At 30.1% G+C, this 57,671-nt stretch carries 60 protein-coding genes (1 of these 60 only partly in view); 40 read left to right on the top strand and 20 right to left on the bottom strand.

All coding sequences use genetic code 11. The annotated features are described in order from the left end of the window. Window positions 1-112 precede the first annotated feature (112 nt). Window positions 113-1,102, top strand: coding sequence for an HD-GYP domain-containing protein (locus tag JK634_RS01060; RefSeq protein WP_202765784.1), 990 nt, complete (start codon window positions 113-115; stop codon window positions 1,100-1,102). Between the two features lie 49 nt (window positions 1,103-1,151). On the opposite strand, the gene JK634_RS01055 is transcribed toward JK634_RS01060, so the two are convergent. Further along, a complete protein-coding gene (locus JK634_RS01055; protein ID WP_202765783.1) occupies window positions 1,152-1,598 on the bottom strand; it encodes a TVP38/TMEM64 family protein in 447 nt (148 codons plus the stop codon). On the opposite strand from JK634_RS01055, the gene JK634_RS01050 reads away from it, so the two are divergent. The 7 genes from JK634_RS01050 (at window position 1,507) to JK634_RS01020 (ending at window position 6,681) form a co-directional block, all read left to right on the top strand. Continuing rightward, window positions 1,507-1,764, top strand: a complete 258-nt coding sequence (locus JK634_RS01050; RefSeq protein ID WP_202765791.1) for a hypothetical protein — start codon at window positions 1,507-1,509, stop codon at window positions 1,762-1,764. The genes JK634_RS01055 and JK634_RS01050 overlap by 92 nt on opposite strands. After that, window positions 1,740-2,171, top strand: coding sequence for a MarR family winged helix-turn-helix transcriptional regulator (locus JK634_RS01045; protein ID WP_202765782.1), 432 nt, complete (start codon window positions 1,740-1,742; stop codon window positions 2,169-2,171). The genes JK634_RS01050 and JK634_RS01045 overlap by 25 nt, the downstream gene beginning before the upstream one ends. 118 nt (window positions 2,172-2,289) lie before the next feature. Then, window positions 2,290-3,657, top strand: a complete 1,368-nt coding sequence (locus tag JK634_RS01040; RefSeq protein ID WP_202765781.1) for an MATE family efflux transporter — start codon at window positions 2,290-2,292, stop codon at window positions 3,655-3,657. 104 nt (window positions 3,658-3,761) lie between these two features. Next, entirely contained in the window at window positions 3,762-4,622 is an 861-nt protein-coding gene (locus JK634_RS01035) for a pentapeptide repeat-containing protein (protein WP_202765780.1), read from the top strand. 149 nt (window positions 4,623-4,771) lie between these two features. Then, window positions 4,772-5,665, top strand: a complete 894-nt coding sequence (locus JK634_RS01030) for a GNAT family N-acetyltransferase (protein WP_202765779.1) — start codon at window positions 4,772-4,774, stop codon at window positions 5,663-5,665. Between the two features lie 24 nt (window positions 5,666-5,689). Continuing rightward, the gene (locus JK634_RS01025) at window positions 5,690-6,277 is read left to right on the top strand and encodes a GNAT family N-acetyltransferase (RefSeq protein WP_202765778.1); all 588 of its coding nucleotides are present in this window, start codon (window positions 5,690-5,692) and stop codon (window positions 6,275-6,277) included. A 167-nt stretch (window positions 6,278-6,444) separates the two neighbouring features. Then, entirely contained in the window at window positions 6,445-6,681 is a 237-nt protein-coding gene (locus tag JK634_RS01020; protein WP_202765777.1) for a hypothetical protein, read from the top strand. 100 nt (window positions 6,682-6,781) lie between these two features. Here the strand turns inward: JK634_RS01020 and JK634_RS01015 are convergent, their stop codons facing one another. Continuing rightward, window positions 6,782-7,114, bottom strand: a complete 333-nt coding sequence (locus tag JK634_RS01015) for a winged helix-turn-helix transcriptional regulator (protein ID WP_202765776.1) — start codon at window positions 7,112-7,114, stop codon at window positions 6,782-6,784. A 144-nt stretch (window positions 7,115-7,258) separates the two neighbouring features. On the opposite strand from JK634_RS01015, the gene namA reads away from it, so the two are divergent. Continuing rightward, entirely contained in the window at window positions 7,259-8,272 is a 1,014-nt protein-coding gene (gene namA / locus JK634_RS01010) for an NADPH dehydrogenase NamA (RefSeq protein WP_202765775.1), read from the top strand. Window positions 8,273-8,376: 104 nt separating this feature from the next. On the opposite strand, the gene JK634_RS01005 is transcribed toward namA, so the two are convergent. After that, a complete protein-coding gene (locus JK634_RS01005; RefSeq protein WP_202765774.1) occupies window positions 8,377-9,318 on the bottom strand; it encodes a DMT family transporter in 942 nt (313 codons plus the stop codon). A gap of 182 nt (window positions 9,319-9,500) precedes the next feature. Here JK634_RS01005 and JK634_RS01000 point away from each other — a divergent pair, with 182 nt between their 5' ends. Continuing rightward, window positions 9,501-9,878 (top strand): nuclear transport factor 2 family protein, encoded by a 378-nt coding sequence (locus JK634_RS01000; RefSeq protein WP_202765773.1) that lies wholly within the window; start codon window positions 9,501-9,503, stop codon window positions 9,876-9,878. A 51-nt stretch (window positions 9,879-9,929) separates the two neighbouring features. On the opposite strand, the gene JK634_RS00995 is transcribed toward JK634_RS01000, so the two are convergent. Together JK634_RS00995 and JK634_RS00990 are read right to left on the bottom strand one after the other, a co-directional pair. Continuing rightward, window positions 9,930-10,142: a helix-turn-helix domain-containing protein gene (locus JK634_RS00995; RefSeq protein ID WP_202765772.1), complete on the bottom strand. Its 213-nt coding sequence runs from the start codon at window positions 10,140-10,142 to the stop codon at window positions 9,930-9,932. Between the two features lie 169 nt (window positions 10,143-10,311). Then, on the bottom strand, window positions 10,312-10,686 hold the full coding sequence (locus JK634_RS00990; RefSeq protein ID WP_202765771.1) for a pyridoxamine 5'-phosphate oxidase family protein: 375 nt from the start codon (window positions 10,684-10,686) through the stop codon (window positions 10,312-10,314). A gap of 212 nt (window positions 10,687-10,898) precedes the next feature. Here JK634_RS00990 and JK634_RS00985 point away from each other — a divergent pair, with 212 nt between their 5' ends. Together JK634_RS00985 and JK634_RS00980 are read left to right on the top strand one after the other, a co-directional pair. Continuing rightward, window positions 10,899-11,405, top strand: a complete 507-nt coding sequence (locus JK634_RS00985) for an Rrf2 family transcriptional regulator (RefSeq protein WP_202765770.1) — start codon at window positions 10,899-10,901, stop codon at window positions 11,403-11,405. A 326-nt stretch (window positions 11,406-11,731) separates the two neighbouring features. Further along, complete coding sequence (locus tag JK634_RS00980; protein ID WP_202765769.1) at window positions 11,732-13,495, top strand: sensor histidine kinase; 1,764 nt, start codon at window positions 11,732-11,734, stop codon at window positions 13,493-13,495. A 42-nt stretch (window positions 13,496-13,537) separates the two neighbouring features. On the opposite strand, the gene JK634_RS00975 is transcribed toward JK634_RS00980, so the two are convergent. Continuing rightward, the gene (locus JK634_RS00975) at window positions 13,538-14,149 is read right to left on the bottom strand and encodes a LysE/ArgO family amino acid transporter (protein ID WP_202765768.1); all 612 of its coding nucleotides are present in this window, start codon (window positions 14,147-14,149) and stop codon (window positions 13,538-13,540) included. Window positions 14,150-14,344: 195 nt separating this feature from the next. On the opposite strand from JK634_RS00975, the gene JK634_RS00970 reads away from it, so the two are divergent. The 3 genes from JK634_RS00970 (at window position 14,345) to JK634_RS00960 (ending at window position 16,151) form a co-directional block, all read left to right on the top strand. Beyond that, window positions 14,345-14,686, top strand: a complete 342-nt coding sequence (locus tag JK634_RS00970; RefSeq protein ID WP_202765767.1) for a hypothetical protein — start codon at window positions 14,345-14,347, stop codon at window positions 14,684-14,686. Window positions 14,687-14,933: 247 nt separating this feature from the next. Then, complete coding sequence (locus JK634_RS00965; protein WP_202765766.1) at window positions 14,934-15,200, top strand: CD3324 family protein; 267 nt, start codon at window positions 14,934-14,936, stop codon at window positions 15,198-15,200. A gap of 150 nt (window positions 15,201-15,350) precedes the next feature. Beyond that, entirely contained in the window at window positions 15,351-16,151 is an 801-nt protein-coding gene (locus JK634_RS00960; RefSeq protein ID WP_202765765.1) for an alpha/beta fold hydrolase, read from the top strand. 52 nt (window positions 16,152-16,203) lie between these two features. On the opposite strand, the gene JK634_RS00955 is transcribed toward JK634_RS00960, so the two are convergent. Genes JK634_RS00955 through JK634_RS00940 form a run of 4 tightly spaced genes read right to left on the bottom strand, consistent with a single transcriptional unit; the run spans window position 16,204 to window position 20,225 of the window. After that, window positions 16,204-17,391, bottom strand: coding sequence for an NAD(P)/FAD-dependent oxidoreductase (locus tag JK634_RS00955; RefSeq protein WP_202765764.1), 1,188 nt, complete (start codon window positions 17,389-17,391; stop codon window positions 16,204-16,206). 2 nt (window positions 17,392-17,393) lie between these two features. Beyond that, complete coding sequence (locus tag JK634_RS00950) at window positions 17,394-17,840, bottom strand: 4Fe-4S dicluster domain-containing protein (protein ID WP_202765763.1); 447 nt, start codon at window positions 17,838-17,840, stop codon at window positions 17,394-17,396. A 24-nt stretch (window positions 17,841-17,864) separates the two neighbouring features. Next, a complete protein-coding gene (cooS, locus tag JK634_RS00945) occupies window positions 17,865-19,751 on the bottom strand; it encodes an anaerobic carbon-monoxide dehydrogenase catalytic subunit (protein WP_202765762.1) in 1,887 nt (628 codons plus the stop codon). A gap of 60 nt (window positions 19,752-19,811) precedes the next feature. Then, window positions 19,812-20,225: an RrF2 family transcriptional regulator gene (locus tag JK634_RS00940; RefSeq protein ID WP_202765761.1), complete on the bottom strand. Its 414-nt coding sequence runs from the start codon at window positions 20,223-20,225 to the stop codon at window positions 19,812-19,814. Window positions 20,226-20,529: 304 nt separating this feature from the next. On the opposite strand from JK634_RS00940, the gene yjeM reads away from it, so the two are divergent. The 4 genes from yjeM to JK634_RS00920 all read left to right on the top strand — a co-directional run bounded on the left by yjeM (window position 20,530) and on the right by JK634_RS00920 (window position 24,401). Next, complete coding sequence (gene yjeM / locus JK634_RS00935) at window positions 20,530-22,020, top strand: glutamate/gamma-aminobutyrate family transporter YjeM (RefSeq protein ID WP_202765760.1); 1,491 nt, start codon at window positions 20,530-20,532, stop codon at window positions 22,018-22,020. Window positions 22,021-22,103: 83 nt separating this feature from the next. Beyond that, complete coding sequence (locus tag JK634_RS00930) at window positions 22,104-22,529, top strand: GNAT family N-acetyltransferase (RefSeq protein WP_202765759.1); 426 nt, start codon at window positions 22,104-22,106, stop codon at window positions 22,527-22,529. A 13-nt stretch (window positions 22,530-22,542) separates the two neighbouring features. Further along, complete coding sequence (locus JK634_RS00925) at window positions 22,543-23,349, top strand: class I SAM-dependent methyltransferase (protein ID WP_202765758.1); 807 nt, start codon at window positions 22,543-22,545, stop codon at window positions 23,347-23,349. A gap of 152 nt (window positions 23,350-23,501) precedes the next feature. Then, window positions 23,502-24,401, top strand: a complete 900-nt coding sequence (locus tag JK634_RS00920; RefSeq protein ID WP_202765757.1) for an AraC family transcriptional regulator — start codon at window positions 23,502-23,504, stop codon at window positions 24,399-24,401. Between the two features lie 30 nt (window positions 24,402-24,431). Here the strand turns inward: JK634_RS00920 and JK634_RS00915 are convergent, their stop codons facing one another. After that, window positions 24,432-25,010, bottom strand: coding sequence for a 5' nucleotidase, NT5C type (locus tag JK634_RS00915; RefSeq protein WP_202765756.1), 579 nt, complete (start codon window positions 25,008-25,010; stop codon window positions 24,432-24,434). 218 nt (window positions 25,011-25,228) lie between these two features. On the opposite strand from JK634_RS00915, the gene JK634_RS00910 reads away from it, so the two are divergent. Next, window positions 25,229-25,987 carry an NYN domain-containing protein gene (locus JK634_RS00910; protein WP_202765755.1) on the top strand — a complete coding sequence of 253 codons (759 nt, stop codon included), beginning with the start codon at window positions 25,229-25,231 and terminating at the stop codon, window positions 25,985-25,987. 108 nt (window positions 25,988-26,095) lie between these two features. On the opposite strand, the gene JK634_RS00905 is transcribed toward JK634_RS00910, so the two are convergent. The 3 genes from JK634_RS00905 to JK634_RS00895 all read right to left on the bottom strand — a co-directional run bounded on the left by JK634_RS00905 (window position 26,096) and on the right by JK634_RS00895 (window position 26,840). Further along, window positions 26,096-26,311: a DUF2922 domain-containing protein gene (locus JK634_RS00905; RefSeq protein ID WP_202765754.1), complete on the bottom strand. Its 216-nt coding sequence runs from the start codon at window positions 26,309-26,311 to the stop codon at window positions 26,096-26,098. A gap of 38 nt (window positions 26,312-26,349) precedes the next feature. Then, window positions 26,350-26,574, bottom strand: a complete 225-nt coding sequence (locus JK634_RS00900; RefSeq protein ID WP_202765753.1) for a DUF1659 domain-containing protein — start codon at window positions 26,572-26,574, stop codon at window positions 26,350-26,352. A gap of 95 nt (window positions 26,575-26,669) precedes the next feature. After that, window positions 26,670-26,840, bottom strand: coding sequence for a YvrJ family protein (locus JK634_RS00895; protein WP_202765752.1), 171 nt, complete (start codon window positions 26,838-26,840; stop codon window positions 26,670-26,672). Between the two features lie 152 nt (window positions 26,841-26,992). On the opposite strand from JK634_RS00895, the gene JK634_RS00890 reads away from it, so the two are divergent. The 4 genes from JK634_RS00890 to JK634_RS00875 all read left to right on the top strand — a co-directional run bounded on the left by JK634_RS00890 (window position 26,993) and on the right by JK634_RS00875 (window position 31,823). Next, a complete protein-coding gene (locus JK634_RS00890; RefSeq protein WP_202765751.1) occupies window positions 26,993-27,211 on the top strand; it encodes a DUF1659 domain-containing protein in 219 nt (72 codons plus the stop codon). 162 nt (window positions 27,212-27,373) lie between these two features. Next, entirely contained in the window at window positions 27,374-27,685 is a 312-nt protein-coding gene (locus JK634_RS00885) for a PTS sugar transporter subunit IIB (RefSeq protein WP_202765750.1), read from the top strand. 161 nt (window positions 27,686-27,846) lie between these two features. Beyond that, window positions 27,847-29,724 carry an APC family permease gene (locus JK634_RS00880; RefSeq protein WP_202765749.1) on the top strand — a complete coding sequence of 626 codons (1,878 nt, stop codon included), beginning with the start codon at window positions 27,847-27,849 and terminating at the stop codon, window positions 29,722-29,724. 230 nt (window positions 29,725-29,954) lie between these two features. After that, window positions 29,955-31,823 carry an APC family permease gene (locus JK634_RS00875; protein WP_202765748.1) on the top strand — a complete coding sequence of 623 codons (1,869 nt, stop codon included), beginning with the start codon at window positions 29,955-29,957 and terminating at the stop codon, window positions 31,821-31,823. Window positions 31,824-31,879: 56 nt separating this feature from the next. Here the strand turns inward: JK634_RS00875 and JK634_RS00870 are convergent, their stop codons facing one another. From JK634_RS00870 to JK634_RS00855, 4 genes are all read right to left on the bottom strand, one after another. Next, on the bottom strand, window positions 31,880-32,434 hold the full coding sequence (locus tag JK634_RS00870; protein ID WP_202765747.1) for a hypothetical protein: 555 nt from the start codon (window positions 32,432-32,434) through the stop codon (window positions 31,880-31,882). A gap of 413 nt (window positions 32,435-32,847) precedes the next feature. Continuing rightward, window positions 32,848-34,104 (bottom strand): Ger(x)C family spore germination protein, encoded by a 1,257-nt coding sequence (locus tag JK634_RS00865; RefSeq protein ID WP_202765746.1) that lies wholly within the window; start codon window positions 34,102-34,104, stop codon window positions 32,848-32,850. Then, window positions 34,101-35,195: a GerAB/ArcD/ProY family transporter gene (locus JK634_RS00860; RefSeq protein WP_202765745.1), complete on the bottom strand. Its 1,095-nt coding sequence runs from the start codon at window positions 35,193-35,195 to the stop codon at window positions 34,101-34,103. Before JK634_RS00860 ends, JK634_RS00865 begins: the two co-directional genes overlap by 4 nt. A 56-nt stretch (window positions 35,196-35,251) precedes the next feature. Then, window positions 35,252-36,742 carry a spore germination protein gene (locus JK634_RS00855; protein WP_338031200.1) on the bottom strand — a complete coding sequence of 497 codons (1,491 nt, stop codon included), beginning with the start codon at window positions 36,740-36,742 and terminating at the stop codon, window positions 35,252-35,254. 180 nt (window positions 36,743-36,922) lie between these two features. Between JK634_RS00855 and JK634_RS00850 the strand changes: the two genes are divergently transcribed. From JK634_RS00850 to JK634_RS00815, 8 genes are all read left to right on the top strand, one after another. Further along, window positions 36,923-37,717, top strand: coding sequence for a histidinol-phosphatase HisJ family protein (locus JK634_RS00850; RefSeq protein ID WP_202765743.1), 795 nt, complete (start codon window positions 36,923-36,925; stop codon window positions 37,715-37,717). A gap of 271 nt (window positions 37,718-37,988) precedes the next feature. Continuing rightward, window positions 37,989-39,869 (top strand): APC family permease, encoded by a 1,881-nt coding sequence (locus JK634_RS00845; RefSeq protein WP_202765742.1) that lies wholly within the window; start codon window positions 37,989-37,991, stop codon window positions 39,867-39,869. A gap of 147 nt (window positions 39,870-40,016) precedes the next feature. After that, on the top strand, window positions 40,017-40,406 hold the full coding sequence (locus JK634_RS00840) for a hypothetical protein (protein WP_202765741.1): 390 nt from the start codon (window positions 40,017-40,019) through the stop codon (window positions 40,404-40,406). A 32-nt stretch (window positions 40,407-40,438) separates the two neighbouring features. Beyond that, window positions 40,439-41,137, top strand: a complete 699-nt coding sequence (locus tag JK634_RS00835; RefSeq protein ID WP_202765740.1) for a response regulator transcription factor — start codon at window positions 40,439-40,441, stop codon at window positions 41,135-41,137. A gap of 1 nt (window position 41,138) precedes the next feature. Continuing rightward, window positions 41,139-42,074 carry a sensor histidine kinase gene (locus tag JK634_RS00830; RefSeq protein ID WP_202765739.1) on the top strand — a complete coding sequence of 312 codons (936 nt, stop codon included), beginning with the start codon at window positions 41,139-41,141 and terminating at the stop codon, window positions 42,072-42,074. A 188-nt stretch (window positions 42,075-42,262) separates the two neighbouring features. Beyond that, window positions 42,263-43,186: an ABC transporter ATP-binding protein gene (locus JK634_RS00825; protein ID WP_202765738.1), complete on the top strand. Its 924-nt coding sequence runs from the start codon at window positions 42,263-42,265 to the stop codon at window positions 43,184-43,186. After that, on the top strand, window positions 43,179-43,856 hold the full coding sequence (locus JK634_RS00820) for an ABC transporter permease (RefSeq protein ID WP_202765737.1): 678 nt from the start codon (window positions 43,179-43,181) through the stop codon (window positions 43,854-43,856). The genes JK634_RS00825 and JK634_RS00820 overlap by 8 nt, the downstream gene beginning before the upstream one ends. Before the next feature lie 154 nt (window positions 43,857-44,010). Continuing rightward, entirely contained in the window at window positions 44,011-44,880 is an 870-nt protein-coding gene (locus JK634_RS00815) for a methionyl aminopeptidase (protein WP_202765736.1), read from the top strand. Between the two features lie 36 nt (window positions 44,881-44,916). On the opposite strand, the gene JK634_RS00810 is transcribed toward JK634_RS00815, so the two are convergent. Next, window positions 44,917-45,564: an oxygen-binding di-iron domain-containing protein gene (locus JK634_RS00810; protein ID WP_202765735.1), complete on the bottom strand. Its 648-nt coding sequence runs from the start codon at window positions 45,562-45,564 to the stop codon at window positions 44,917-44,919. Window positions 45,565-45,787: 223 nt separating this feature from the next. On the opposite strand from JK634_RS00810, the gene JK634_RS00805 reads away from it, so the two are divergent. The 4 genes from JK634_RS00805 (at window position 45,788) to galU (ending at window position 50,173) form a co-directional block, all read left to right on the top strand. Beyond that, the gene (locus JK634_RS00805) at window positions 45,788-46,825 is read left to right on the top strand and encodes a DUF2935 domain-containing protein (protein WP_202765734.1); all 1,038 of its coding nucleotides are present in this window, start codon (window positions 45,788-45,790) and stop codon (window positions 46,823-46,825) included. Between the two features lie 101 nt (window positions 46,826-46,926). Further along, complete coding sequence (locus tag JK634_RS00800) at window positions 46,927-47,493, top strand: GNAT family N-acetyltransferase (RefSeq protein WP_202765733.1); 567 nt, start codon at window positions 46,927-46,929, stop codon at window positions 47,491-47,493. A 131-nt stretch (window positions 47,494-47,624) separates the two neighbouring features. Next, on the top strand, window positions 47,625-49,199 hold the full coding sequence (locus JK634_RS00795; RefSeq protein WP_202765732.1) for a [Fe-Fe] hydrogenase large subunit C-terminal domain-containing protein: 1,575 nt from the start codon (window positions 47,625-47,627) through the stop codon (window positions 49,197-49,199). Between the two features lie 113 nt (window positions 49,200-49,312). After that, a complete protein-coding gene (gene galU / locus JK634_RS00790; protein WP_202765731.1) occupies window positions 49,313-50,173 on the top strand; it encodes a UTP--glucose-1-phosphate uridylyltransferase GalU in 861 nt (286 codons plus the stop codon). Between the two features lie 49 nt (window positions 50,174-50,222). Here galU and JK634_RS00785 read toward each other — a convergent pair whose 3' ends face one another. Next, a complete protein-coding gene (locus tag JK634_RS00785; RefSeq protein ID WP_202765730.1) occupies window positions 50,223-50,702 on the bottom strand; it encodes a GNAT family N-acetyltransferase in 480 nt (159 codons plus the stop codon). Between the two features lie 194 nt (window positions 50,703-50,896). Between JK634_RS00785 and JK634_RS00780 the strand changes: the two genes are divergently transcribed. The 4 genes from JK634_RS00780 to JK634_RS00765 all read left to right on the top strand — a co-directional run. Next, window positions 50,897-51,817: a metallophosphoesterase family protein gene (locus JK634_RS00780; protein WP_202765729.1), complete on the top strand. Its 921-nt coding sequence runs from the start codon at window positions 50,897-50,899 to the stop codon at window positions 51,815-51,817. 16 nt (window positions 51,818-51,833) lie between these two features. Further along, window positions 51,834-52,634 (top strand): hypothetical protein, encoded by an 801-nt coding sequence (locus JK634_RS00775; RefSeq protein WP_202765728.1) that lies wholly within the window; start codon window positions 51,834-51,836, stop codon window positions 52,632-52,634. A 151-nt stretch (window positions 52,635-52,785) separates the two neighbouring features. Next, a complete protein-coding gene (locus JK634_RS00770; RefSeq protein ID WP_202765727.1) occupies window positions 52,786-54,567 on the top strand; it encodes a S8 family peptidase in 1,782 nt (593 codons plus the stop codon). A gap of 54 nt (window positions 54,568-54,621) precedes the next feature. Further along, window positions 54,622-57,671: the 5' portion of a S8 family peptidase gene (locus JK634_RS00765; protein WP_202765726.1), read on the top strand. It continues 2,251 nt past the right edge of the window; the window shows 3,050 of its 5,301 coding nt (coding positions 1-3,050); the start codon lies at window positions 54,622-54,624; its stop codon lies off the right edge, out of view.

Raw genomic sequence — 57,671 nt, 5'->3', positions numbered from 1 at the left:
CTAAGTACTTTTTAGTTTAATAAAAAAACAAATTTAATTTAAATATTTAAAAAAATATCATAATATGTTATGTTATTTATAGATATATACATTGACTTGAGGGGAGAAAAAAATGAAGTTAGTTCTAACAACAGATAGATTAGTTGGCGAGGTTTTAGCAAATCCAATTTACACCGAATATGGAGTAATGTTTTTAAATAAAGGAAATAAACTAACCAGAAGTGCTATATCAAAGCTTAAGAAAATGGGCATTATTACTGTGTATATTGAAGATGGAAATGATGAAATTTCACTGCAAGAAATATTGCCTACTCCTATAAAACTTGATGTAATAGCTAGGTTAGCAGAAGTATTTGAAGAAGTAAAAAAGAAAGAGCAAGTAAATCATAATAAGGTGTCGGAAATTGTCACTGATATTATGGATAATATAAGTCTATCAGAAAATGCAACGATGATTAGTAATTTAGCACCAAAGGATGAGACCGTAAAATTAATATTACATTCACTGGATGTTACGCTTTTATCTTTGATGGTAGGCGTTAGTAAAAGGTATGATGAAAGAAAGTTGTTAAATCTAGGAGTAGCAGCAATATTACATGATATTGGGAAGTTATTTGTAGAAGGGCAAAACCACGTAAGAAAAGGTAAAGAAATATTAAAAAGAAATCCGTCAATTCCTGTAACAACATATATGGCAGTATTCTACATGTATGAAAGAGAAGATAAATCAGGACTTTTTGGTGCTACTGGTGATAATGTACATGAATATGCAAAGATCTTAGGTATATGTAATGATTATATAAAAGATATTAAAGGAGAAAATCCAATGCTTCCGCATGTTGCAATTGAAAAAATCACCACTGATGCAGTGAATAAATATGATAAGGAAATTTATAAATATTTTCTTCAATCAGTTTACTGCTATCCGAATGGATTACAAGTAAAACTTAATAATGGACAAGAAGGTGTAGTTGTTATGCAAAATAAGGGATCAACTGCAAGACCTATTTTAGCAGTAAAAAGTGAAAAAGGATATGAGTTCTGTAATTTGGTTCAACCAGATAACTTAACGCTTTTCATAGAAGAAGTAATAATGGAATAATTGAATGAGAGGGTTGATTTTCTAAATGGAAAATCAACCCTCTCATAAGTTATGCTAATTGATGTTGTTTTTGAGCCTTTTTCCATAAATAAGTGGAGTAGCAACAAATAATGATAATGATTAATATAATAAATAAGCTATACCATACTGAAGACAGAACACTATTTCCAAGAAAACTGTAGAGTAACATCATTGGCATATTAGAAATTATTATAGTAATAATAAAATTTCTATAACTTAATCCAGTAGAGCTTGCTAAAAAGCATGCTATATCTGAAGGAGCAATTGGACATAAAATACCTATTGAGAGTATCTTGACATTACTTTTTAATAGCAGTTTATAAAGTTTTGGGTATTTTTTTATAAGATAGCATTGCAAAGATGATCCAAGAAATATCTTTGAAATGAAGTATATAGCAGTTTCGCTTAATATAATTGATATAAGTGTAAGTATGAAGCCTTCCCAAGGATTGAAAATTACACCGCCTAATATCATAAATACTGTACTTGGAATTAAAGCTAATATTCTTACAGAGGATAAAATAATTAGATTGTTGACAGTTAGAATTCTAAGTATTATAATGATTTTATCTTATATAAGATTAAGTTATTATTTTTTATTAGGAGATATAGAGTTATGGCAGATAAGAAGAGAGAGCTAGCAGCGCCAATTTCATACCTTTTTAGGGTAATTAGTATTAAACTAAAAAATAAAACAGATAGTAGTATTTCAGAATTAGGGTTAAATGGAGAGCAAGGAAGAACAATTGGTTTTATTAATGAGCATGAAGGAATTATTCAAAGAGACTTAGCAGATTTCTTTCATAAGAAAGGTGCGAGTATAACTAGTATACTTCAGGGGCTTGAAAAGAAAGGGTACATTGAAAGAAGAATTCCTAAAGACAATGAGAGAGAAAAACGATTATATGTTATGCCAAAAGGAAAAGAGTTAATCGAAACCTTTAATAAAAGATTTCAGGAAATAGAAGGAGAAGTTACAGAATGTCTTTCTGAAGAGGAAGCTGAAACATTAATGAGATTACTTACTAAGATTAATGAGAATCTGTAATTATTAAAGGTAATATAAATACATTGCTTTTGCAAAATATTTATATTACTAAAGAGTACTCTGATAGTTAGAATTCTAATAGTTAATAATCAAACAATTCAACGGGAGGTATTTTATTATGGAAAATATTAATGAAAAATCAGATCAATTTTATTTAGAAAAAGCACCAATGAGTAAAGCTATAATGCACCTATCAATACCTATGATGCTAGGAATGTCTATAGGAGCAATTTATAATATTATAAATGCATTTTTTATAGGGTTAACACATGATTCAATTATGCTATCAGCTATAACTTTTGGACTACCAATAATGACTTTATTAATGGCATTAGGAAGCATTTGGGGAGTAGGTGGAGGCACATATATTTCAAGATTATTTGGAGCCAAGGAAACTGAAAAAATTAAAAATGTATCTGCTTTTGTACTCTATGGAAGTATGATATTTGGGGTAGCAGTGGCGCTTTTATGTATGATATTTATAAATCAAATAACAAGCTTTGTTGGTGCTGATGTAAAAGCATTTAGTGCAACAAAAAATTATATATCGTTTCTTTTTCTAGCAACACCTTTTCTAGTAGCTAATTTTACTCTTGAACAAATAGTTAGAGGAGAGGGAGCTGCTAAGGAGTCTATGAATGGTATAATCATAGGGACTATAGCTAATTTAATATTTGATGTGCTTCTAATTTTAGTTCTTAATCTTAATGTTATTGGAGCTGCATTAGCTTTTGCAATATCAAATTTATGTTCATTAATTTATTATATTTGGTACCTTCAAACAAAGAGTCCAAACATAGATTTATCTTTTAAATATTTCTCATTTGATAAAAAAATCATGAAAGAAGTTTTTAGTATTGGAATTTCAGATTTTTTAATGACAAGTTTTTTAATAGTTACTTCACTATTACTAAATAATTTTGCAGTACAATATGGTGATAACGTAATTGCTGCATTTGGAGTTTCTCTTCGTATAGTTCAACTCCCTGAGTTTTTATGCATGGGATTATTTATGGGGATTACACCACTAATAGGATATTCATATGGAGCTAAAAATAAAGAGCGTTTAGAAAGTGCAATGAAACAAACTGCTATTGCAATTGCATTAATTGTAGGTGTTTTCTCATCAGCAGTTTATATTTTTAGAAAAGATGTTTTTTCATTATTTGCATCTGATAAAAGCCTAGTAGGTATTGGAATATATATTTTAAGCGTGATGCTTATATCAACTTTATTTAATGGGTTTACTGGGTTAATTACTAGCTATTTTCAAGCAACAGGAAAAGCTAAAAAGGCACTTGTTATGTCTATTTCGCAAGGAACATTATTTATTCCAACAATTATAATTGCTAACTCTTTATTAGGACTTCACGGAATAATTTTTTCAATGACCATTGCAGAGTTTATTACATTTTTATTAGGGATATTGTTATATTTTTATAAAAAGGATCAAGAAGCTGATTTTAATTTAGTGGTTCAAGAATAAGGAGAAATATTTATTATTTTAAAGTGAATCCTCAAATTATGAGGATTCTAATTTTTTGTGATATACTATAGTTATTTGTATGGATTGTAGTAGAGGTAATTAAAATGAAGAATAATAATGAGAATATAAAAATTGAAGTTGTGAATAATGAAAATCTTAGGGCTGATTGTGAAAAATGTTTTGGTTTTTGCTGCGTTGCTTTATACTTTTCATCTTCAGAAGGGTTTCCTGAAAATAAGGATGCGGGAAAACCCTGTATAAACTTGCAGTCAGATTTTCGCTGCAAAGTTCATAATGATCTTAAGAAAAAAGGATTAAAGGGATGTATGGCATATGATTGCTTTGGGTCTGGTCAAAAGGTTGCTCAAATTACTTATGATGGAAATGATTGGAGAAAGAATCCTGAATCGTCTAAAGAAATGTATGAGTGCTTTTTGATTATGAGACAAATACATGAAATGCTTTGGTATTTAACAGAAGCATCATCCAAAGATATATCTATAAGTCTTAAGCTTGAGTTAAAGTCAATGTTAGTTAAGACTGAAGAGCTTACTTTATTAAAGCCGGATGCACTTCTAAAGCTAGATTTAATTATGTATAGAGTTGATGTGAATAATTTACTTAAGAAGGTAAGTGAACTAGTTAGAAATAAATTCTATTCTGTGAAAAAAATTCCTTTAAAAGGTAAGAAAATTTTTGGCGGAGGCTTAGATCTTATTGGTAAAGATCTAAGAAAAAAGGATTTGCGTGGAGAAAATTTAAGCGGTGCTTTTCTTATAGCTGCAAATCTCAGAGGAGTAGATTTAAGTGGAGCAGATTTAATTGGAGCTGATTTAAGAGATACTGATTTTAGCGATGCTGATTTATCAAAAAGTATTTTTCTTACTCAAGGGCAGATAAATGCAGCTAAAGGGAATAGTAGTACCAGACTTCCTAAATCACTTAATAAACCTTCTCATTGGTAGAAGATGTTTAGGACATTTTACTTATTTTTAGGTGGAATGTCCTTTTATTATGTGTAAAAAATAATATAGAAACATTTTTTATATTGTAAGGGTACTTATTTCAATACTAAAATAAGATAAAGTATTAATGTATCGGATGGTGAAAGTATATGAAAGTAGAATACTTGAGTAATGAGAGAATAGATGAATTTATTGAATATTGTAAGAAACATAAAAATGAAGTAGATGAATCTTTCTTATATGATGAAGATTTGAAGGAATTTAAACCTAATGAAGATAACCCAACTTTTATAATTACAAATGAAGAAAATAATATAGTAGCAACAGCATCTTTAGTAATTACTAGTTATTATAGAAAAGGAAAGAGAGCAGCTTTTAGAATATTCCATTCAGAAATCGATGATATAGAATGCTATAAAATGTTAATGGAAGCTGTTGTAAAGCAGGCAAAGACACTAGAGAAAATATTTGTCTTTGTACCTATAATAAATGAAAAACTCATAGGAGTTATGGAAGAGTTAAAGTTCACTATACAGAGATATTCATATTTTCTAGTAAGAAAAGAAATGGAAGTCCCTGATTTTATATTACCAGAAGACTATGAGATTAGACAATTTAGAATAGGAAAAGATGAAGAAACTTGGTGCGAGGTTAGAAATAGCGGCTTCGCAAAGCTTAAAGGTAGTGAAACACCTATGTCTCCAGAAATGGTTAAAGAAATGACTTCAGGTAATAGTTATTTAGATGGGGGACTAATGATACTATATCACAAAGATAGACCTGTTGGAGTAGTTAGAGGCGGTAATGATATATATGAAGGGGTATCAGTTATGGATATAGGACCACTTGCTTTGATTCCAGAATATCAAGGAAGAGGACTTGGAAGAATACTACTTAGAACTGCAATGAAGCTTGCAAAAGAAAAGAATTTTGAGGGGACAGTGCTTTGTGTAAATGCAGACAATGAAAGAGCAAAGAAATTATATATCAACGAAGGCTTTAAGGAAGTTGAAGCAGTTGCTTGTTATGAATATTACCTATAGAAAATCGTTTAAGGAGAACTAATAATGAATACTAGAAATTTTCTAGAATTAAAAGGAGATTTAATTTATTTAAAAAAATTAGATCCAGAATATATTGAAGAATACTGGGATAGCTTCAAAGATAGTAGTATAGAATCAATGATATTTACAGGTTCTACGCTACAATTTAGTAAAGCTAATATTGAAAGATTTTTAGAAGGCATTGTGAATGATAGAAATAGAATTGACTTCTTAATATGCTTAAAGGAGTCAGATATAATAGTTGGAGAAGTTGTTATAAATGAGATGGACATGGGTAATAGAAGCACAAATTTTAGAATTTTAATTAATAAAAAAGAAGATTTTAACAAAGGGTATGGTAGTGAAGCTATGCTTTTGGCATTAAATTATGGATTTGGCATGCTAAACCTTCATCGTATAGAGTTAGAAGCGTTTCCTTATAATGAAAGAGCAATACATGTTTACGAAAAAATCGGATTTGTACGAGAAGGTATAAGGAGAGATGGTTGCTTTTTTAATCATAAATACTATGATGTAATTACCATGAGTATGCTTGAAGAAGATTTTAGAGAAAAATATGAGCATTCCGGAGATTTATTAATATACGAGTAAAAAGATATAATGAGATATATAACATCATTCAACACTTGCAGATAAAGATCACATATGATAAGCTATAACGATGATAAAAGTAAATAAAAACATTACTATATACGAAAAGGCGGTGAAAATTTAGTGGAACTGTATAGAAGTATACAGTGGTTCATTAAATATAATATATGACAAATGATGAAATATATAAACGTATAATGGTTATGCCTAGTGTGAAAAGTGCAATTGCCTTCATAAAAACTAGTGATATAAATAAGGCAGACTTAAGTAAGTTATGCAAGCGATACAATATAGATCTTATTCCAGGAAAAACTACTAAAGAAGATATCATAGATAGATTTGTAAGTGAAACACTTGGTGTTAAATTAAGAAAAAAAGCAATAAATAAATATAATACAAAATAAAAACTGAAGGGATATAAAAATGCTATGAGGAGTTATCTACATAGCATTTTTACATTTGAAAATATCCTTAATTCTCATTGATTATTGGTCTTAATGTTTATTATAAAATTGTAAGTCCCCACCTCTTTAATTCTATGAATACAGATTCCAAGTTTTTTCCCTTTTCTGTTAATTTGTATTCAACCTTTGGAGGCACCTCTGGATAAACTATTCTATTAACTAATCCAAATTTCTCAAGTTCTCTAAGTCTTAGTGATAGGGTCTTAGGACTAATTCCGTCTAAAGAACGCAATAAATCACCAAATCGTATAGTTCCATCCATTAATAAATCTCTTATTATTAGAAAGGTCCACTTACTACCTATAATATCTATTGCCGCTTCTATAGGACATTTCTCAGAAGGGTTTCCACGTTCAAGTTTAATTTCAGACATAAATAAAACTCCTTTCAAGCCTTGATTTATCCATTGCTTACTTTTTTGAAATAATATGAAAAAAATATCACTACTTTTCAAAATATAGTATACAAAATATAATGATATTAATCAAGAAACTTAAATAAAAAGGAGATTAAAATTATGAACACATTTAAAAAATTAACTTTAAAAAATATGGAATTAAAGAACAGAGTTGTTATGCCTCCAATGTGCATGTATTCATCAGATGAGACAGGTAAAGCAGGTGAATTTCACTATAATCATTATGTAACAAGAGCAATTGGAGGAGTAGGACTTATAATACTTGAATCTACAGGAGTAGTTAAAAATGGACGAACTACAGATAAAGATTTAGGAATTTGGAGTGATGAGCATATAGAGAATCTGAAAAAACTTGTGAATGGTGTTAAAAAACATGGTTCTAAGATTGCAATACAACTAAATCATGGAGGAAGAAAATATACTGGAGTTTCAGGTGAAGCGGTAGCACCAAGTGCGATTAAATTTGATAAAGAGAGCATATTGCCGAAAGAGTTAACTAAAGATGAAATTCAAGAAATAATATTAAGCTTTAAAGAAGCAGCTATAAGAGCTGATAAAGCTGGATTTGATGCGATAGAAATTCATGGAGCACATGGATACTTAATCCATCAATTCTTATCTCCATTATCAAACTTAAGAATAGATGAGTACGGTGGAAGTATAAAAAACAGAACTAAATTTTTAAAAGAAATACTAGAAGCAGTAGCAGAAGTTTGGCCAAAAGAAAAAGCAATTTTTCTTAGAGTATCTTCCTATGATTATAAAGAGGGAGGATTAGACTTAAACGCTATGGTTGAGATTATCAATGATGTTAAGGAATATATTGACATAGTGCATGTTAGTACTGGAGGACTAATTCCAGCAGAAATTGAAGTTTATCCAGGATATCAAGTGAATTTTTCAAGTGAGATTAAGGACAGATGTAATATTCCAACAATAGCCGTTGGATTAATTACAGATGTGAAAATGGCAGAGGAAATAATATCAAATAATAGAGCAGATTTAGTTGCGATAGGAAGGGAGCTTTTAAGAAATCCGTATTTTGTATTAAATGAAGCTAAGAGTAGGAATATAAAGGTAGATTATCCAGAGCAATATAAAGGTGCATTTTAAGCAAAATATGCTTAACTTACTTCATAAGTATTTTGGGGGAAAGCTATTTTTAAGCTTTCCCTAAGTCAATATATCAATTGTATGAATTTCTCAAGAAAGGTTTACTATGAACTAATGTTATTACTAGATTTGTTTTTTACATATGAAAGAATCATTATAGTGATAATAATGCAAATGATACCTAACCACTCTATAATTCCTAAAGAAACATGTAACCAAACTACAGATAAAAGTGCAGCTGATAGAGGCTCAACAGAAGACAATATGCTTGCTTCAGTAGGGTCTATATATTTTAAGCTTTCCATATAACAATAAAAAGCAATTAGAGTTCCAAATAAAACTACAAATATAATAGCTAATATAGAATTAACGGACAATGTACCTGAAGTATCCCATGGTTGTTTAACAAAACTAAAGGCAATTCCACCAATTAGCATTCCCCATCCTACAATTACAGTAGAACTATATTTTGCAATTAAAGGTCGAGGTTGTAATGTATAAAATGCAGCTGCAAAGGCAGATAGAATTCCCCAAAACAATGCTAATTTAGAAATTGAAATGTTATGAATATCTCCTTTTGTAATTATAAGAAATGTACCTAACATTGCTAAGGAAATAGCTATGATTTCATGGAGGCTTGGCAACTTTCTACTTCTTATTGCTAAATAGCAGGCAATTACTACTGGAGATAGGTATTGAAGTATAGTAGCAGTTGCTGCATTTCCGTGTTTTATAGCTGCAAAATAAGTATACTGGACAGCTACCATACCCAAAATACTAAAAAGTAGAAGGTTTAATGCTGTATGTTTAGTTTTCCAAACCTTCCATATATCATCAGTACCTTTTAGGAGAGCATATAATAATAAAATTAATCCTGTAACTAATAAACGAATTACAACGAGCCATTCGGGAGTAAATCCTTTTTGTTGAAATAAATATTGCGCAACTGTACCAGATACTCCCCATAGCATTGAACCTATAATTACAAGAATAATTCCCTTTGTTCTCGGCAGAAATTTCACTATGTTTTCACTCACTTTCGTCATTACTAAACTAAAAACTTTTCTATAAAGAATCTCTACTTATTTTATTACTATTTTAACTTTATAGCAATTGTACGATATTGGGTAATATTCCCAAGGGAAAGAAAAAATGATAAAATGTGAGTTAGGTGTATTTATTTATGCTGGGTAAAGGAATAAAAATTTAATATTAAGGAGAATTTATTATGGGAGAAAGAGTAATTAGATTATTTTGGGAGTGCATAAACAATGCGGATTTTGATGGTCTTAGTAAACTATTGCATGATAATGCATATATATGGTTGCCTAACACAAAAGAAGTTTTTAAAGGTAAAAATAAATATATAGAATTTAACAAAAAATATCCTGGCAGATGGTACGTGGATATAGAAAAAATATACGAATGCGGAGAAACTATAATTACAGTAGCTAGAATATTTACTAATGAAAACACTCTAGGACTATACGTAACGTCATTTTTCAAATTGAAAGATGATCTTATAGAAGAAATAACAGAATATTACAGTGAAAATGATGAGCCTCCTAAATGGAGAGTAGAAAAAGCGTTAGCTGAAAGATATTAACATAGAATATGTAATAAAAAACTAAGAGATATAATATCTCTTAGTTTTTTATTATCGTTTCTTTATTGCATTAATAAAAACATCGTAATTAACATTATAAAAATCAGCTAAAGTATTCAAAATTCTTTGGGAAGGAATTTTGTTAGCTTTTGTCTCTAAAATCCATAGATAAGATGCAGATATGCCAGTTAATTCTTCTAAATCGGTAAAAGATAGATTTTTCTTTTCTCTAAGTTCATTCAATAGTGCACTTAATTTATCCATAAATGAAACAACTCCTTTTATAATATATCAGTCACTTTTTATATATTATGTATATTCAGAGTAAAGAAAAAAATGAGAGGTAAAATATAAGCCCTCGAGATATATATGGAAGACTCTATATCTCAAGGGCTGTATATGGGGGTCTTTCTCGTTAAATTTTATTACTATTCTAGATTTTTTGAACAGCTGAACTAACTGTTATTTCTAAAACTCTACTTAAGAATGGAAACTTTTCTTTCATCATATCAAAGTCAGAACCTGACTCAAGATATTTTGCAGTTCCATCAATTACAAATCCGGTACCTTGGTAATCTTTATAACCTAAAACTTCTTTAGTACCTAGTGCTAATTTTACTTTGCTATTTTCATTGATATTTTTTTCAGTTTTACGCATTCCAGCTGCAGGAATTAAAAGCCTTTCATCATCTGTAACAACTATAAATGAGTTCCAAGTGTTAACAATATGTGGTTCATCTGTCCCCCATGATACTATTGAAACCACACCTTCATGTTTTAATACGTCATAAAATTTTTCTGATAGCATTTATAAATCCTCCTAAAAATATATTGAACAACACATAGAAAACAGACAATAGATATATTATAGATAAGTGTTGTCTATAATTATTATATGCGGATATTTTAAAAAAGTCAATATATATTACAGATAAGTATTATCCATGATAAATATTGACTAATAAAAGTTTATGAAGTATTATGTGGGAAGATTATATTTTTATTAGGATGGTGATTTTATTGCAATTTTCAATTGGGGTAGAGTATGCATTACATTGCTTATTATATATGGTTGACATTCCATCAGGTAAATCGGTTGGAATTAAAGATTTAGCGACCTTTCAAGGGGTTTCAGAAACATACTTATCAAAGGTATATACAAAGTTAAGAAAAGCTGGAATTGTAAGATCTATTCCTGGGGTAAATGGAGGATATGAACTTGCACGTAAGGCAGAAGAAATTACATTTTGGGATGTTGTAGAAGCAGTAGAGGGAACATCACATATGTTTCAATGTGCAGAAATAAGGCAAAATGGTATATTGATTGATAAGAATAATATGCCAGATGTAGTTACAAAATGTCCATGTACTATAAAGGTTGTTATGCTTGAAGCAGAAGAACAAATGAGACAATATTTAAAAGGAAAAACAATTGGGTGGTTACATGATCATGTTTTTAGTATCATTCCAGAGGACCAGGGTAAAGCAACGATAGAATGGTTTAATAATCCAGAATCAAGAAAATAGATAAAAGGTAACTCATTTTATTTTGAGTTACCTTTTGCTTTTAAAGGAGAAATTTTAAAATACTATAAAATCCGACAATATATTTCTATATAATCCAAAATATACTTCTTTAAACATTATTTACATGATATAATACTGTAAAATACAGTATTTTCAATATGTTAGTTTTATTAATATTCGGAGATAAATTTGTTTAATTAAAAGATACTACATATAATGCAAAAATCATATTACATTTCATTGTCCAACTCTTGGTTGAAACGTCTAAGAGTTGGACTGTGACGTGTAAATTCTTTAATGCATTATATATGCATAAGGAGTTTTTTATGGGAAAATTAAATTTTTCGGAATTAGTAAATGTAAGAGCATTAGAAAAAATGGCTGAAAGCCTCTATGCCATTTCAGGGATTCCTGTAGGAATTATTGATGTTGATGGAACTATTTATGTTAAAATTGGATGGCAAGATATTTGCACAAAATTTCATAGAGGGCATCAAGAAACAAATGATCGCTGCACTTTAAGTGATAAGAGTATTAATGAAAACCTTGTAAAAGGAAAATATATTGAGTATAAGTGCTTAAATAATATGTGGGACATAGGAGTTCCTATTATAATTGCAGGAGAACATCTAGCTACAATTTTCATGGGTCAATTCTTTTATGATGATGAGGAAATTGACAGAGACTTCTTCTATAATCAAGCATTGCAATTTGGATTCGATGTAGAAGCTTATATGGAAGCACTTGATAGAGTACCTAGGTATTCAAAGAAAAAAGTACAAGATATAATAGGATATTATCAAGGGCTTGTAAATACTTTAGCTGAAAGTGGGCTTAGACAACTTGTATATGAAGGTTCTAAGAAAGAGTTAGCTAAGAATCAAAAATATCTATACACAATTTATAATTCTGTAAACGATGCTATTTTTGTTCATGATTTTTATGGGGAAATTATAGATTGTAATCATACAGCTACAACTATGTTTGGGTATTCAAATGTTGAACTTATTAATATGAATATAAATGATTTAATGTCAGAAAAATCAATACTAACTAAAATTCAATTAATGCAATCATTTCAGAAAGCTAGAAAAAATGACGCAATTGTTTTCGAGTGCATCTTTACTACTAAAGATGGAAATGAGTTTTGGGTAGAATTAAACACTAGTGTTATTAAGTTTGATGAAAATGAAGATATAATAACTACAATTAGGGATATTACAGATAGAAAGTTAGCTGAACTTGCGTCACAAAAGGAAGCCTATGAATTGGAGAACTTAAGAACAGAATTTTTTGGGAATATATCTCATGAGCTAAAAACACCGTTAAACATAATTTTTGGAGTAACACAGATTGTTGAAATGGAAATGCAAAATAAAGACAAGCCGATAGATAGAGAAAAAGTACTAAACAACTTAAAGATTGAAAAGCAAAACTGTTTTAGACTTTTAAGATTAATTAATAACTTAATCGATTCTACGAAATTAGATTCAGGCTATTTTGAACTTAATATGGTTAATTGCAATATTATAAATGTAGTTGAAGAAATCACTCTGTCAGTGGCTGAATATATTAATAGTAATAATATATCATTAACTTTTGATACCGATGTAGAAGAAAAGATCATAGCTTGTGATTTAGATAAAATTGAAAGGATAATTTTAAATCTTCTATCCAATGCTGTAAAATTTACACCAGCAGGAGGAGATATATTTGTAAATATACTTGATGGAAAAGAATATATAACTATAACAGTAGAGGATACAGGGATTGGAATTCCTCCACAAAAGCTGAATATAATATTTGATAGATTTAGACAAGTTGATAAGTCCTTTGCAAGAAATCATGAGGGGAGTGGGATTGGATTATCACTTGTAAAATCTTTAGTTGAAATGCATGGCGGAGATATAGATGTTGAAAGCAAGTATGGGATTGGGACAAAGTTTATAATAAAGATTCCTATAAAGATAGCTGACAATATTACAAGAGAAGAAAGCAACAAACAAGTTAATAGCATGATAGATAATTGTGTAGAAAGAATTAGAATTGAGTTTTCAGATATATATAATATGGATGAGAGGGATATTTAACTATATCCCTCTTTTTTATATTAATAAATAATCTTTTTCTATTTAAAGATATAGTTGAATAAAGGAATATCCTAATTTTATACCGTAAATAATCAATATTGTTCCACAACCTATATTAATCCATTTGATAATATTAGTTAATTTGCTACGAAATATTGTTACGAAAGTTGCAAGAGCATTAAACCAAATAAATGAAGCAAAACAAACTCCAATTATAAAGTATTGAGACATATCAATTGGCATAGAGGCACGAAATCCACCAAGAAGCAATGACCCATCTATTATTGCTTGAGGATTTAACCAAGTAACTGCAAAACAAGATAAAATGATTTTAAAAAGAGAGTTGTCCACTTTTTTCTCATCAGAAATTTGAACCGAGGAACGTATTAATCCAATACCAATATAAGCTACAAGTATACACCCAGATAAAAGTAACAATCCTTTTAATATTGAAAACTTGTCAATAAGAAAACCAATTCCAAAGAAACAAGAAATAGCTAAGGTTATATCAAAGAAAATCGTTATAAGTGCAACTTTATAGGTCTCTAGCCTACTTTTTATAGTGGCAGTATTAATTACATATAAGTTTTGTGTACCAATAGGTGCCACATAGGCAATCCCAAATAAAAATCCTTGAAGCAAATATTTAAACATGTAGTTATTCTCCTAAAAACAATAAATTGAAATGTCTTTTCATATTATAATAATGAGGGTGGATTAAGTCAATTTCTTTAATAAATAGAACACAGGAGTCCTTTTTAGTATACACTAATTGCATAGAATGTTATAATTAGTAAGTAGGGAATTTAAGATTAGTAAGTGCTTAATAATCTGAAGGGGTGTGTTAAATTGAATTGGCTCGGGATGATATTGATAGGTTTAGGATTAATATACTTATTATATTCATTATTAAATAAGAGTAAGATTAATTACTACTTCAAGGGATATATAAAACGAAATGAAATGAAGATTATAAAGCCAATTGAATATTTTAAATTACAATTAAGTTTTTCAATATTTAACGCTCTAGTATTTATAGCTTGTGGGGTATTAATAAGCATTTTTGCTCCTAATGATATATTCTTTATTGTTGCATTAGTACCATTTCATTTTATAAACTTATTGCTTATGATTGAAAGCAAAAAACGAGGATATATAGATTATAAAGCATATAAAACCTATAAATCATGAGAGTATTTTATTGAATACAACTATAATTTTTGTTGTTATTTATAAAAGATAATGGGGGGGAGAATATGAGATCACAACTTTTAGAAAGACAGAATACATTATTGCTCTGTGCAAAGTCTGTAGGTATGACAGATTGCGACAATTTGCATAGAGAGCGTAGATTTAAATACTAGTCGCATAATAATAGTCAGTTATTTACAGGCTTTGCCTCTTAAATTTTAATTATAAATTTAAGGAGCTGAGCTTTGTGAGATATATTAAGGCAGAAACAATTTTACCAGTAGATTTAGTTAAGGAAATCCAAAAATATGTTCAAGGTGGATATATTTATATACCATCTGAAGCAGAGAAAAGAAAAAGATGGGGAGAAAACTCAGGTACTAGAGCTTATATACAATGTAGAAATGAAGAAATTTTTATGAAGTATAGAAGCGGCTATAAAATTAAAGAGCTATCTGAAGAATTTTTTCTATCTGTTGAGAGTATAAAGAAAATTATATATTCTAAAAAATAAATATCACAAAGCTACTACATTTTATAGACTTAAAAGGTAGTAGCTTTTCTTAAGTAAAGAATAATAGAGAAATGTTTATTAACTATTATGTTCACGTATAAGAATATTATAATTAACTGAGAAATTAATATGTATAAAAGGAGTAGCTGTATGGAGTGTGTAGTAAAAGATTTATCTTTAAATTATGAAATAATTGGTGAGGGAAAACCCATACTTATGATACATGGTTATGGTGTAGATCATAGGATAATGACTGGATGTATGGAACCTATTTTTAGTGAGAAGGAAAATTATAAAAGAATATATTTGGATTTACCTGGTATGGGGAAATCCAAGTGTGCAGAGTGGATAATTAATTCAGATAGTATGCTAGAGATTGTAATGGAGTTCATTAATAAAATAATTCCTAATGAAAATTTCTTAGTAGCAGGTGAATCCTACGGCGGGTATATCACAAGAGGACTAGTATATAAAATGCCTGAGAGAATTGAAAGGGTTTTATTAATATGCCCAGTAATATTACCTAAGTATAGCGATAGAAATGTTTCAGAACATATTGTTTTAGTTAAGGATGAGCAAGTTTTATCTAAATTAACTACTGAAGAAGCTAGTTCTTTCAATGATAGCACAGTTGTTCAAAGTGAAAGGATATATGAAAGATATAAGAAAGAAATTATAAGTGGTGTAGAATTGGCAAATGAGGAATTTATAGAAAGGTTTATAAAAACTGGATATAGTTTTACCTTTGAGGTTGATAAGCTAGATAAAAAATTTGATAAGCCAGCTCTTATTTTATTAGGTAGACAAGATGATTGCGTAGGATATAAAGATGCCTGGAACATCCTTGATAATTACCCAAGGGCAACATTTGCAGTTTTAGATAAAGCAGGACATAACCTGCAAATAGAACAAGAAGAACTTTTCAATGTACTAGTTAAAAAATGGCTTTAAGAGTAATAAGTAGGTTATGTTTGCATTATTAATCAAACATAACCTTTTAATTTTAGAAATCAGCTGAGTTTAATTTAAATATACTTTTGTTTATGTGAGAAATGTTAGTCTTATTTTTTATTAGATTAGTTAAAATCCCACAGTAAGATATATCTCCTTGAAGCAAAGCTCCATAAATTATTCCGTCCTTATGAATAATTTTTTTATATACATTTTTTGTTTCATAAATATCAGTAGTGTAAGTGCTATCTGGAGCTTCAATTGTTCCAATTGAAACAGACTCAAGACCTAAGAAATTCATTGAATTTAGGTATGCAAAATTGTCATCACAAGTTGCTTCTTTACCTAACATATTAAGTGCAGCACATTTACCTTGTCTGGCTGCAACTGGCCATATTGGGGATAGGGCAGTCACGTCACCAGCAGAAAATATGTCTTTTATATTTGTTTTGCAAGTATTATCTATTAAAATACCTCTATCTGTTTTAATTTGAGTATCTTTTATAAAATCTATATTAGGTCTAACTCCAGCTGCAACAATAATTAAATCACATGAAATTTCAGTGCCATCACTTAAGGCTAATGCAGCAGCTTCCCCTTTTTCATTTAAAATAACTTCTTTTGCTGAAGAATTAAGATATAACTTAACATTATTTTTAATAAGAAGGTTTTCGTATTTTGAGGAAGCAGTTTTATCTAATTGAAGAGGTAAGATTCTATTAGCCATTTCAACTAAATGAATACTAGCACTTTTGTGAATTAATCCAACCGCCGCATCAATGCCAACAAGTCCTCCACCTATTATAACTACATTATCTCCATATTTATATCTCTTTGCTATAGAGATAGCATCTTCTATATTTCTTAATGGAAATACATTTGTAGCTTCTCTTAGATTTTTAACTGGAGGAATAAAAGCTGAAGCACCAGAAGCAATTAGAAGTTTGTCATAGCTTAAAGTTTGATTATTACTTAATTCTAAAGATTTTAATGTGTCGTTTATTTGCATAACACTTAATCCTTTAAGCCAAATTATTCTATTTTTATCAAAGAAATCATTTTCAATAAAGGAAAGAGAATTTAGGTTTCTTTCACCACTTATATACAGATGAAGCATACATCTAGAATATACATTTTCATCTTTGGAGATTAAGACTATTTCACATTCTGAGTCTGTTTCTCTTAGAGTTTTAGCAGCATTTATACCAGCAGCACTAGCCCCTATAATTACATATCTCATTTTCATGCCTCCTTACTTAAGGAAATAGCTCCAGTTGGACAATTCTCAACACATCTAGGAACTGATCTTCCATTACATAAATCACATTTTAAAATCACTTTTTTTGTATTATCGTCAGCTTTAAGAACTCCATATGGACATGACATCACACACATAAAGCATGAAGCACATTTGTCTTTATTATAGGATACAACACCAGTTATTGAGTCTTTAGTCATAGCTCCACTCATGCAAGCATTCACACATTCAGGTTCATCACAATGTCTGCAAAAAATAGGAGATGCTTTACCGTTAGAATCTAAGGTTATATAACTTCTGCTTTCATTTTTTGTATCTTCAAGGTCTAAGCTGAAAATTGAAGTCCCATTTTCATTGTGTTCAGCCATACAGGCAAGGGTGCAATTTAAACACCCTTGGCATATAGCTTTATCTATTACTATCCTATTCATAAGCTTTATCCTCCTAAAATTTAATTAGGCTAAGCCTAGACTATTTCTTCTATTAAGAATAATCTCTTCAAGACGATCTGCTGCTTTAATTACATCATCTTCAAGAATAAGCTGTCCACCTGTAATATCTTTTAAGTCTTCAGTTAAAACTTTAGTAACAACCTTACTTCCAGTTATAAAAGGTGGAATCGCAAGATGTAGAGGAAGCCCTAAAGCAAGTCCAAATGCCCCATCAGCGAGAGCTTGTTCTTCTAGCCATTGAGGTGCAGATAAAACTAATGGAAGTTCCGGAATATCTATTCCTAAGTATTTAGCAAGCTCAGATGCAACTATTTCAAGTCTACCTATAGCTAAGCATGGACCGAAGTTTAAAACTGGAGGAATTCCCAAGCTTTCACAAACAGCTTTTAAGTTATCACCAGCAAGGGAGGCAGCAGAAGGTGACATTAAGCCAACGTTTTCTAAACCACCACTTGAGCAACCGGCAGATAAAACTATGATATCTCTTTTAATAAGTTCCTTTGTAAGTTCAACTGTAAATACATCATGGCCTTTAGCTGTAAGATTTGAACAACCAACAACACCAGCAACCCCTTTGATTTTTCCACTAGCTATTAAATCAACAAGAGGCTTCCAAGTGCCACCTAAGAATTCTCTAAGTGAATTTTCACTTACTCCAGTGATTACATCATCATAACCATGATCCATTGGAATATTTATACCAACATTTTTTCTTCTATCTGAATAACTTTTAACAGCTTCTTCAATTATTTTTAAAGTTATTTCTTCTCTTTCTTCATAGCTATAGTTTATATAATCTGCATTCGCTTTTTTAGCTACATCATCAAGACAAATCATTTTAACTTGGAATTCATCAGCAATTGGCTCTATACCAGGCAATGTACAGTTAAATTCTGATAGAATTATATCTATACCACCTGTTGTAATAAGAGCTTCACTTGTGAAATTATTTCCTGCATGGCCAGAGAAAACATCTTTGTAATGTTCACCTCTAAGTTGTAAGTCTTGTCCTACACAAGTACATCCTACAAGTTTAAAGCCTTTAGCGCCAATAGCGTTAGCTTTTGCTACAATGTCCTCATCTAAAAGTCTATCTTGCATGTGGGCAAATATTGAATGTTGGTGTCCAGTTATCATTATGTTTATATAATCTGAATCTACAACTTTAAATCCAACCTTTGCAGGACGAATAACTGGTTCTCCAAGCATAACGTCATTAAGTAGATTTGTTAAAGTAAGTCCATAGAGACCAGTGGATATTCCAAGGTTTAAACAGTTAAGTAGCATATCAACGGGGTCACTGTTTAGATTTGTAGATGTTTTTACTACAGCATCAAAAACTTCAGATTTAGCACCGCCAGGAAGTATATTAAGTTCTTGCCATTTTTTAAATCTTGGAGCATAAGCCATTTTTTCTGTTAACTCCATTTTTTCATATCTTGGTTTATATAAATCTTTTAAAACAGCTTCAGAAACTAAGATGGCTTTCTTATGCATATCAGCTTCTTCTATATCAAAAAGTTCTGCAAGGTGATTTAGGGCGTTTACACCTTTTATAGTTCCATTATTTTCTCCTGTTTTCTTTAAGTTAAGTGCAGTTGATTCAACAATATGAAGATAACATCCAGCTCCAGCAGCTACTGCTCTCAAAAAATTGCGGGCAACAATTGTATCAGCATTAGCTCCACATACTCCACGAGGTGATTTTGGAGTTATACGGCATGGTCCATTTGCACAAAGACGGCAACAAACACCTTGCTGGCCAAAGCCACACTTAATGCTTTGAGTTTCCACTCTATGATGAGAGGTTTCAACATCGACCTTTGCAATAAAATTCTCAAGAACTTTATCAGCACTTGAGCATGTTGTACAGTTTCCACAAGTATTCATTTAAAACTCCTCCTTGAAAGTATACCAAAATGGTATAGTATTAATTATAAAAAATGGGGATTAGTATTTCCCCTCTTTTAAATCTTTAAAATTAACCCCCTGAAGCTTAGATACGAGGCTTTCCTGTATACCTCCTAAAGCTCTATGGATTTCACAGCGATTACCTTTATGAGCATTACAGTAGGCAGGATCAATCATGCAACGATTTACGTAAATAGGACCATTTATTGATTCTATAACATCCTTTAGTGTGATTTCTTCAGGAAGTTTGTTAAGAGAATAACCACCATTAACACCACGAAAGGACTTTATAATTCCACTGGCAATAAGTTTCCTTAAAAGCTTAAGTAAAAATCTTAAAGGCAAGCCTTCATGCTCTGATATAGTAGACGCGTCAACTTTAGCCCCTTGCTCTAATTTTGATAAATAGAGTACTACACGTAATCCATAATCTGCTTCTTGTGTTATTTTCATATAATCTCTCCTAATGTATACTAATTTGGTATAGTATTAATGTAATACTTTGAGATATTTTTGTCAAGAGATGGGAAAAAAGTTTTTGCTATTTTTGGAAGGAGAATTTTTTTCATTTTAAATAATATGAATCAATTTCGAAATGTTATTAACAATATATTAAAAAACAGATGGCTACTTTGTTAAATTCAATATATGAAATCATTCTATTGATAAAATGATTTTTAATGTATTTGAAAATGGTTTGCTTTTATTTTATAATCTCTACTTATGTGGAAAAATATCATCAATAGGGGAGTTCAAAATGGAAAATAAGAAAAAGTTAACATTAGTACCGTTAGTATTAATGGTTTTTACATCAGTTTTTGGATTCAATAATATTTCAAAAGCTTTTTATAAGATGGGATACGCGGCAATTCCGTGGTATATATTATCAGGATTAACCTTTTTCATTCTTTATGCATTTATGATGGCAGAGTATGGGACCGCTTTTAGAAAAGAAAAGGGCGGAATATATTCTTGGATGGAGAAGTCCGTTGGAGGTAAGTTTGCGTTTATAGGAACCTTTATGTGGTATTCATCCTATGTAATTTGGATGGTAAGTGTTGCAACGGAGATATGGATACCTCTTTCAAATCTAGTCTTTGGCAGGGATATAACTGATGAACTATCATTTCTAGGTTTAACATCTACGCAAATACTTGGAATACTAGCAATATTATTTGTTATTTTAGTTACGTTTATTGCGTCAAAGGGGTTAAAGAGTGTAAGCAAGGTAACATCAGTAGGGGGAACAGCAATTGCATTACTTAATGTTGTATTACTAATTGGAGCAATTTTAGTTTTTGCATTACATGGTGGAAAACTTGCTGAACCAATTACATCAGTAAGAACATTTATTGATTCACCTAATCCAAATAGTAATTCATTAATAAATATATTATCATTTTTGGTATTTGCAATATTTGCATACGGCGGTATCGAAGCAGTTGGTGGACTAGTTGATGAAACTGAAAAACCAGAAAAAACATTCCCAAAAGGAATGATTATATCTGCGACAATAATTGCTGTTGGATACTCCTTAGGTATATTTATGTGTGGTATGTTCTTAAATTGGAATGATTTAAGTGCAACTAAAGGCATTAACCTTGCTAATATAACTTATATAATAATGAATAATTTAGGTTATACAATAGGTACTAGTTTAGGCTTAGGACAGGCAACAGCAGTTAGCATGGGAGCATTTTTTGCTAGAGTAGTAGGACTATCAATGTTTTTAGCATATACAGGTTCATATTTTACATTAATATATTCTCCTATTAAGCAAATAATAGAAGGAACACCGAAAAAGCTATGGCCAGAAGCCATTAGTAAAATAGATGATGATGGAATTCCAAGAAATGCTATGTGGATGCAATGTGGGTTAGTATGTGCATTTGTAATGCTTACAGCATTTGGCGGAGATGGAGTATCACAGTTTTTCTCATATATAGTACTTATGACTAACGTTGCAATGACGCTGCCATATTTGTTTATAGCAATAGCATTCATTGGATTTAAAAAGAAGACAGAAATAGAAAAACCATTCGTAATATTTAAAAGTTACAGAAGTGGAGTAATTGCAGCAGTAATAGTTACAATTACAGTATTTTTTGCAAACCTATTTACAATAATTGATCCTATATTACAGGACAAGCCAGATTTTAAATCGACTTTGTGGATGATTGTAGGACCAATATTCTTCTCATTAGTAGCATTTATAATGTATAGCAGATATGAGAAGAAAATAAAATAAGGTAAAGGGACATTTTGTTTGTTAAGCAAACAAAATGTCCCTTTGTGCTTTATGGTATAATTAATCTGAAAGAGGTGGTATTTATGGAAAGTATTAGAGAAATATTAAATAAAGAAGAGATGCTAAAAGCATTTAAGGTAATGAAACAATTAAGACCACATCTAGATGAAAAAGAATACTTTAAATTAACTGAAGATATGAAAAAAGAAGGATATAAATTATTTGGACTTTTCATAGAAGAGAAAATAGTTGCTATTACAGGATTTATAAAACTTACAAACTTATATTATGGTAAACATGTATGGGTTTATGATTTGGTTACAGATGAAAATGAGAGATCGAAAAAATATGGAGAGACATTATTGTCCTATGTAGCTAAATGGGCAAAGGAAAATGATTGTAAGGTAGTTGCGCTATCATCTGGATTACAAAGAGTAGAGGCCCATAGATTCTATGAAGAGAAAATGTGTTTTGATAAAACTAGCTACACATTTAAAAAGGATATATAGAAGAGGTAATATAATGAAAGAAAGGTTACAAATTAATGCAGATAGATTTCTTGGCTTTGCGGATATATATGATAGTGCAAGACCAAGATGCCCTGAAAAAGTTACACAAATTATACTGAAATATTTAGGGGAAATGCCATTGCTTGTGGTGGATTTGGGCTGTGGCACAGGACTTTCATCAAGGATTTGGAGTAAAATAAGTAATAAGGTTATTGGAATAGAACCAAGCAAAGATATGATTGAAATAGCAAAAGAGAAAGCTTCTGACTTAGAAAATATTACATTCATTTCTTCATTTTCAGATAAGACTGGATTAGAAGGTAATTCAGCAGATATTGTAACATGTTCACAATCCTTTCATTGGATGAATCCTGAGACTACTTTAAATGAAGTACAAAGAATATTAAAGAAGGGTGGAATTTTTGCAGTTTATGATTGTGATTGGCCACCAATATATAAATTAGAGATAGAACTTGAATATACCAAACTCTTTGAAAAAGTGCGTGAAATAGAATCCAGACATCCTGCTATTAAAGATAAATCTATTAGATGGGATAAAGATAAGCATCTTTCAAATATAAAAAACAGTGGACATTTTCAATATGCAAGAGAAATAGTTTTCTCAAATACTGAAATTTGTAATGCTCAAAGAGTTATTGAGATGGCTTTAAGTCAAGGTGGGTTACAAGCTATTATCAAAGCAGGGATAAATGAAATTAATCCGTATATAGATTCATTTAAAATGAAAGTTTTTGATGTTTATGGAAATGATGAATTTGAGGTGGAATTTTGTTATCGTATGAGATTAGGTATTAAATAAGTATATTTTTACATGGAATAATATCAAAAACTAAGACCTTATTCAATAATAAAGATTCTAACAAAGTATAGTGTCCTTGCAAATTGGTGCATAATATGCAAGGTGATAAATATCATATGCTACTATAATTGTAAATGAAAGGGAGTGAGTGGATGGATTGGCTTAAGAGAATGAATGGCGCAATTAAGTATATTGAACAGAATTTAACAAATGAAATTGATTATAACAATATATCAAAGGTTGCATGCTGTTCAAACTATCATTTTCAAAGAATGTTTTCTTTTATAACAGATGTACCTTTGGCAGAGTACATTAGGAGAAGAAGGCTTACTTTAGCAGCCTTAGAACTGCAAAATAGCAGTATTAAGGTAATAGACCTTGCACTGAAGTATGGCTATGAATCTCCTGAGGCGTTTACTAGAGCATTTAATAAAATGCATGGGGTTTCACCAACTATAGCCAGAGAGATGGGAACACTTTTAAAAGCTTATCCGCCATTATCCTTTCATATTTCAATAAAAGGAGGTGCAGAGATGAATTATAGGATTGTAGAAAAGGGCTCATTTAAGTTTTTTGGTGTAGAAGAGATTATTGACTTAACAAATGGTAATAACTTAATTAGGATACCGAAGTTTTGGGAAGAATGTTATGAGGCTGGTATTCTAGACAAATTAAGCGAGGTACAACAAAAAGTTGAGACTGAAAGTGAATTTAAACTTTGTGATGCGAATGGAATTATGGGATATAGAGATACGGGAAAAGATACTATGCCATATATGATAGGTGTTGTTGATTTCGAAGATGAACTTAAAGTTCCAGATGAATATACCTCAGTTTCAGTTGATCCATTTACATGGGTAGTATTTAGAACAGAAGAGCACTATGAATCAGAAGTTACAGAAAAGATTCAAGAATTATGGAGACGTATATTCCAAGAATGGTTCCCTAGCTCAGGTTACGAGCATGCTGAAGGGCCAGAAATGGAATTATACTACACAGCAGACGATGATAGGTTTTTCTCAGAAGTTTGGATACCGATTATAAAGAAATAAAGGACTACACATTTATACAAAAAACTGTTATTACATTGCTTTACTTTGTAATAACAGTTTTTCTATTATTTCATATATTTCATTCCAGTTATGAACTCTTGTGATATTTTCATTTAAAGTATGTCTATTGTAGTTTGTATCAAGCAGCAGAACTTTGAAGCCAGCAGTTGATAGCTGAATAGCATTTTCATAATTATCCTCTATAAATATATCACAATTTAAATCTTTTGCTTTATCTACCTTATAGTGGCTACCTAAAACAAATAGATCATTATAGGGAATATTATTCTTTCTTAAGTATCTGTGTGTAAGCATACTAAGACTTTTATCTCTTGCAGTAACAAAATATATACTATTATCTTCAGATAGTTTAGCTAATATTTCTTGAACATTTTCTCTTAAGGGCTGATCCTCATGTAGTATAAACTTATTTTTATTATAAAATTCGTTGTATGATTCTTCCTCAATGCCTAGCACGTTATGAATAGAGTATTCAGTTACTTGTTCTTTCGTTATATTAGTATTAAAGTATTCATTACAAAAATCAAGCCAATAATAAGCATCTGTTATTGTACCATCGATATCAATGCAAATATTTAAATTAACCATTCGTTGCACCTCCTTTTATTTTAATAATAACATCTTAATGTTAAGATATAATTAAGTAGAAGTTAAGTCATGATATTATAGTATAATATCATTTATAATAAGGATTACATTCAAAAAGGAATGATAGAATGAAGGAAATATTAGTCAGTTTGTAGAATAGATAAAGATAGGTATAAGTTAAGTGATAAGTTATCGCTTAAGAAAGAAGGAGATAAATAATGGATAAAGATAAGGATAAGAGAATAGCTGTTTTGATAGATGCAGATAATGTGTCAGAAAAATATATAAAGTATATAATAGATGAAATTTCAAATCATGGAGTACCTACTTATAAAAGAATATATGGTGACTGGACTAAGCCACAGCTTGCACCTTGGAAGAATGTGTTATTGAACTATTCAATAACTCCAATTCAACAATATAATTATACAACGGGAAAAAATTCAACTGATGCGGCATTAATAATTGATGCAATGGATATATTATATTCAAAAAATGTTGATGGGTTTTGCATAGTTTCTAGTGATAGTGATTTTACAAGATTAGCATCAAGATTAAGAGAAGCTGGAATGTATGTAATTGGTATGGGGGAGAAGAAAACCCCAACTCCATTTATTGCTGCCTGTGAAAAGTTTAAATATCTTGAGGTGCTTGCATCTATGGCATCTAATATTGAAGAAACAGAAAGTGTTAAGACTGTTCATAAGAATCAAGAGAATAAGGTTGGTACCATAAGTAGAGAAAAACTAATAGAAGCTATTAAAACTATAATTACTGAAATTTCTGATGAAGATGGTTGGGCATTTTTAGGTGAACTTGGTAGTACCCTTAATAAGAGGTATCCAGATTTTGATAGTAGAAACTATGGATATACAAAGCTTACTCCATTTGTAGCATCATTAAATAAGTTTGAAATAAGATCAATTAAAACCAGTAATCCTAGTATAACTTTAAAGTATGTTAGAAATAAAGAATAATTATGTGTTTTCTGTAATTAATATAATGAAATGAAAGAGTTCAACTGAAAAGTTGAACTCTTTCACTTTTTTAACTATTCATATTCAAATGTAGATAGTAATAATATACTAAAGATCAAATTTTGTGACTTGTTTTTCAGTTAATTGTGCGCCGTATTTAGACACATAAGAACCGCTCTTAGTAATAAATATATCTTTAGCAATTATTGTATCCATTAATGCAGAGACTTCTGCTTCAGTTATTGACTCTTTTACTCCAGTAATAGAAAAAGAAGCTTTATCTCCGCCTGAAGTTACGAAGGTCATTGAAAGTACATATTCCATTATTTCACCTACTTTCCATAATAAATTTTAAGTTGAATTTAGTTGTTTGATAGCTTAGAAGTTTCGTTTAAAAATAAATCTCTGGTAGGATTGTTTAAAATACCTTTAATAGCTTGGGCAACATCCAAAACATTTTCTGGTGCTGCAGTTAACTTAATTCCAGAGAAATTCTTTTTTCTAAACACAGGTGCACCAGCTGCATCTGTTCCACTTTGAACTTCTAGACTAAGAGTGGTGGAATTTATAACTTTGTTTATAGCCATTTACATAACCTCCTTTCTGAACTCTACATTAAGGATATATGTCCTTATTGAGAAATTTACCTAAAAGTCAAAAAATTTTTAAACAAGCATACTTATTACTCATTTTCAATAACTACACCTAGTTTAGTTGAAATTATTGTATTGAGTTTATTAATAGATAAGGTCAAGCCAATTATGTTTTTCTCAAGTCTAATTAATAAATAAGCAGAAATAGCAACTGGAAAACCAACATTACCTATTAAATTAATTAGTTCATTTACTTCCATAAAAAATCACCTCCTTTATGAAATATATATGTTATGAAAAAATGTTTTGATTTTTTTAATTTTCATTGAGATGGAATTGCTTTAAATGTAGATAAGTATAATTGAAGCATATATTCATGATGTAATTGATATAAATAAAGGAGGTGATATTTATGACTGAAGCAATTCTATCATCACTTTCATTAGTGATAAAATATAAGGCTGGTATAGATAAAGAAGGACATGATGTTTTTAAAAGACAAGCTTTTTTGAATATATCTGATAATGCATCAGATGATGATTTAAGTATTGTTGGGCATGAAATTGGAGAACTTTTAAATACACAGATTTACAGCATTCTTAAAGAAAATAGATTTGAGCTACTTGGTTAATAGCGCTATGGGATGATTAAACTGAAAATTTGTGAAAAAAGAGCAGTAGAACTTAAGGATAAAAATAATAAAAAATGTAGTTACAAGAAAAATATGTAAACATTGACATTTATTCTTTGTAACTATAAAATTTATATATGTTGTTTTGAGAGGAAGAGGTTTATGGTGAATATACTATTAGTTTGCGCAGGTGGAATGTCTTCAAGTATGTTAGCAGTTAGAATGAAAGAAGCCGCAAAAGAAAGGCAATTAGATATTTCGATTAATGCATTTTCAGAATTTCAAATTGAGAAGCATTTAGATAATATTGATGTGGTTTTAGTTGGTCCACAGATTAGATTTAAGATTAAACAAATAGAGAATGTATGTATTAATAAAGAAATTCCAGTAGCTATTATGGACATGTTTGATTACGGAAGAATGAGAGCTGATAAATTAATAGATCAAGCATTGGCTTTGGTACAAAAAAAATAAAATTTTTAATATAAAATCTTTAGAATTAATTCTAAAGATTTTTTTCTTTTGAAAATTTCCATTTGCTTATGTTTTTTTAAATTTAGGTTAAAATAACATAAATGATTATTTAAAAAGTTAGTTTGAATTGTGGCATCATTAAAGTATTTGGAGGTAATCATATGTTAGATAAGTTTATGGATATATTACTAGGTGAACCTTTATCTAATGAACAAGGTGCGCATGAAAAATATAATGTTCCTTTTGGACTTGCGATTATGGCAAGTGATGCAGTTTCATCTGTAGCATATGCAGCAGAAGAAATTTTGTTTGTTTTGGTGCCGGTCTTAGGAGTTGCCGCATTTAATTGGCTTACATGGACATCTTTAATGATAATAGGGCTACTTTTAATACTTACAATATCATACATACAGATTATTAGAGCTTACCCACACGGTGGTGGAGCTTATATTGTTGCAAAGGAAAACTTAGGAGTTAAGTCTGGACTTGTAGCTGGAGCAGCACTTCTGATAGATTACGTACTTACCGTTGCAGTAAGTGCAAGTGCAAGTGTGGCAGCAATAACTTCAGCTTTTTCTGAACTTAATAGATATAAAGTTCTTATAGTTATCACCTTAATCATTATTTTAACTATTTTAAATTTGAGGGGTATAAGTGAATCCTCAAAAATTTTCAGCGTACCTACTTACATCTTCATCGTTAGTATGATTTTTATGATTTTATATGGATTATTTAAATTTTTAGTTTTGCATATTGAGCCAAATCAATTGGTTCACATACCTAAAAGAATGGATGTCATAGGAAGTGTAAGTGTATTTTTGATTTTAAAGGCTTTTGCATCAGGATGTTCTGCGCTAACTGGATTAGAAGCAGTAAGTAACTCAGTACCTAATTTTAAACAGCCAGCCCAAAAGAATGCAAAAATTGTAATGATATTATTAACTGGGTTAATATTATTTATTTTTGGTGGAAGTTCTTTTCTTGCAAGGTTTTATCAGGTTTTTCCTTTGCATGAAGGACCAACTGTAATTGCTCAGCTTGCATATGGGGTTTTTAACAATGGAATTATGTTCTATGTTATTCAGTTTAGTACAGCAATTATTTTGCTAATGGCATGCAATACTGCTTTTACAGGTTTTCCAATGTTGATGTATGTTGTTGGTAAAGATGGATATGCACCAAGACAGTTTACTATAAGAGGTAAAAGACTAAGCTTTACAGTGGGAATAGTTGCTCTAGCTTTTGTAGCATGTTTCTTAGTTATAGCATTTAATGCAGAGACTCATCTCTTAATCCCTTTATATTCAGTTGGTGTTTTTATGTCATTTACTTTAGCTCAAGCAGGTATGGTAATTTATTGGAGAAAAAGTAAGGAAACTAGATGGAGAATACGTGCATCTATAAATGGATTTGGTGCATTTGTTACACTAGTAACTACTGGCATTATTGCATACGAAAAATTTATTCATGGAGCTTGGATAGTCATTATACTCGTTCCCATGATAGTTTATGTTATGGTTATGATACATAGACATTATAGTAGGGTTGCCTGTAGGTTAAGAGTAACAAAGGCATCTTTAAAAAATACTAATTTAAGGGTTAAGTATAATCATATTGTTGTTGTTCCACTTGCAAGTTTAAATAGTGCTACTATTGGGGCTCTTCAATATGCACAAAGTATTAGCTCGAATGTAATTGCACTAAATATATCGACTAGTAGAGAGGATTTAGAAAAATTAAAGCATAAGTGGGAATTACTTGATACAGATATATTATTAGTAGCAAAGTATTCTGCATTTAGAGCTGTGGTTACACCTATCTTAGATTATATAGATAAAATATCAAATGCAGCAGGTGAAGATGAAAAAATCACAGTTATTTTGCCTGAATTTGAAACCCATGAGTGGTGGGGAAGTTTTTTACATAACCATACAGGTTTCTTTTTAAGAGAAACCTTACTTAGAAAGAATAATATAGTGGTTGCAACATATCCATATCATTTATCTGAGGCAGATGTTTGTGAATTGGAAGATGATTAAAAATAATAGGACTATAAGCGGATTTATGCAAAAAATTCACTTATAGTCCTTATTTTTTACAATATTCATCAAATTTTAATAAATTAAGATAATTTTTAGATATTTTTTTAAAAAAATGTGATAGAATTATGACTATGTCTGCTGTCAGATATAAATGAACAATTTGTAAAACTTATGTTGTTAACATTTAATTTAAAGAAATTATTCAATACTAACGGGGGTAAAATAATATGCTTGAAAAATTTATGAATCTACTGATAGGAGAACCTTTAGCTAATGAACAGGGAAGTAGTGAAAAGTATAACATTCCTTTTGGATTAGCGATTATGGCAAGTGATGCGATTTCTTCAGTAGCATATGCAGCTCAAGAAATTCTTTTTGTATTAATTGTTTTAGGAGCTACAGCTTATCAGTGGTTGACTTGGACATCCTTTATGATTATAGGATTGTTAATTATATTAACAATTTCATATATTCAAATTATTAGGGCTTATCCTCAAGGGGGAGGAGCATACAAGGTTGCAACAGAGAACATAGGTACTAAAGCTGGGTTATCTGCTGGAGCAGGTCTAATAATAAGTTATATACTCACAGTTGCAGTTAGTGCAAGTGCAGGTGCAGATGCTATAATTTCTGCATTTAGTGGGTTATCAGAATATAAGGTATTATTTGTTGTAAGCATTATTATAGTTTTAACTATATTAAATTTAAGAGGTATCAGTGAATCATCAAAAATATTCGCAATACCAACTTACATTTTCATTTTCAGTATGGTTTTTATGATCGTTTATGGATTGTTTAAATATTTTGTACTAAATATTCATCCAGAACCAATGTACACAATTCCAAGTACGGCAACAGAAAATTTATCGTTGTTTCTTATCTTGAGAGCATTTTCTTCAGGATGTTCGGCATTAACAGGAGTAGAGGCAGTAAGTAATTCTGTTCCAAACTTTAAGGAGCCAAGCCAAAAAAGTGCAAAAACAGTAATGATTTTACTTGCAGGATTGATATTCTTTATATTTGGCGGAACTTCAATACTTACAATTTTCTATACTGCAGTACCAATTACTAATGGTCCTACAGTAGTATCACAAATAGCTTCAGCTATATTTCATAATGGATTTATGTATTATGTAATACAATTTAGTACAGCAGTAATTCTACTTATGGCATGCAATACTGCTTACACAGGATTTCCGATGCTAATGTACATAGTTGGAAAGGATGGCTTTGCACCAAGACAATTTACAATAAGAGGAAAAAGGCTTAGCTTTTCTTTTGGAATTGGTGCGTTATCGTTTATCGCATGCCTATTAGTTATTATATTTAAAGCAGATACTCATAGACTAATACCTTTATATGCTATAGGCGTATTTATCTCATTTACTTTAGGTCAATTTGGTATGGTAAATCATTGGAGAAAAGAAAAAAGTGAGGGATGGAAAAAACGTGCTTGCATAAATGGGTTAGGGGCATTAGTTACTTTGCTTACAACAATTATAATATTAGTTGAAAAATTCAGTGAAGGTGCTTTCATAGTCGCTATCTTAATTCCAATTATAATATTAGTTCAATTAAAAATTAAAGCACACTATGACAGAGTTGCATGTCGTTTAAGCATAAGTCAATTAAATTTGAAAAAAGTTGATTTAAAGGTGAAATATACACATATTATAATAGTTCCAATTGCAAGCTTAAATAAAGCAACGATAGGAGCATTACAGTATGCACAGAGTATAAGTGATAATGTTATTGCAATAAATATTTCCACAGATAAAGAAGCTATGGAAAGACTAAAACAAAGATGGAGTGAATTAGATACGGATATTTTACTTGTATCGAAATATTCTCCTTTTAGGGCAGTAGTTACACCTCTATTAAAAAATATAGAACAGATTGTAGATGCGGCTGCTGAGAATGAAAGAATAACAGTAATTGTTCCGGAGTTTGTTACGCATGAGCGTTTTGGAGAAGTTTTACATAATCATACAAGCTTCTTTATTAGAGAAACATTATTAAGAAATAAAAATATTGCAGTTTCTACATTCCCATATCATTTATCAGATGAGGATGTATGCGAAAGAGAAATTAATTAAGAAATAGGACTATAGTATATTTGAAAATATCCAATATACTATAGTCCTTAAATTTTTTATTTAGCAGTTTTTGCAGCTTCAACTAGAGCAGTAACATATCCTTTTGTATCTTGAAGAGTAGCTCCGCTTACTGCATCTACCATTTTCTTAGCATCATTATCATTTAAGGTTTTTTCTAAATCAGCAACAGTTTTTCCAGTTACATATTTTTCAATAGCAGCATAAGATTCATCAAGTGGTTTTGTTGCCTTCGCTTCTTCTTTCATTAAGTCACTATAATATTTTGCATTAGCTTTTTTTGATGCTAAAACCATGTTTGGATCTTTATAACCCTGAAGTCCAAAATCTTTATCAGAATTTGGAACTCCTTTTGCAACATCCTTTCCCATAAATTGATAGTCATCAATAGATGCACCAACTATAGTATCTCCAGATACAGCTACTACTGCAACTGTGAAACATTTTGTCCCATGGGCAGCATACTCAACTCTTCCCATCTTTATGTTGCTTGTGTCTACCTTAGCTGCAGTAGTGGTTTCAGTTTTATTTCCACAACCTACAAGTGAAGCAACAATACCTAAAGTAAGAACGATTCCTAAAAATTTTTTCATTAATATCTCCCCTTTATTTAATTTGATTTATGTATAGGGTTTTTTATAGGAAACTTAATTTACTCTTACATAAATAAATTACTAATTGAACTTAAAACCCTCTAATAAGTATTTTGATATAAAATTAACGGTCTTTCATTCTCAATATATTGTTTGGGAGAGTAGATTATTACTTATGCTTCATTAGAAAAACAGATACAGTATAAGTAAAACATATGAATAAGAATTGTCTATATTAATTAAAAGAACTCAACATAAATGCAAAGAGGGGGAAGTATAACTGCTAAAATGAAGATATTGACACTAGCAAATTTATTCCCATCTTTCCATGTTTTGAATGAAAGTTTAAATGTGTATAATGATATAAAAATATATAAAATCATGATTAATAAGTGCATATATATCATCCTTTATTATTTATTATTTTTTTCTGGAGGATTCATTTGTTTACCAAATCCTAAAAGGTCAATTTTATAATCAATATTTACCTTGGCATTAGGATATTTATCAGACCAATTGTAATTCTTATATTCCTCATATGTGAAAAATTTTGGCCTTAAAACTTGCGATCCCCATAAGAAGGGTTCACCTTTAAATTCTTGCTGAGTTTTTCTTACTAATTTATATGAAGCAACTTTTAATTGATCTTCCATAGAATGTTTTAGTATTTCTTGTTTCTCAAGGTCTTCTACATATTTTGTAAAGCTTGGAATTGCAAGAATTTCTACTTTTAATGGGATTGTTACTTCAACTTCAGGATAAGTACCTTTAATATTAAAATGATATTTGTTTTTTTTATACTGCAAAATTCTTGCTGTAACTTTATAATCTTTATCTAATGGATCTTCAAATGTAAATATCATGCTTCTAACACTTAAAGAAGGTCTTAATATCACGTTGATACGGTTTTCATTTCCAGTTAAAACCCCTATCATTTTACCATCTTTAAAGACAGCTGAACCTATCATTTGAGTCGGGTTACCGCCCTCAATATCAATTTCACCTGGCAGATAATCCGCTTCATTACCTAATGTGTCAGGGGATTTATATATATGCTTTGGAGTGTTTTTTGTAGCTGAAAGATATACCGCTAAATATAAGCTAGACTTTCCTTCTGTTCTTTGCATGAATTTATTTAAGTCAGATTCCGGAACATAACCAGTATCCTTCCACCTATCGTACATAAAATCGAAATATTTACTGGTTCTATTTTCAACTTTAGGATCATTAGCACGCAAAAATTCCGAAGCAGTTTCTTTAGATACAAGTATATTCATACCTCTTTTTAGTTGGTTTTCACGAAGTGCGGCTTCTAATTGGTGAAAAAAGTCAGGGTCACGTGCAAATTCCTCTCCAATAATTAGAATTTTTGCATGAGTTAGTGTTATTCTTCTTGATATAACCGTGTTTGCAAGATGACGAGCTGAAATGAAATCAGGAGCTTCAAATGTAATAGTTTCATTTTTAGGACCTGTATCAGTTTCGGTTTTAGCCCCATGTCTTACATTTGTAATCTGGTAAGTTATGCTTAATCTATCTTCCGTTCCTTTATCTAGACCTATTGCAGATACATAAGCTTGTTCCTCTAATTCTGTTCTATCCACACAACCAGATATAGAAGACAATGTCATAAAAAATAGAAGAAAGATAGATATATATTTCATTTTCATTTATTATAAGCCCCTTTCCATTGTGCAATAATTGATAATGTTATCGGAAGTATAATAATAAAAGTGGATAGTATAGGTAATAAATACATGTGTATTAATAGTGATATTTTTATGGAGTTTTCTGGAATTAAACATAGTATAGCTATTAAAGCGGTAACAGGTAAAATAAAGGGTTCAACTTTTTTTAGTTTAAGTAAATTCGTAAACATTGCAGTTACTAGATAAAGATATACAGAATAATATAAAACTAATATTATTACTGAAGGAAGAAATAGTAGTGCTTCTAAATTACTTAAAAATCTTGTGATATTAATTAGCCTTACAAAAGTAAAAAAAGGAAGTGCGATGATGCTTGTAGCAGGGTAATCAAATGTCATTTGAATAATTATAAATATAACAGCTATAAGAATACAGGATATTAATAATGAAAATAAACTAGATTTTTTAAAGCATTTATGATTTTTAAACATAGGAAAACAGATAGATAACAATATAATAACTTGAAATATAGGTACATTTAAGAGTGAGGCTTTAAAAATGCTTTTTATTCCACCACCAGCTAAAGGAAATAAAAAAGCTGGGATTATAAGATGTTTAGAAAAAATTAAAATTAACAATAAATTTATTACAAAATAAAATAGAAAAAGAAAAGCAGTTCTTGCACTTGCTTTTAGCCCTAAGGATGCTACATAACAACTTGCTCCAATTAGAGTAAAAACTAAAATTTCAGTACTAGTTTTCGGGAAAAATAATGTACTTATGGTACTACAATTATCTCTTATGTTTCCGATTAAAAAGAAAATATTTAATACTATAAGGAGGAGTATCAAAATAAAACCAAAATATTTTCCTGTAAGCATATAAATTATCTCAATTAATCCTTTATCTTTAAATTTTTTTAATAGATTTAATGTGCAAAGTATTGGAATTAGTATGATTACTGCCGAAATAATAGGAACAAGCCACCCAGCATTCTTTGCATCTTTAAATATAAAGGAAGGAGTATTGTCAAAAGTATTTGTAAACAATAAAATAGTGATTAAAGTAATTGTTTCTTTAGTTCCTATTTTGCTATCAGAATTCTTAAACATATAATTTTTCACCCACCAATTATTAGTTATATTGATTAGTCTCTAGGCTATTTGTACTACTCATTTTTACTAGAATCTTGAGGTTCTAGATTCATTGGTTGTTTGTTTAGTTTAAATATTGGCCTTCTTGTAAAGAAGTCCCTTGAAGAGGGGTAGTGGGGAGCTTTTGGTGAAAAATAGGGGACACCAAAGGATTCAACTACACTTGTATATGCAATAGCAGCCGTCAAAACTATTCCTATTCCAAAGAAACCACCTAGAGTTCCTGCAAATAAAAAGATGAATCTACTTATTCTTGCTATAAAGCCTATGGATTGTTCTGGAATAGCAAAAGAGGATAATCCAGTAAGTGCAACGACAATAACTAATATAGGACTTACGATATTGGCTTCAACTGCTGCTTGACCTAATATTAATGCACCAACTATACCTATGGTTGGACCTACAGCAGTAGGAATTCTTACACCAGCTTCTCTAATGAGTTCAAAGCTCATCTCCATTAGAAGTATTTCAACTAAAGCTGGAAAAGGAAGTTTTTCTCTACTTGCAGCTACGGCAATAACTAAATCTGTAGGAATTATATCTGTATGAAAATTAGTTACGGCTATATAAAGTCCAGGAAGCATTATGGCTATAAAAATAGCAACTACTCGTATAATTCTAAGAAAGTTGCCAAAAAGCCACCTTTGATACATATCGTCTGCAGTATGAAAAAAGGTCCAAAAAGTTACTGGGACAATGATGACATTTGAAGAAGAATCCATTAAAAGTGCAATATGACCTTCTTTCAAAAAGTAACATACTCTATCTGGCCGTTCAGTTGTAAAGGTAGTTGGAATTAGTGAATAAGGTCTATCTTCAATCCATTGTTCTAGCATAACAATTCTATCAATGTCTTCATTATTTATGGAGTATATTCTTTCTTTCACCTTACTTAATAGCTCAGAATTAACTAAATTATTTAAATACATTAATGAAACAGCTCTATGTTTATCTTTACCAATTGAAAGCGTCTCTGTAACAAGAGTGGGAGTTTTTAAGGATTTTCTAATTAAGGATCTATTTCCTTCCCCCCATTCTGTAAAGGCTTCCTTAGGACCTTTTAAGGTGTTTTCATTTGTTGGTTTTTCAATTGCACGATGTTGAAAATTATCAGTATTAAGAATTATAGCTGTATTGCATTTATCGATAAGTAAAATCGTATTTCCACTTAATACTTCGTCTATTATAGTATTGATATCATTAGTGTTTTTGGTGTCCTTAAGTGAAAGTACTTGTTCAACTAAAATTGTACCTATATTACCTGAAATGTTATCAAGCATTGTAAATAAAAGAGGAGAAATGATATGATCATTTATTCTTTGTTTATCAACTAATGGATCGATAAATAACACAGCACCTTTTCTCATTAAGGATTTTATTTGGAGATATTTTATTGTAAAGTCATCATTAACATCGGTAGAAAAAATTTGTTTAAATATCTTAATATTATTATCAATGCTACTTGTTAACGTATTATTTTTTTGATTATCTGTCGTAATAATCACCTCCAAAATCTCTAATTTTAAATCTGTTAAACAATATTTAGTATTTTAATATAGCCGTGTAAATATACGAAAAGTTCTTATCCAAGTTATCCCATATAACTAGACAACTTTAACAAAATCTAAAATAGATTTATAATAGAATAATAACAATAGAAAAAAACATAAGAAGGAGAAAAAAGAATGAAAAAGTACTATGGAGATTATCACTTGCATTCAAGCTTTTCCCCAGATTCTAAAGAAGCAATTGAAAATATATATAAAAAGGCAAAGGAAACCTATTTAAGTGAGATATGTCTAACTGAGCATATAAGCATGAATGAAAATGATAGTAGTTATGGTTATTTAAAATATGATGACTATATAGGAGAAATTAATAAGTATAATGGACAAGAAGATTCAGGTTTATCAATGAAAATTGGCTTGGAAATTGGAGAAGGACATAAATATATAAAAGAAGTGGAGGAGTATATAAAAGATAAAGATATAGATTTTATAATAGGTTCTCTACATAGGATTGATAATATTGGAGTTATTGGCTATCTAGAAAAGTATGACGTGAAAAAGGTATATGAAGATTACTTTAAAGAATTATACGAGGTGGCAGATAAAAGCAATTATGATGTTATGGGGCATTTAGATTTAGTACAAAGATATGCATGGAATAAGTATGGAAAATATGAATATAGAAATTATGTTGACTTAATTGATAGTATACTTAAGCGAGTAATCGAAAGGGGGAAGGGGATAGAGATTAATACTTCTATTCTAAAGAACCGAAAAGAATACATGCCTAAACTAGAAATAGTAAGAAGGTATAGAGAGTTAGGTGGAGAGATAATTACGGTTGGATCCGATGCACATAGCTTTGATAGAGTTGGTGAAGGTATAAGCTTGGTTTATGAGCTTTTAAAAGAAAATGGTTTTAAGTATATTTCTAGATATAATAAAAGAAAATGCTATTTTGAATCTTTATAACTATATAATCAATAGATAAAGATAGTTTTTAAAATAAAACCTTCTTGGATAGAAAGAAACAAAGGGAGTTTTATATATTTATTGTGTCATTTGTGAATAAACTTTAAACTTTTGACAACAATGTGAACAAGTACTTTGATTTTAAATAATTTATGTTAAAATAAACTTTGGTAAATTTATATTTATGTTTGATGGTACATAAATTTTAAGAATAACTAAATAAAAGCATATTTTTAAGTAAAATATCAAGTACTAATGGGGGTATTATAAAATGCTTGAAAAATTTATGAACGTACTTATAGGGGAGCCATTGGCCAATGAGCAGAGTGCCCAGGAAAAGTATAATGTTCCTTTTGGACTTGCAATAATGGCAAGTGATGCAGTTTCATCAGTAGCATATGCTGCAGAAGAAATTTTATTGGTTTTGGTACCAATTATTGGAGCGATGGCATATAGCTGGCTTACCTGGACTTCTTTTATGATTGTTGGATTATTGTTAATCTTAACTATATCTTATATACAAATTATAAGAGCTTATCCTCATGGAGGAGGAGCATATATAGTTGCTAAGGAAAATCTCGGATCAAAAGCTGCATTAATTGCTGGAGCTGCACTGCTAATTGACTATATACTTACAGTCGCAGTTAGTGCCAGTGCAAGCGTTGCTGCTATAACCTCAGCATTTTCAGAATTAAATGAACATAAGGTTTTAATTGTAATCTCATTAATTATAGTTTTAACCATCATGAACTTAAGAGGAATTAGTGAATCTTCAAAGATATTTAGTATCCCTACATATATTTTTATTATAAGTATGATTTTCATGATTTTATATGGATTATTTAAATATCTTGTTTTACATATAGAGCCGCATCAATTAGTAATAGATCCTGAGGTTACAAAGGGAATGGGAAGTTTAAGTATATTCCTAATTATGAAGGCCTTTGCTTCAGGATGTTCTGCACTTACAGGATTAGAAGCAGTAAGTAACTCTGTACCAAATTTTAAAGAACCAGCTCAAAAAAATGCTAAGATAGTAATGGTACTACTTACTGGATTGATATTATTTATATTTGGTGGAAGTTCAATACTTGCAAGATTTTATGAAGTTGTACCTAAAGATGGAGGTCCAACTGTAATAGCTCAATTAGCATATGGTGTATTTAACTATGGACCAATGTTTTATGTTATACAATTTAGTACAGCTATAATTTTACTTATGGCTTGTAATACTGCATTTACTGGATTTCCTATGCTTATGTATGTTGTAGGTAAAGATGGATATGCCCCAAGACAATTTACTATTAAAGGAAAAAGATTAAGTTTTTCAGCTGGAATTATTGCACTTTCATTTGTAGCATGTTTCCTTGTTGTAGCTTTTAAAGCTGATGTTCATTTGTTAATTCCGTTGTATTCAGTTGGAGTATTTTTATCATTCACTTTAGCTCAATCAGGAATGGTTATTCACTGGATGAAGAGTAAGGAAGCTGGCTGGCGTTCTCGTGCAATTATTAATGGATTTGGAGCTTTTATTACTTTAGTTACAACTGGTGTTATAGTTTGCGTTAAATTCTTCTTAGGAGCTTGGATAATTATCTTAGCACTACCTATTGTTGTATATGTTATGATAAGCATACATAATCATTATGATCGTGTTGCATGTAGATTAAGATTAAACAATAATTCACTTAAAAATTATGATCTTAAAGTAAAATTCGATCATATAGTTATAGTACCGCTTGCAAGCTTAAATAAAGCAACATTGACAGCACTTCAGTATGCTCAAAGCATAAGTCCACATGTAATAGCTATACATATATCAACTAATAAAGATGCTTTAGAAAAATTGAAAGCTAGATGGGCTTTGTTAGATACTGATATTATTTTGGTTGCGAAGTATTCCCCATATAGAGCAGTAGTTACTCCTTTAATTCAATATATAAATCAAATTGCAGATGCAACTACAGACAATGAAAAAGTTACTGTAATATTGCCTGAGTTTGAAACTCATGAATGGTGGGGAGGAGTACTTCATAATCATACAGGATTCTTCTTAAGAGAAACACTTCTTAGAAAGAAGAAAATAAATGTTTCAACATGCCCATACCATTTAACAGAAGATGATGTTTGTGAATTGGATAATGATAATTAATAATATATTATGTAGAGAGCCTTGCAGTAAATGCGAGGCTCTTATTTTATCATAAGGTTAAATAAATATATCTAAAAATAAGTAATTATATGGTACAATTTACATAAGTTAAAATATAGCTACTATACTTAAATAGGAGGGCAAAATTTGAAAAATATAAAATCGGAAAATATTATTAAATTAATGTATATAGTATTTATAATATGGTCAGTGGCTACTATTGTGGTAATCAGTAAAAATATAGAGAGTAAAAGTGCAATTATAATTGTAATAGGATATTCAGTTTATTTATTTGTTATGGTTTTTTATTTAATTATAAAAACATTAATGAATATTAGGAGTTTAAAATTAAGAGAAATAAGAAAAAGATTTATCAAATTTATAGTTATGGCTGTGATTTTGGGTGGGACATCTTGCGCTATCGATTATTTTTTTAGACCAGAAAAATTTGATAGTTTTAGATCTTTCTCCATATCAATTTCATTAACACTAGGGATATGTTTTTTTGACATTGCATTTAAGAAAAAACTAAACTGAAACTATAAATATAAAGCGGGGTATGGTGAGATATGAATAATAAAATATTAATTATTGAAGATGATAGATCCATTAGTGATATGGTTAAAAATTATTTGACTAAAGAGGGGTTTAATATAGATACTGCTTATGATGGAGAAGAGGGAATAACTAAATTTTTAAGGGATAGTTATGATTTAGTTATTTTGGATTTAATGATGCCTAAATTAGACGGAATGGAAACTATGAAAATAATTAGAGAAAAAAGTTCAGTTCCAATTTTAATTATGTCTGCAAAAGACACAGATGTAGATAAAGCCATAGGATTGGGATTAGGGGCAGATGATTATATAGCAAAACCTTTCTCTATGATTGAGATTTCGGCTAGAATTAAGGCTTCTATTAGACGTGCAACAAAATATTCGTCTACTACAAATAAAGAAGATGACAACATTGTGAAGCTTGGAGAGCTTACAATAAACTTTGAAAACTTTTTAGTTACGAAAAATGGAGAGTCTATTCAGTTAACATCAAAGGAATTTGAGATACTCAAGTTATTTATTAAGAATCCCAATAGAGTTTTTACAAAAGCACAAATATATAGTTTCGTTTGGAATGATGACTATTTTGGTGATGAGAATGTTATTAATGTTCATATGAGAAGGCTTAGAGAAAAAATAGAAGATGATCCATCAAAACCTAAGTATATAAAAACGTTGTGGGGAATAGGGTACAAGTTGGAGGGGAACTAATATGATTATTTTTTTACTTGTAATAATAGGCATACTTATTGGAGTAATTATATTTCAGTACTTGTCCAAAAATGAGAGAAGCAAAAATTTAAAGTATATTGAATATAAGTTGCAAGAGATAACGAGTAAAGGTAAGAATGGAAAAATTTTAGTTGTAAATGATGATGAAAGAATAAAAGGATTATTATTAGAAATTAATAACTTGTTAGATTATAGCCAAAAGGTTCTTATAGATTATAGAAAAAAAGAAATATCAATGAGGAAAATGCTTTCAAATATTTCTCATGACTTAAAAACACCTTTAACAGTAGTGTTAGGGTATATAGAAACAATAAAGCTTGATAATAATATGGAAAGAGAAGAAAGAGAAGAATTGCTTTCTAAGGTTCATAATAAAACTTTAGAAGTTATAGACTTAATGAACAAGTTTTTTGATTTAGCAAAGCTGGAGTCTGGAGATAAGGAGATTCCAATCACTCGAGTTAACATGAATGAACTATGTAGAAAAAATATATTAGATTTCTATGAGATATTAAATAATAAAGGTGTAGAGGTAAATATAAATATACCCGAAGAAATTATTTACTCTCAGGGAAATGATGAGGCTTTAGATAGAATTATAAATAATCTTATTTCAAATGCAATTAGATATGGAATGGATGGAAATTACTTAGAACTTAATCTTAGATTCGATAATGAACATTCATATATTGAAGTTATTGATAAAGGAAAAGGTATAGAAGAGAGTCAAATTGAGAATGTTTTTGAGAGAATGTATACACTTGAAGATTCAAGAAATAAGTTGTTTCAAGGGAGCGGGTTAGGACTTACAATAACTAAAAGATTAGTTGAGAAATTAGGTGGAGAAATTTATCTTAAGAGTATACCTAACTTGAAAACTACATTTACAGTAAAACTAAAAAGAATAACATACTAGTAATTATAAAAAACAAGGTGTTTCAGTATAATGCATCTTGTTTTTCTAATATATGATAACAAACCTTCATTGATGAGAAATCCCTCTACCAGCTAACTTAAGGATTTTGTAAGATTTGATTAATAAAAAAGAGAAGTCTAGATTTTAGAATAGAATTATGGAAGATAAGTAATGAGAGGAGCAAGAACATGAGTTATATATTGAAAACCACAAATTTAACAAAATCCTTTAAGGGTAAGAGTGTAGTTACAAATGTAAATATGAATATTAAAAAAGGTGAAATATATGGTTTCTTAGGACCAAATGGAGCAGGTAAAACAACCATTATGAAGATGATTACTAATCTTGTGAAACCTACTGATGGAGAGATTGAGATATTTGGGGAAAAGTTAATGAATAATTCCTTTGAAATATTAAAGAAGATAGGCACAATAATTGAATATCCTGTATTTTATGAAAAATTAACTGGTCTAGAGAATTTGGAGCTTCATTGTGAATATATGGGTTATTATGACAAAGGAGCTATTAATAAGGCATTAGATTTAGTGGGATTAAATGATATAGAAAAGAAAATGGTCAAGGAATATTCTTTAGGAATGAAGCAAAGGTTAGGAATTGCCAGAGCTATTATAAATAAACCAGAATTATTAATATTAGATGAGCCAATAAATGGGCTTGATCCAATTGGAATTAAAGAGATTAGGAATCTATTTAAAATGCTAAACAAGGAATATGGAATGACTATTTTGGTATCAAGTCATATTTTAAGTGAGATAGAACAAATTGCTGATACAATAGGGGTTATAAATCATGGAAGATTAATAGAAGAGATTTCTATGGAAAGTATTAAAGACGAGAACACTGAATATGTAGAAATAGTTACCAAGGATTGTACTAAAGCAGCTTATATATTAGAAAGTGAGCTTAATATTTCTAATATTAAGGTGGTCAATAATTCATTGATAAGAGTATATGATTTAAAGGTTTCGCAAAATAGTATATCTAAGGCATTGATTTTAAATGGGGTAGAAATAGACGCAATAAACAAGAAAAATACTTCTCTAGAAGATCATTTCTTAAAACTTTTAAATGGAGGGGATTTAAGTGCTTAAATTAATGAAGTTAGAACTAAAAAAGTTTAGAATAGGGGTAAAAGGTGCAGTAATAGCTAATCTAATAATGCTAGCAGCCATAGTTATGACGGTGTTTGTTTCTCAGGATTCTAAGGAGTTTTCAAGTTACAGTCTTGTATTTGAACTAACTGGATTAACCGTAAGAGCAGTTTTCATAATATTTTCATCAAGCATTATAGCAAAATTGATAGTTGGAGAATATAATAATAAAACTATAAATCTTATGTTTATGTACCCAATTAATAGAATGAAAATTATGCTTTCAAAAATATTATTAATAGTAATATTTGCATTTGTTGCAATGCTTACATCAAATATTTTCTTAAATGTAAGTATATATATAATTAATTCATTTACTCATATATTAAATGATACTTTAACAAGCGATATGATATCAAAAACTTTAATAAACTGTGTACTTTATTCATTTATATTTGCATTTGTTAGCTTGATTCCTGTATTTGTAGGAATGAGGAGAAGAACAACTGGCTCAACTATTATTACAAGTGTTATAGTTACAAGTATTTTAAGTAATGGCAGTAATTCACCTTTAAGCTCAATTATATTAATTCCAATTATATTTGCGATGCTTGGAGTAATCGGAACTTATATGGCAATAAGAAATATAGAAAATGTGGATGTTATATAAAATAAGGGAAGTTCAAATGGACTTCCCTTATTTTTATATAAGAAAATTTTCGTAGATGCAATTATAGTATAATAGGAGTATTATAAGATTAAAGATTTCAAAAATAAAAGATTTATAGTAGTTTAATTATATATAATGACAAGGAGAGGATAATATGGACATAGGCAGAAATGATAAATGTTGGTGTGGAAGTGAACTTAAATATAAAAAGTGTCACATGGAATTTGACGAAAGGTTGCAAGAATTAAAGAATCAGGGACATATAATTCCACCAAGAGAAATTATCAAAAACAAAGAACAAATTGAAGGAATTAGAAGAAGTGCTAAAATAAATAATGCTATTCTAGATTTAGTTAGCAGTAATATAAAAGAAGGTATGAGTACAGAGGAACTAGATAAATTAGTTTATGATTATACTATATCTCAAGGGGCTATACCTGCTGACCTTAATTATTATGGCTATCCAAAGAGTATTTGTACTTCAATTAATGATGAGGTATGCCATGGAATACCAAGTGAAGATATAATACTTAAAAATGGAGATATTATTAATGTAGATGTATCTACAATTTTTGAAGGATATTTTTCAGATGCCTCTAGAATGTTTAAAATTGGAGAGGTAAGCGAAAATGCTGAAAAATTAGTTAGAGTATGTAAAGAGTGCTTGGAGAAAGGTATTGAGGCAGTAAAGCCATGGGGATTCTTAGGAGATATAGGAGCAGCAATACAAGATCATGCAGAAAAGAATGGTTACTCAGTTGTTAGAGATTTTGGAGGACATGGAGTTGGTATTAAGTTCCAGGAAGAGCCATTCGTACCTCATTATGGGAAAAAGGGAACTGGGATGGTTCTAGTACCAGGTATGGTTATAACTATTGAGCCAATGATTAATGAAGGAGACTATAGATTATATGTGGATCCTAAAAATGAATGGACAGCACATACAAAAGATGGTTCACTTTCAGCTCAATGGGAGCATACAATTTTAATAACTGAAGATGGTACTGAAATAATATCTAAATAAATAGAGAAACAGAAGCAGTTGCTTCTGTTTTCTTATTTATTTATGTAGTTTTATAAATGGACCATGACCAGAAGCTATGTATTTTATAGGAAGTTCCGATAATACATGTTTTATAATTTCAAGAGCCTTTGGTGAAGGAATTTGCCTTTCAGTAATTGCATTTATTTCTGCTTCTATAGTAGAATTAATTATTTGTTCATCAATATTATCAAAATTTATAATTAAATCGCTACTAAAAAGAATATTGCGTTTAGTATCAAAGACAATAAGTCCTTCCCATAAGTGCATCTCAGAAGGATAGGATATAAATTTAAGAGAATATACATCTTTTTCTAATGTATCATCAGGATTTTTAATTAGTAAATCATAATTAAATCCAAAACCATTAAATTGCATTGAAGTTGTTTTTGAGCAAATTGTGTGAGCATCAGGATATTGCTCAAGTATTAGGTCAATACCTCCGCATTCATCTCCTTCAAAATGAGATACGAAAATATAGCTAAGTTTTTTCTCTCCTAATATTTCTTTAAGTTTAGGAACTAAATCTTTTGCCATATTATGATTTCCTGTATGAATTAACATGGGCTCATTTCCTAAAAATAAAAATTGATTAAAATTAATAGGCACGTTAGGAATTGAGTGATTAAACTTATAAAGATCATCTAAAACTTTTATTACTTCCATATTAAAACCCCCATATCTAATTAATTATCATCAGTATAACATTATTAAGAACAAAGTCAATTTTAATAATGTCAGGATGAAATAAAAATTTTGTAGCAAGTATTGAATACAAACATATAATAAAATCAATGATTAATTATTAAATTAAAAGGGGCAAATATGATATCTAGTTCCAAGTTTATAAATCAGTCACTGGAATTACATCTTTTTTTTTGGAAGAATTATGAAAGAACATGCATTGTTTCTACAATTAAGCTTTACTCCAAAAGATGTGGAGTATATGAAACAGGCAGATATGTTTAGAAGGAGATTTGATAGATTATTTAGTGAAGTACTTAGAATGTCTAGTGGAGTAGTAAGGCCAGAAGTTATGAAATCAGGAGAGCTAGTAACACCATTTACTTTAAAGGCTGAAATTGCTACTCAATATTTTACTGGTGTGGATATTGCTACAGAGCTTACCCAAATTGAATTAGGACAGAGAGCAGATATATTAAAATCAGTTAATTATAATCAAACCAATAGTATGATAAATCAAAATATGATGCAACCTAATATGATAACTCAGCAAAATCCTATGATGCAACAGGATATGACTATGCAGCAAGGAGAAATGGGTGAGCAGAATGCAGCAATGCAGCCAGGAATGGAAATGGGGTCAAAGAAGGATATTAATATGGATGGGGCTGCAATAGAGCGTAGAGTTTTTATACTTAATCAAACGGCTTTAGATTTATTAGAGGAATTTGCAGAATTTAAGGGAGATGTTTTAGGTAATATTAAGGCATGTAAAATTGTTACAACTAATATTTATCCAACTATGCTTAGACATTTAATACATGAAGCTCAAGATTACTATAAAATGATTCAGAAATTACAAAGTAGACAAGATGTTGACCTTGAAAAGGAAGCATATGAAGAAGAGTCAACCTGGAATAATCTTATGGGTGAACATGCAAAATTTATTAGAGGAATGCTTGACCCATCAGAAGAAGATCTTATTAAAAAAGCAAATGAATTTGCAAATGAATTTGATGAACTTACTAAGGCAGCAAAAGATGCAATGGATAATGTAATGCCGCTAGATGATGTTACAAATGAGAGTATAGAGGCAACTACTGAATTAAGAGATTTTAAAGCACAAGGAACTCAAGGAATATTAGAATGTAAAATTAAATCTTTAATACTTCCGTTGCTTTCAGACCACGTTTTGCGCGAGGCAAATCACTATTTAAGATTATTAGATAAATATAAACAATAATTATATAGAAATCCTCCTGAAGACTTTAATGTCCAGGAGGAATTTTAAATTCATATTACAAGATATGGTATAATGTATAGAAAAAGAAAGGGAGTATACCCATGGATAAATCTGAAAGGGAAGGTATCCAATCATTAATTGACAATAAGTACAAACTTATCCCCTTAAATTATGGACATATTGAAACCTTGTACAATTGGAACTTACATGAGAAGGAACTTGAGAATTTTACTTGTAGACCAATAATAAAATATGAATCATTACAGGAGTATTTAAGTAGTACAATAAATAGAATTTCAGAAGGAAAAATAAAAGTATATGTGCTCGTAGAAGAAAAAACAAATAAACCTTTAGGTAGAATATCACTATTTGATTTTAATAAAAGAAATCATAGTGCAGAATTTGGTTATTATCTACCTAAGGTTTATAGAGGAAAAGGGTTAGGGAAAATATTGCTAAGTGATTTATTAAAAACTATTTGGGAACAAGATGAACTTAACTTAAATAAAGTTTATGCTACAACGTCTTCAAATAATATAGCGTCAATAAAGCTGCTAGAAAAATTTGGATTCAAGTTAGATGGAGTATTAAGAGAACATTATTGGATTAATGATGCTAGATATAATCAGCTTATTTATTCAATGCTTAAATATGAATGGACTAAGTAATTAATATATAGTATTTCATAAAAAAGATTTGCTCATATAAATTTGAGAGGGTCTTTTTATTTTTTTATATAAGTAATAATGAAGGGAAATAAAAAGTAACTATAAATATATAAAAAATACGGAGTGATAATATGGGAAAGTCAAAAAGAACTGCTAGGCAAGAAGAAATTATAAATATTGATAAAAGAAAATGTATTGGATGTACAGCGTGCGCATTTACATGTGCAAGGGCTACTGGGACATCAGTATTAAGATCTATAGCAGGGGTAAGAAAAACTGTTGAGCCTAAAAAAGAGAGCTTTGAAGCATCAGCATGCATATTTTGTGGACAATGTACATCAACATGTCCAACTTCCTCAATAAATGCAAGAAATGATATTAATTTAGTAAATGAGGCTTTAACGAGTGGCAAATATCTAATTGCAACAGCAACTCCTGCAGTAAGAGCTACATTAGGAGAAGAGTTCAATCTTCCTATTGGAACAGATACTTATGGAAAGATATCAGCTTCAGCAAGAAAATTAGGCTTTCAAAGAGTCTTTAATTCAGCTTTTTGTGCAGATATGATATCCCTAGAAGTAGGAAATGAATTAATTAAGAGAGTATTAAGCAAGGAAAAACTACCTGTATTTACTTCATGTTGTCCAGCATGGATAAATTATGTGGAAATTTTTCATCCAGAAATAATTAATTATATTTTGCCAACTAAAACGCCTGAACAAATGATGGGAACATTAATAAAAACATATTTTGCTGAGAGCTACAATGTATTGCCAAATAATATTTTTGTTGTTGCTATAAGCACATGCACTTGTGCTAAATATGAGGCTTCAAGAACTAATATGGGAAGAGATGGTTATAAAGACATAGACGTAGTATTAACTATAAGAGAATATGCGGAGTTATTAAGAGAACGAGGAATAAATATTACTGCAATTCCTGATGAAAAACCAGATATTCTTATGGAAGAACATACTGGAGCTGCAGCATTAACAGGAATATCAGGTGGAACTATAAATTCTATACTAAGAGTTGTTCAAAAGTACTTAAATGGAGAAAAAGTAAAGGTTGATGACATAGAATTTACTCAGGTTAATGGATATGAAAATGTTTATGAAGCTACGGTCACAATTGGAACGAGTCAAGGAAAAGTAGCGGTATTAAATGGATTAAAAGATATGGATAAATTCATAAGCAGTTCAAAGTGGAAAGAATATATACTTATTGAGGTTATGGGATGCCCAGGTGGATGTGTGAATGGTGGCGGTACAAGGAAAATCAAGAAAAAATCAAATATTAATGAAAAGCTATGTATAAGATGTAATACCTGTATATTAAATTGTCCTACTGGAGCCATATATCATAAACCCAACGGAAGTGCAGCGAGCTTACCTGATAAGTGTGTTGGATGTACGCTTTGTAGTAAGATTTGTAGGGCAGGGGCAATAAATATGCTGTATTTTGATAGTGCTAATGATAAGCTTTTAACTGAAGATTATATAAAATTAAGAGCAGATGTGCTAAAAGACATTGATAAAACATCTAGTATTAGAATTTCTGATGAAAATTGTACTATGCAAGAGATATATAGAAATTATATTGGTAAACCAGGTGAGGAGAAAGCTAAAAGTTTACTGTATACAGAACACCAAGATAAATCCTCTATACTAGAAGATGAAAAAATAAGAAATAAAAGAAAGAGTTAACTTATTTAGCTTATTTCACATAAAAATTACACAATTGTCACATTATAATAATACATTGGTAAATTAATATTTATTTGTATATTAATTTATAATTAATAGAAGGAGTGTATATTATGAAAGTGAGAAAAGCAGTAATTCCAGCAGCTGGGCTAGGAACAAGGTTTTTACCAGCTACAAAGGCGCAACCTAAAGAAATGCTTCCGATAGTAGATAAGCCTACGATTCAATATATTGTTGAAGAAGCTGTAGCTTCGGGAATAGAAGAAATTTTAATAATTACTGGTAGAAATAAAAGAGCTATTGAAGATCATTTTGATAAATCTGTTGAACTTGAGGATGAACTTGAAAATAATCATAAAGAAGAATTACTAGAACTAGTAAAAAAGATATCAAATATGGTTGACATTCATTACATACGTCAAAAAGAACCTAAAGGATTGGGGCATGCTATAGGCAGAGCTAGAACTTTTGTTGGCAATGAACCATTTGCTGTAATGCTTGGAGATGATATTGTAGATAGCAGAGTTCCATGTCTAAAGCAATTAATCGATTGCTATAATGAGTATAAAACTACTATACTTGGAGTACAACCAGTTAATAAAGAAGATGTGTGTAAGTATGGAATTATAGATGGTTTAAGGGTTGAAGATCGTGTTTATAAAGTTAAGAATATGATTGAGAAGCCAAAGGTTGAAGAAGCGCCTACAAATATAGCTATCCTTGGAAGATATATAATAACTCCAAACATATTTGAAATTCTTGAAAACACAAAACCAGGAAAAGGTGGAGAAATACAATTAACAGATGCATTAAAAGAATTATCTAATACAGAAGCAGTATATTCCTACTGCTTTGAAGGGAAACGATATGATGTTGGTGATAAGTTTGGATTTTTACAAGCAAATATTGATTATGCATTAAAAAGAGAAGACTTAAAAGAAAACTTACTTGCATATTTTAAAACACTTCAGTAATATATTTAAGCCCTTAGAATAATATTTCTAAGGGCTTTTTTATTGAAATTTATAAATATAAGCTTAATACATATTGTAGACCAACAGGTCCCATTCTTCTTAACCCAGTGTCTTTGAAATCAGATTTCTCATATAATTTTTGAGCAGGCATATTTCTTTTATTAACTCCAAGTAGTACTTCATTTATTCCTTTAAAGTTATTTTTTATGAAACTTGGTAAAAGTCTTAGTGCCTTTTTAGCATAGCCTTTTCCTTGATAAGGGTAATTTATAGAGAAATAGCGAAGAAGTATGGCATTAGGGTTATTTTTATATTCTAAAACTTCATCGCCTAAGTGTAATCCAAAAAATCCAATTGGGATACCATTTAGTAAGATGACAACAGGTTTTTTATCTTCATCTAATATAGGTGAAGATAAAATCTTTTTAGGCAGAGAAGTAAATATCTCTATGTCTTCAGGAAGATAAAATTTAAATAAATCATTTTGGTATTTTTCTTTAAAAAAACTTAGTTTTATGTCATCATTCATATTAACTCAATCCTCCTACAAGTGGCAATATATTAAGAAATTATATCATTATGATTTACTTCAGTAAATAATATTAATATATATTTTAACTTTATTGAAACATTAATACAGATAAATTATGATATATTGTATTTTAATAAGCAGTTAAAAACCATATTCATATAATATAATATCAATTATAAAGGGGATTTAATATGGATTTTCTGCTTAAGTTTGACACCAAAGGTAAGTTTAAAATAGTTCAATTTACTGATATTCATGAAGGACCGGAATTAGATGAAGGAATTAGTGTAATGAGAAAGATATTGGATTATGAAAAGCCTAATCTTGTGGTCCTAACAGGAGATAATATAGATGGTAAATGCAAAACTGCTCAAGATGTTAAGATGGCAATTTCTCACATAGCGTCACCTATGGAGAATAGAAAAATACCTTGGACTATAGTTTTTGGAAATCATGATGATGAACATGGTATTATGTCAAAAGAAGAAATGATGAAGTTTTATATGAGTTTCAAATATAATATAAGTCAAATTGGTTATAGGACTTTTGATAGAGTAGGAAATTATAATCTTATTGTGGAAGGAAGTAAAAATAAAACACCTGTTATAAACCTCTACTTTATTGACTCAGGTAAGTATGCCCCATTTTTTGTAGGCGGATATAATTGGATAAAACTAACTCAGATTTTATGGTATAGAAAAATAGCTTTAGGGTTAAAGCAAAGATATAATAAAATAATACCTTCATTAATGTATTTCCACATACCAATACCTGAATATAAAAAGGCGTGGAGACGTGGGAAACCTAAAGGAGAAAAATTAGATTCAATAGATTCACCTTTAATAAACATATGTGGAGGCCTTTTTCGTGTTCTCATCAACACAAAAGATGTAATAGGGGTATTTGTAGGTCATGATCATTTTAATAATTTTGTTGTTAAATATAAGGGAATTTTACTTGGGTATGCAGGGTACACAGGCTATGGAGGGTATGGAGATTCGAAAATTCCTCGTGGGGCAAGAGTAATATTAGTTAATGAAACGAATCCAACTGATATTAAGACTTGGCTAAGAAGAGAAGGCGATGGAGAGCTAAGAAAATTATATAATTGAAAGGTGATTACCTAGGATGAATATTTTTGTAGAATTAATAATTAAAACAATTTTAGAAACATTTTATTTAACGGGAATAGTAATAGTAATTGGATTATTACTAGGTGTATTAAGAAATAATACTTTGAAAAATTTTCAAAGGAGTTTTGGCAGTAAAGCATTAATGATTACTGGTTTTATAGGGGTTCCGATTCATGAGATTAGCCATGCAATCTTAGCAGTACTTTTTAGACATAGAATAAATAGTATAAAGTTACTTCAAAAACCTGATATTAATGGAGTTATGGGATATGTAAATCATAGTTATAGCAAAAACAGTGTATATCAGCAGGTTGGGAATTTTTTTATTGGTATAGCGCCCATTTTTGGAGGAATTTTTTCAATTATTGCATTAATGCATTTTATTATACCTAAGTCTTATAATAAACTAATTCAGATATTAGAGAGTGGACTTAAGGTTACAACATTAAATACTTCCATGGCTCAGGGAACTATAAATTCATATATTGAGTTGTTTAAAAGTATTTTTTCTTTAGAGAATTTTAGAAACCCGTATTTTTATTTATTCTTATTTATTTCAATATGTATTTCTTCCCATATATCATTAAGTTCCGCAGACATAAAAGGAGCATCAAGAGGATTAGGCATTATTTTTGTTATTTTACTTACGTTAAATATTTTTGGATTATCAAAATACATTTCAGAAATAAATGTAATAAGATATAATATTCTATTAACAGGAGTTTTGTTAGTAGCAGTAATTCTTTCAATAATTACTTATATAATTAGTTTGTTTGCAAGGAGTATAAAGATATAGAAGTCTGTTTAATCTTTGAGAATATTCTCATGGATTAAACAGACTTTTTCTTTTGAACTATTTATCATTCTTTTTACAATATAGTTTTAAAAATGTATGACTTGAATATTTTATATTAAAGAAATATTTTTTTGGAGGTAGTTTGTATTGAATGGCGCAACTATTTGATAGTAGCTTTCCATGGGAAAATGCTGCATACACAATAATTGAATATCAAGGCGATATAGAAACACCTTTGAAAAATATGAGTAATGTAAGAATTTTTATAGTAGATGATACTCGAGCAATACTTGCAGTAATTGGTGATTTAAATGAAGTTATAAATAAGTTATACGATCTCATAGTATATGTAAATCCAAATGGATTGTATACACTATGCGATACCACTCCAATTGAAACTTCACAGGCAGATCTATTTCATAATAGTCCCTACTTACAAATAGATGGGAAAGGAGTAATTATAGGGATAATTGACACTGGAATAGATTATTTGAATGAAGAATTTATAAATGATGATGGAACAACAAGGCTTATTTCAATATTCGATCAAACCATTTTTGAAGGAAAAGATGTAGAAGGACAACCGATTGGAAGTGAATTTACAAGAGAAGATATAAATAAAGCTATTAAAGAAAAAATGCAAGGAAGAGATCCTTATAAGATAGTACCATCAAAGGATGAATATGGACATGGAACTGCAATGGCAGGTATTGCTGGAGCTATAGGGAAAAATAAGGAATTAATAGGTGCAGCACCAGGATGTAGCTTTGCAATAGTAAAGCTAATTCCGGCAGAAAAAAAATTATTGGAGGAGTTCGGGGTATATGGAAATCCGTTAGTATATTCAACTGTAGCTTTATTTTTGGGTATGAAATATTTATATACCTTAGCTGGTGAGTTAGAAACACCTATTGTAATTTTATTACCCTTAGGGGGTAATGCTGGACCAAGGAATGGACAATCATTTCTTGAAAGATATATAAGTGAAATCTCAAGAGTTAGAGGTGTAACAGTTGTTGTGCCTATGGGGAATCAAGGAGATTCGGATACACATACATCAGGTTATATTAAGAAAGTAGGAGATACATCGGACATAGAATTGGAAATAGATTCAAAACAAAAAAATATGAGGTTTGAAATATGGATAAACAGTCCAGATAAATTAACTCTTTCAATAATATCACCTACTGGAGAAAAGGTAGAAAGAGTGATGCCACAAAGTAATAAGATTACAGAACTTAAATTCTTATATGAAAATACTACATTATATGTAGGATATTATATCCCAGAACAGGTTACGGGAGAAGAAAGAATTATAATTAATGCACGTAATTTAAAGGAAGGGATTTGGATTTTTAGACTCACTGGAGAGGTAATAATAATAGGAAGATACGATGCTTATTTAATGCAACGTGAATTAATTGCGCCAGGTACTAAGTTTTTAGAAAGTGATCCATACTTAACTTTAATGACCCCAGCAGCTTCAAGAGGGGCCATTTCAGTAGCAACTTATAATCAAAACAATAATACTATCGTGAAGGAATCTAGTAGGGGATATACAAGGGATGGAAGGGTAAAACCAGATATTACAGCTGGAGGGATTAATGTAATAACTACAGCAGTTGGAGGAGGCAGTCAAATAGTTAGTGGAACAAGTGCTTCATCAGCGGTTACAGCTGGTTGTGTAGCATTAATACTAGAGTGGGGAGAAGTTCTTGGAAATGATAAAGCGATGTATTCTGCAAAAGTAAGAACTTATCTAACTAGGGGAGCAACTAAACCCAATGGCGATGTATTTCCAAATCCTGAATGGGGTTATGGCCAGCTAAATATGAAGGGAGTATTTGATGCATTAAGAATCATAGATGAAGATTCAGGAGATGAATATTATATAGGGAACTTATTTGTTAGGTTGCCACAAATCAAGCAATAAATTAGTTATGATTCTGGTGATTACTAAGAGCAAGTAAAAGGAGAGTCGCTAGGGATGTCAAAGAAGGGAAAGGAAAGGAATATTCATAATTATAAAAATTTAGATGCTAACAGAATAAAAGAGGAAGTTGAATACAGCTATATTGAATATGATGGAGATATTGAAAGTTCTATAAGTAAAATCAAAGGAGCTAGAGTTGCTATAATAGATAAAAATAGAGCAATTATAATAGGAGTAGAAAGAGATGTAGACGAAATTATTAAAGAACTAGGAGAACAAGTGATTTACGTTAGTCCAGGGGGAATACATACTTTATGTGATATTACTCCTATTGATGCTTCAGGGGTAGGTGCTCTATATAGTAAAGCAGATTTAAATCTTGATGGTAATGGAGTAATTATAGGAATTATAGATACTGGAATAGATTATTTAAATAAAGAGTTTATAAATGATGATAAAACAAGTAGGATAATAGCCATTTTTGATCAGACAAACAGTAGTGGTAAATTAATTGAAAATCAACCTATAGGAAGTGAATTTTCAAGAGAAGATATAAACAGAGCTATTTTAGCAAAGGATAAAGGTAAAAATCCTTATGAAATAGTTCCATCAAAGGATGAGATAGGACATGGTACTAGTATGGCTAGTATTATTGGAGCCAAAGGTGTTAATCCTAATTTGAAAGGTGTAGCTGACAAATGTGAATTTATTATTGTTAAGCTAGCAACAATAGATGAAAGGACAAAAGACAAGTTTTGTATTTATGGTGATGTGCCTGCATTTTCATTTCCTTGTATAATGCTAGGAATGAATTATCTTTATAAAATGAAATTTAAACTAGGCAAGCCTATGGTTATTTATATGCCATTTGGAACAAATATGTCTGGACATAATAGCAGTTCAACATCAGAAAGATATATAGAAGAAATATCTAAAATAAGAGGATTGGTTGTGGTTACTCCAACTGGAAATCAAGGTTCAGGAGATACGCATACAAGTGGGGAAATAGTCAAAGAAGGGGACACTAACACTATAGAATTATATGTTGACGATAAACAAAAAAATTTAAGATTTGAGATATGGGTAGGAAAACCAGATAAATATGGATTATCTGTCATTTCTCCTTCAGGGGAAATAATTGAAAGAATCTCTTCTAATATAAACGAAACTAGCGAAATCAATTTTATATTTGAAAAAACAAAAATGTTTGTAAAAATCACTATCCCAGAAGAGGTAAGTGGAGATGAAAAAATTGTAATAATAGCTAGAAATATCAAGAAAGGTATTTGGAGTTTTAAGTTATTAGGAGATATAGTATCAACTGGAAAATATAATGCATGGTTGCCACAAAAAGAATTGCTAGCACCAGAAACAAGATTTCTAAGTCCAGACCCTTATATAACATTAACAACACCATCCACTGCAAAAGAGGCTATATCAGTTGGGTTTTATGGTCAAAATTATAATACTCTAGAAGAAAATTCAGGTAGAGGGTATACAGTGGACAACAATATTAAGCCAGATATAGTAGCAGGAGGAATAAATGCATTAACAGCTTCAACTGATGGAGAGGTGAGGGCAATATCTGGCTCAAGTGTAGCAGGAGCAGTAGTTACAGGGTGTATAGCATTAATACTACAATGGGGAATAATTAAAGAAAATGAAAAAGGATTATACTCAATAATGGTAAAAAGCTACTTGATAAGTAGCACATCAAAAAGAGCTGGAGATGTATATCCTAATCCATTATGGGGTTATGGTGCTATTGATATGAAATCTGTATTTAATAATATAAGAGGACTTCAAGAAAAAGAGAGAGAGGTTGCATCAAAACTCAAACCTAATTATTTCCTAGAAGATAATAACCGTAATTATATAATTGAATATAAAGGAGATATAAATAGCGTTGCCAAAAGATATCCTAATACAGCTGTGTATATAATTGATGATAGACGTGCTGTCATTTCCGCACCCTTTAACATTTCAATAGATGTAGTAAAGAATACTCCAGAAATTATAGCCTTTGATTCAGGATCAATATATGAATTAAGTGATATTTCTCCAATCGATGCATCAGGAGCCCCTTTATTTTATAAAAATGAGTATTTACCATTGGATGGCTCAGGGGTTTTGGTAGGGATTATAGATACAGGTATTGATTATCTAAATCAAGAGTTTATTAATGAAGATGGAAAAACAAAAATACAATCTATTTGGGATTTGAGTATTGAAGGAGATGTAGAAACAACAGGATTGATTCAAGGGACCGTATATTCTAAAGAAGAAATAGATAGGGCAATTGAAGCAAAACGAAATGGTCAGGATCCATACGCAATTGTACCAACTAAGGATGAAATAGGTCATGGTACCAAAATGGCTGGAATAATTGCTGCAGGGGGGGTAAATCCAGTGCTTCAAGGAGCAGCTCCAGGCACTGAACTTGTAATTGTTAAACTAAAACCTGCATCAAAGGCAGTAAGAGAGTATTATGGAGTTTATGGAGATGCAGTTTGTTATAGAAGCACAACTTTTTTATTAGCCATTCGATATTTATATAATTTTGCTTCAAAATTAAACAAACCAATTGTTATTTATTCTCCACTTGGAAGTAATAATGGAGCTCATAATGGAGAGTCTCCAATTGAAAGCTATATTGATGAGGTTTCAAATTATAGTGGCATTGCAGTAGTTGTGCCTACAGGAAATCAAGGAAATAGCAATACACATACCTCGGGATATATAAAGAAAAAAGGAGATATAGGAATAATAGAGTTAATAGTTGGAGAAAAACAAAAAGATATTAGAGTAGAAGTTTGGATATCAACTCCTGATAAGGTTTCCCTTTCGATAACTTCTCCAACAGGAGAAATAATTAGTAAAATTGCACCAAAAAATAATGAAATAACAGATATAGCATTTTTGTATGAAGAAACAAAAATGATAGTTGAGTATTTAATTCCAGAAAATCTAACTGGGGATGAGAAAATAACCATTATTGGCAGAGGAATGAAAGCGGGAATATGGCAATTTAAATTGATTGGTGAATTAATTATTGTTGGAAGATATGATGCATGGATACTTCAAAGGGCATATCTTGCACCAAA

Source organism: Clostridium paridis (assembly GCF_016765615.1).
In the GTDB taxonomy this organism is placed as follows: Bacteria; Bacillota; Clostridia; order Clostridiales; family Clostridiaceae; genus Clostridium_T; species Clostridium_T paridis.
The sequence above is the reverse complement of the archived record's forward strand: the minus strand, read 5'-3'. Positions and strand labels throughout refer to the sequence as shown.

Excerpts from the sequence above, each read along its gene's own strand:
- JK634_RS01015 (WP_202765776.1), bottom strand. The coding sequence starts at position 7,114 with ATGTCTGAAATTAAACTTGAACGTGGAAACCCTTCTGAGAAATGTCCT.
- JK634_RS00825 (WP_202765738.1), top strand. The coding sequence starts at position 42,263 with ATGAGTTATATATTGAAAACCACAAATTTAACAAAATCCTTTAAGGGT.
- JK634_RS00815 (WP_202765736.1), top strand. The coding sequence starts at position 44,011 with ATGGACATAGGCAGAAATGATAAATGTTGGTGTGGAAGTGAACTTAAA.
- JK634_RS00890 (WP_202765751.1), top strand. The coding sequence starts at position 26,993 with ATGACTGAAGCAATTCTATCATCACTTTCATTAGTGATAAAATATAAG.
- JK634_RS00920 (WP_202765757.1), top strand. The coding sequence starts at position 23,502 with ATGGATTGGCTTAAGAGAATGAATGGCGCAATTAAGTATATTGAACAG.
- JK634_RS00910 (WP_202765755.1), top strand. The coding sequence starts at position 25,229 with ATGGATAAAGATAAGGATAAGAGAATAGCTGTTTTGATAGATGCAGAT.
- JK634_RS00915 (WP_202765756.1), bottom strand. The coding sequence starts at position 25,010 with ATGGTTAATTTAAATATTTGCATTGATATCGATGGTACAATAACAGAT.
- JK634_RS01035 (WP_202765780.1), top strand. The coding sequence starts at position 3,762 with ATGAAGAATAATAATGAGAATATAAAAATTGAAGTTGTGAATAATGAA.
- JK634_RS00905 (WP_202765754.1), bottom strand. The coding sequence starts at position 26,311 with ATGGAATATGTACTTTCAATGACCTTCGTAACTTCAGGCGGAGATAAA.
- JK634_RS00955 (WP_202765764.1), bottom strand. The coding sequence starts at position 17,391 with ATGAGATATGTAATTATAGGGGCTAGTGCTGCTGGTATAAATGCTGCT.
- yjeM (WP_202765760.1), top strand. The coding sequence starts at position 20,530 with ATGGAAAATAAGAAAAAGTTAACATTAGTACCGTTAGTATTAATGGTT.
- JK634_RS00850 (WP_202765743.1), top strand. The coding sequence starts at position 36,923 with ATGAAAAAGTACTATGGAGATTATCACTTGCATTCAAGCTTTTCCCCA.
- JK634_RS00960 (WP_202765765.1), top strand. The coding sequence starts at position 15,351 with ATGGAGTGTGTAGTAAAAGATTTATCTTTAAATTATGAAATAATTGGT.
- JK634_RS00805 (WP_202765734.1), top strand. The coding sequence starts at position 45,788 with ATGAAAGAACATGCATTGTTTCTACAATTAAGCTTTACTCCAAAAGAT.
- galU (WP_202765731.1), top strand. The coding sequence starts at position 49,313 with ATGAAAGTGAGAAAAGCAGTAATTCCAGCAGCTGGGCTAGGAACAAGG.
- JK634_RS00925 (WP_202765758.1), top strand. The coding sequence starts at position 22,543 with ATGAAAGAAAGGTTACAAATTAATGCAGATAGATTTCTTGGCTTTGCG.
- JK634_RS00830 (WP_202765739.1), top strand. The coding sequence starts at position 41,139 with ATGATTATTTTTTTACTTGTAATAATAGGCATACTTATTGGAGTAATT.
- JK634_RS00865 (WP_202765746.1), bottom strand. The coding sequence starts at position 34,104 with ATGAAAATGAAATATATATCTATCTTTCTTCTATTTTTTATGACATTG.
- JK634_RS00990 (WP_202765771.1), bottom strand. The coding sequence starts at position 10,686 with ATGCTATCAGAAAAATTTTATGACGTATTAAAACATGAAGGTGTGGTT.
- JK634_RS01030 (WP_202765779.1), top strand. The coding sequence starts at position 4,772 with ATGAAAGTAGAATACTTGAGTAATGAGAGAATAGATGAATTTATTGAA.
- JK634_RS00870 (WP_202765747.1), bottom strand. The coding sequence starts at position 32,434 with ATGAAAAAATTTTTAGGAATCGTTCTTACTTTAGGTATTGTTGCTTCA.
- JK634_RS00810 (WP_202765735.1), bottom strand. The coding sequence starts at position 45,564 with ATGGAAGTAATAAAAGTTTTAGATGATCTTTATAAGTTTAATCACTCA.
- JK634_RS00780 (WP_202765729.1), top strand. The coding sequence starts at position 50,897 with ATGGATTTTCTGCTTAAGTTTGACACCAAAGGTAAGTTTAAAATAGTT.
- JK634_RS00795 (WP_202765732.1), top strand. The coding sequence starts at position 47,625 with ATGGGAAAGTCAAAAAGAACTGCTAGGCAAGAAGAAATTATAAATATT.
- JK634_RS00845 (WP_202765742.1), top strand. The coding sequence starts at position 37,989 with ATGCTTGAAAAATTTATGAACGTACTTATAGGGGAGCCATTGGCCAAT.
- JK634_RS01020 (WP_202765777.1), top strand. The coding sequence starts at position 6,445 with ATGACAAATGATGAAATATATAAACGTATAATGGTTATGCCTAGTGTG.
- JK634_RS00875 (WP_202765748.1), top strand. The coding sequence starts at position 29,955 with ATGCTTGAAAAATTTATGAATCTACTGATAGGAGAACCTTTAGCTAAT.
- JK634_RS00880 (WP_202765749.1), top strand. The coding sequence starts at position 27,847 with ATGTTAGATAAGTTTATGGATATATTACTAGGTGAACCTTTATCTAAT.
- JK634_RS00800 (WP_202765733.1), top strand. The coding sequence starts at position 46,927 with ATGGATAAATCTGAAAGGGAAGGTATCCAATCATTAATTGACAATAAG.
- JK634_RS00770 (WP_202765727.1), top strand. The coding sequence starts at position 52,786 with ATGGCGCAACTATTTGATAGTAGCTTTCCATGGGAAAATGCTGCATAC.
- JK634_RS00885 (WP_202765750.1), top strand. The coding sequence starts at position 27,374 with ATGGTGAATATACTATTAGTTTGCGCAGGTGGAATGTCTTCAAGTATG.
- JK634_RS00940 (WP_202765761.1), bottom strand. The coding sequence starts at position 20,225 with ATGAAAATAACACAAGAAGCAGATTATGGATTACGTGTAGTACTCTAT.
- JK634_RS00975 (WP_202765768.1), bottom strand. The coding sequence starts at position 14,149 with ATGTTTAAATATTTGCTTCAAGGATTTTTATTTGGGATTGCCTATGTG.
- JK634_RS01000 (WP_202765773.1), top strand. The coding sequence starts at position 9,501 with ATGGGAGAAAGAGTAATTAGATTATTTTGGGAGTGCATAAACAATGCG.
- JK634_RS01045 (WP_202765782.1), top strand. The coding sequence starts at position 1,740 with ATGGCAGATAAGAAGAGAGAGCTAGCAGCGCCAATTTCATACCTTTTT.
- cooS (WP_202765762.1), bottom strand. The coding sequence starts at position 19,751 with ATGAATACTTGTGGAAACTGTACAACATGCTCAAGTGCTGATAAAGTT.
- JK634_RS01050 (WP_202765791.1), top strand. The coding sequence starts at position 1,507 with ATGAAGTATATAGCAGTTTCGCTTAATATAATTGATATAAGTGTAAGT.
- JK634_RS00775 (WP_202765728.1), top strand. The coding sequence starts at position 51,834 with ATGAATATTTTTGTAGAATTAATAATTAAAACAATTTTAGAAACATTT.
- JK634_RS00950 (WP_202765763.1), bottom strand. The coding sequence starts at position 17,840 with ATGAATAGGATAGTAATAGATAAAGCTATATGCCAAGGGTGTTTAAAT.
- JK634_RS00980 (WP_202765769.1), top strand. The coding sequence starts at position 11,732 with ATGGGAAAATTAAATTTTTCGGAATTAGTAAATGTAAGAGCATTAGAA.
- JK634_RS01025 (WP_202765778.1), top strand. The coding sequence starts at position 5,690 with ATGAATACTAGAAATTTTCTAGAATTAAAAGGAGATTTAATTTATTTA.
- JK634_RS00930 (WP_202765759.1), top strand. The coding sequence starts at position 22,104 with ATGGAAAGTATTAGAGAAATATTAAATAAAGAAGAGATGCTAAAAGCA.
- JK634_RS00995 (WP_202765772.1), bottom strand. The coding sequence starts at position 10,142 with ATGGATAAATTAAGTGCACTATTGAATGAACTTAGAGAAAAGAAAAAT.
- JK634_RS00785 (WP_202765730.1), bottom strand. The coding sequence starts at position 50,702 with ATGAATGATGACATAAAACTAAGTTTTTTTAAAGAAAAATACCAAAAT.
- JK634_RS00900 (WP_202765753.1), bottom strand. The coding sequence starts at position 26,574 with ATGGCTATAAACAAAGTTATAAATTCCACCACTCTTAGTCTAGAAGTT.
- namA (WP_202765775.1), top strand. The coding sequence starts at position 7,259 with ATGAACACATTTAAAAAATTAACTTTAAAAAATATGGAATTAAAGAAC.
- JK634_RS00895 (WP_202765752.1), bottom strand. The coding sequence starts at position 26,840 with ATGGAAGTAAATGAACTAATTAATTTAATAGGTAATGTTGGTTTTCCA.
- JK634_RS01060 (WP_202765784.1), top strand. The coding sequence starts at position 113 with ATGAAGTTAGTTCTAACAACAGATAGATTAGTTGGCGAGGTTTTAGCA.
- JK634_RS00860 (WP_202765745.1), bottom strand. The coding sequence starts at position 35,195 with ATGTTTAAGAATTCTGATAGCAAAATAGGAACTAAAGAAACAATTACT.
- JK634_RS01040 (WP_202765781.1), top strand. The coding sequence starts at position 2,290 with ATGGAAAATATTAATGAAAAATCAGATCAATTTTATTTAGAAAAAGCA.
- JK634_RS01055 (WP_202765783.1), bottom strand. The coding sequence starts at position 1,598 with ATGATATTAGGCGGTGTAATTTTCAATCCTTGGGAAGGCTTCATACTT.
- JK634_RS00835 (WP_202765740.1), top strand. The coding sequence starts at position 40,439 with ATGAATAATAAAATATTAATTATTGAAGATGATAGATCCATTAGTGAT.
- JK634_RS01005 (WP_202765774.1), bottom strand. The coding sequence starts at position 9,318 with ATGACGAAAGTGAGTGAAAACATAGTGAAATTTCTGCCGAGAACAAAG.